This is a genomic window from Janthinobacterium sp. CG3 (assembly GCF_000344615.1).
Lineage (GTDB): Bacteria > Pseudomonadota > Gammaproteobacteria > Burkholderiales > Burkholderiaceae_D > Janthinobacterium.
In genome coordinates this window covers 1,013,798-1,068,521 of record NZ_KB467824.1, presented here as the reverse complement: position 1 = coordinate 1,068,521, position 54,724 = coordinate 1,013,798, and the positions used below count along the sequence as shown (strand labels likewise).

The 54,724-nt window shown below is 64.8% G+C and carries 44 protein-coding genes and 2 pseudogenes; 20 read left to right on the top strand and 26 right to left on the bottom strand.

Annotation, left to right across the window (positions count from 1 at the left end):
- The 5 genes and pseudogenes from JANGC3_RS33515 to JANGC3_RS32335 form a co-directional block, all read left to right on the top strand.
- Window positions 1-390, top strand: a 390-nt coding sequence (locus tag JANGC3_RS33515; RefSeq protein WP_026132555.1) for a DUF2345 domain-containing protein, incomplete at its 5' end; no start/stop codon positions are given.
- Window positions 377-1,639, top strand: a complete 1,263-nt coding sequence (locus JANGC3_RS32345) for a hypothetical protein (RefSeq protein WP_157406453.1) — start codon at window positions 377-379, stop codon at window positions 1,637-1,639. The genes JANGC3_RS33515 and JANGC3_RS32345, both read left to right, overlap by 14 nt.
- 62 nt (window positions 1,640-1,701) lie before the next feature.
- Entirely contained in the window at window positions 1,702-2,316 is a 615-nt protein-coding gene (locus tag JANGC3_RS32340; protein WP_198291986.1) for a hypothetical protein, read from the top strand.
- A gap of 550 nt (window positions 2,317-2,866) precedes the next feature.
- Window positions 2,867-3,547 (top strand): annotated as a pseudogene (locus JANGC3_RS28390) (IS4 family transposase); the annotation flags it as partial.
- A 139-nt stretch (window positions 3,548-3,686) separates the two neighbouring features.
- On the top strand, window positions 3,687-4,190 hold the full coding sequence (locus JANGC3_RS32335; protein WP_157406451.1) for a hypothetical protein: 504 nt from the start codon (window positions 3,687-3,689) through the stop codon (window positions 4,188-4,190).
- Window positions 4,191-4,514: 324 nt separating this feature from the next.
- Here the strand turns inward: JANGC3_RS32335 and JANGC3_RS0104700 are convergent, their stop codons facing one another.
- Window positions 4,515-5,873 (bottom strand): IS4 family transposase, encoded by a 1,359-nt coding sequence (locus JANGC3_RS0104700; RefSeq protein ID WP_442905262.1) that lies wholly within the window; start codon window positions 5,871-5,873, stop codon window positions 4,515-4,517.
- Window positions 5,874-6,598: 725 nt separating this feature from the next.
- On the opposite strand from JANGC3_RS0104700, the pseudogene JANGC3_RS33510 reads away from it, so the two are divergent.
- A pseudogene (locus JANGC3_RS33510) lies at window positions 6,599-6,733 on the top strand (IS481 family transposase); the annotation flags it as partial.
- A gap of 188 nt (window positions 6,734-6,921) precedes the next feature.
- Complete coding sequence (locus tag JANGC3_RS32330) at window positions 6,922-7,407, top strand: hypothetical protein (RefSeq protein WP_157406450.1); 486 nt, start codon at window positions 6,922-6,924, stop codon at window positions 7,405-7,407.
- A gap of 100 nt (window positions 7,408-7,507) precedes the next feature.
- On the opposite strand, the gene JANGC3_RS30600 is transcribed toward JANGC3_RS32330, so the two are convergent.
- Complete coding sequence (locus JANGC3_RS30600; RefSeq protein WP_198291985.1) at window positions 7,508-10,873, bottom strand: EAL domain-containing protein; 3,366 nt, start codon at window positions 10,871-10,873, stop codon at window positions 7,508-7,510.
- Window positions 10,874-11,226: 353 nt separating this feature from the next.
- Here JANGC3_RS30600 and JANGC3_RS0104690 point away from each other — a divergent pair, with 353 nt between their 5' ends.
- The gene (locus JANGC3_RS0104690; RefSeq protein WP_017875326.1) at window positions 11,227-11,790 is read left to right on the top strand and encodes a hemerythrin domain-containing protein; all 564 of its coding nucleotides are present in this window, start codon (window positions 11,227-11,229) and stop codon (window positions 11,788-11,790) included.
- 19 nt (window positions 11,791-11,809) lie between these two features.
- On the opposite strand, the gene JANGC3_RS0104685 is transcribed toward JANGC3_RS0104690, so the two are convergent.
- Window positions 11,810-12,580 carry a ParA family protein gene (locus tag JANGC3_RS0104685; RefSeq protein ID WP_017875325.1) on the bottom strand — a complete coding sequence of 257 codons (771 nt, stop codon included), beginning with the start codon at window positions 12,578-12,580 and terminating at the stop codon, window positions 11,810-11,812.
- A 163-nt stretch (window positions 12,581-12,743) separates the two neighbouring features.
- On the bottom strand, window positions 12,744-13,205 hold the full coding sequence (locus JANGC3_RS28380) for a bacteriohemerythrin (RefSeq protein WP_081611756.1): 462 nt from the start codon (window positions 13,203-13,205) through the stop codon (window positions 12,744-12,746).
- 334 nt (window positions 13,206-13,539) lie between these two features.
- Between JANGC3_RS28380 and JANGC3_RS0104675 the strand changes: the two genes are divergently transcribed.
- Window positions 13,540-15,054, top strand: a complete 1,515-nt coding sequence (locus JANGC3_RS0104675) for an AMP nucleosidase (protein WP_017875323.1) — start codon at window positions 13,540-13,542, stop codon at window positions 15,052-15,054.
- Between the two features lie 113 nt (window positions 15,055-15,167).
- Here JANGC3_RS0104675 and eno read toward each other — a convergent pair whose 3' ends face one another.
- The 4 genes from eno to ppc form a co-directional block, all read right to left on the bottom strand.
- Window positions 15,168-16,451: a phosphopyruvate hydratase gene (eno, locus tag JANGC3_RS0104670; RefSeq protein WP_017875322.1), complete on the bottom strand. Its 1,284-nt coding sequence runs from the start codon at window positions 16,449-16,451 to the stop codon at window positions 15,168-15,170.
- Between the two features lie 108 nt (window positions 16,452-16,559).
- A complete protein-coding gene (gene pyk, locus JANGC3_RS0104665) occupies window positions 16,560-18,005 on the bottom strand; it encodes a pyruvate kinase (protein WP_017875321.1) in 1,446 nt (481 codons plus the stop codon).
- 75 nt (window positions 18,006-18,080) lie between these two features.
- Entirely contained in the window at window positions 18,081-19,091 is a 1,011-nt protein-coding gene (gap, locus tag JANGC3_RS0104660; RefSeq protein ID WP_017875320.1) for a type I glyceraldehyde-3-phosphate dehydrogenase, read from the bottom strand.
- Window positions 19,092-19,157: 66 nt separating this feature from the next.
- Window positions 19,158-21,920 (bottom strand): phosphoenolpyruvate carboxylase, encoded by a 2,763-nt coding sequence (ppc, locus tag JANGC3_RS0104655; protein WP_085945288.1) that lies wholly within the window; start codon window positions 21,918-21,920, stop codon window positions 19,158-19,160.
- Between the two features lie 497 nt (window positions 21,921-22,417).
- Between ppc and JANGC3_RS0104650 the strand changes: the two genes are divergently transcribed.
- The 4 genes from JANGC3_RS0104650 to JANGC3_RS0104635 all read left to right on the top strand — a co-directional run bounded on the left by JANGC3_RS0104650 (window position 22,418) and on the right by JANGC3_RS0104635 (window position 25,633).
- Entirely contained in the window at window positions 22,418-22,609 is a 192-nt protein-coding gene (locus JANGC3_RS0104650; protein WP_017875318.1) for a Thivi_2564 family membrane protein, read from the top strand.
- Window positions 22,610-22,761: 152 nt separating this feature from the next.
- Window positions 22,762-23,709 (top strand): hypothetical protein, encoded by a 948-nt coding sequence (locus JANGC3_RS0104645; RefSeq protein ID WP_157406449.1) that lies wholly within the window; start codon window positions 22,762-22,764, stop codon window positions 23,707-23,709.
- Between the two features lie 116 nt (window positions 23,710-23,825).
- Window positions 23,826-24,782, top strand: a complete 957-nt coding sequence (locus JANGC3_RS0104640) for an NAD(P)/FAD-dependent oxidoreductase (RefSeq protein WP_017875317.1) — start codon at window positions 23,826-23,828, stop codon at window positions 24,780-24,782.
- 107 nt (window positions 24,783-24,889) lie between these two features.
- On the top strand, window positions 24,890-25,633 hold the full coding sequence (locus JANGC3_RS0104635) for a DUF481 domain-containing protein (protein ID WP_017875316.1): 744 nt from the start codon (window positions 24,890-24,892) through the stop codon (window positions 25,631-25,633).
- Between the two features lie 19 nt (window positions 25,634-25,652).
- Here JANGC3_RS0104635 and JANGC3_RS0104630 read toward each other — a convergent pair whose 3' ends face one another.
- On the bottom strand, window positions 25,653-26,855 hold the full coding sequence (locus tag JANGC3_RS0104630; RefSeq protein ID WP_017875315.1) for an NnrS family protein: 1,203 nt from the start codon (window positions 26,853-26,855) through the stop codon (window positions 25,653-25,655).
- Window positions 26,856-27,192: 337 nt separating this feature from the next.
- On the opposite strand from JANGC3_RS0104630, the gene JANGC3_RS28375 reads away from it, so the two are divergent.
- On the top strand, window positions 27,193-27,441 hold the full coding sequence (locus JANGC3_RS28375) for a heavy-metal-associated domain-containing protein (protein ID WP_017875314.1): 249 nt from the start codon (window positions 27,193-27,195) through the stop codon (window positions 27,439-27,441).
- 73 nt (window positions 27,442-27,514) lie between these two features.
- Here the strand turns inward: JANGC3_RS28375 and JANGC3_RS0104620 are convergent, their stop codons facing one another.
- From JANGC3_RS0104620 to JANGC3_RS0104585, 8 genes are all read right to left on the bottom strand, one after another.
- Window positions 27,515-28,177 carry a response regulator gene (locus JANGC3_RS0104620; protein ID WP_017875313.1) on the bottom strand — a complete coding sequence of 221 codons (663 nt, stop codon included), beginning with the start codon at window positions 28,175-28,177 and terminating at the stop codon, window positions 27,515-27,517.
- A 34-nt stretch (window positions 28,178-28,211) separates the two neighbouring features.
- Window positions 28,212-30,152, bottom strand: a complete 1,941-nt coding sequence (locus JANGC3_RS0104615; protein WP_017875312.1) for a type IV pili methyl-accepting chemotaxis transducer N-terminal domain-containing protein — start codon at window positions 30,150-30,152, stop codon at window positions 28,212-28,214.
- A gap of 136 nt (window positions 30,153-30,288) precedes the next feature.
- A complete protein-coding gene (gene moaA, locus JANGC3_RS0104610; protein ID WP_017875311.1) occupies window positions 30,289-31,263 on the bottom strand; it encodes a GTP 3',8-cyclase MoaA in 975 nt (324 codons plus the stop codon).
- Between the two features lie 168 nt (window positions 31,264-31,431).
- On the bottom strand, window positions 31,432-32,178 hold the full coding sequence (locus JANGC3_RS0104605) for a peptidylprolyl isomerase (protein WP_017875310.1): 747 nt from the start codon (window positions 32,176-32,178) through the stop codon (window positions 31,432-31,434).
- 13 nt (window positions 32,179-32,191) lie between these two features.
- Window positions 32,192-32,875 carry a respiratory nitrate reductase subunit gamma gene (gene narI, locus JANGC3_RS0104600; RefSeq protein ID WP_017875309.1) on the bottom strand — a complete coding sequence of 228 codons (684 nt, stop codon included), beginning with the start codon at window positions 32,873-32,875 and terminating at the stop codon, window positions 32,192-32,194.
- A 21-nt stretch (window positions 32,876-32,896) separates the two neighbouring features.
- On the bottom strand, window positions 32,897-33,553 hold the full coding sequence (gene narJ / locus JANGC3_RS0104595; RefSeq protein WP_026132550.1) for a nitrate reductase molybdenum cofactor assembly chaperone: 657 nt from the start codon (window positions 33,551-33,553) through the stop codon (window positions 32,897-32,899).
- A gap of 17 nt (window positions 33,554-33,570) precedes the next feature.
- Window positions 33,571-35,112, bottom strand: coding sequence for a nitrate reductase subunit beta (gene narH / locus JANGC3_RS0104590; RefSeq protein WP_026132549.1), 1,542 nt, complete (start codon window positions 35,110-35,112; stop codon window positions 33,571-33,573).
- Window positions 35,109-38,819 carry a nitrate reductase subunit alpha gene (locus tag JANGC3_RS0104585; RefSeq protein WP_017875306.1) on the bottom strand — a complete coding sequence of 1,237 codons (3,711 nt, stop codon included), beginning with the start codon at window positions 38,817-38,819 and terminating at the stop codon, window positions 35,109-35,111. The genes narH and JANGC3_RS0104585 overlap by 4 nt, the downstream gene beginning before the upstream one ends.
- 262 nt (window positions 38,820-39,081) lie before the next feature.
- Between JANGC3_RS0104585 and JANGC3_RS0104580 the strand changes: the two genes are divergently transcribed.
- Window positions 39,082-39,450, top strand: a complete 369-nt coding sequence (locus JANGC3_RS0104580; protein ID WP_017875305.1) for a hypothetical protein — start codon at window positions 39,082-39,084, stop codon at window positions 39,448-39,450.
- 200 nt (window positions 39,451-39,650) lie between these two features.
- On the top strand, window positions 39,651-40,262 hold the full coding sequence (locus JANGC3_RS0104575) for a hypothetical protein (RefSeq protein ID WP_026132548.1): 612 nt from the start codon (window positions 39,651-39,653) through the stop codon (window positions 40,260-40,262).
- Window positions 40,263-40,279: 17 nt separating this feature from the next.
- Here the strand turns inward: JANGC3_RS0104575 and JANGC3_RS0104570 are convergent, their stop codons facing one another.
- Window positions 40,280-40,687, bottom strand: a complete 408-nt coding sequence (locus tag JANGC3_RS0104570; RefSeq protein WP_026132547.1) for a VOC family protein — start codon at window positions 40,685-40,687, stop codon at window positions 40,280-40,282.
- Between the two features lie 45 nt (window positions 40,688-40,732).
- Window positions 40,733-40,903: a hypothetical protein gene (locus tag JANGC3_RS32325; protein WP_017875302.1), complete on the bottom strand. Its 171-nt coding sequence runs from the start codon at window positions 40,901-40,903 to the stop codon at window positions 40,733-40,735.
- A gap of 285 nt (window positions 40,904-41,188) precedes the next feature.
- On the opposite strand from JANGC3_RS32325, the gene JANGC3_RS0104560 reads away from it, so the two are divergent.
- Window positions 41,189-41,977 (top strand): substrate-binding periplasmic protein, encoded by a 789-nt coding sequence (locus JANGC3_RS0104560; RefSeq protein WP_035788194.1) that lies wholly within the window; start codon window positions 41,189-41,191, stop codon window positions 41,975-41,977.
- Complete coding sequence (locus tag JANGC3_RS0104555; protein WP_017875300.1) at window positions 41,974-45,144, top strand: EAL domain-containing protein; 3,171 nt, start codon at window positions 41,974-41,976, stop codon at window positions 45,142-45,144. Before JANGC3_RS0104560 ends, JANGC3_RS0104555 begins: the two co-directional genes overlap by 4 nt.
- Window positions 45,145-45,182: 38 nt before the next feature.
- Here the strand turns inward: JANGC3_RS0104555 and ubiT are convergent, their stop codons facing one another.
- From ubiT to ubiU, 3 genes are read right to left on the bottom strand one after another with little or no spacing between them, the layout of a single operon-like run.
- A complete protein-coding gene (ubiT, locus tag JANGC3_RS0104550; protein ID WP_017875299.1) occupies window positions 45,183-45,659 on the bottom strand; it encodes a ubiquinone anaerobic biosynthesis accessory factor UbiT in 477 nt (158 codons plus the stop codon).
- A 28-nt stretch (window positions 45,660-45,687) separates the two neighbouring features.
- On the bottom strand, window positions 45,688-46,587 hold the full coding sequence (locus JANGC3_RS0104545) for a U32 family peptidase (RefSeq protein WP_026132545.1): 900 nt from the start codon (window positions 46,585-46,587) through the stop codon (window positions 45,688-45,690).
- Between the two features lie 22 nt (window positions 46,588-46,609).
- Window positions 46,610-47,644: a ubiquinone anaerobic biosynthesis protein UbiU gene (gene ubiU, locus JANGC3_RS0104540; protein WP_017875297.1), complete on the bottom strand. Its 1,035-nt coding sequence runs from the start codon at window positions 47,642-47,644 to the stop codon at window positions 46,610-46,612.
- A 187-nt stretch (window positions 47,645-47,831) separates the two neighbouring features.
- Here ubiU and JANGC3_RS0104535 point away from each other — a divergent pair, with 187 nt between their 5' ends.
- Window positions 47,832-48,053: a DUF2249 domain-containing protein gene (locus JANGC3_RS0104535; protein ID WP_017875296.1), complete on the top strand. Its 222-nt coding sequence runs from the start codon at window positions 47,832-47,834 to the stop codon at window positions 48,051-48,053.
- Window positions 48,053-49,321 (top strand): hypothetical protein, encoded by a 1,269-nt coding sequence (locus tag JANGC3_RS28370; RefSeq protein ID WP_017875295.1) that lies wholly within the window; start codon window positions 48,053-48,055, stop codon window positions 49,319-49,321. Before JANGC3_RS0104535 ends, JANGC3_RS28370 begins: the two co-directional genes overlap by 1 nt.
- Window positions 49,322-49,463: 142 nt before the next feature.
- On the opposite strand, the gene JANGC3_RS0104525 is transcribed toward JANGC3_RS28370, so the two are convergent.
- The 4 genes from JANGC3_RS0104525 to JANGC3_RS0104505 form a co-directional block, all read right to left on the bottom strand.
- On the bottom strand, window positions 49,464-50,276 hold the full coding sequence (locus tag JANGC3_RS0104525; RefSeq protein ID WP_017875294.1) for a substrate-binding periplasmic protein: 813 nt from the start codon (window positions 50,274-50,276) through the stop codon (window positions 49,464-49,466).
- Between the two features lie 336 nt (window positions 50,277-50,612).
- The gene (hemN, locus tag JANGC3_RS0104515) at window positions 50,613-52,043 is read right to left on the bottom strand and encodes an oxygen-independent coproporphyrinogen III oxidase (protein ID WP_017875293.1); all 1,431 of its coding nucleotides are present in this window, start codon (window positions 52,041-52,043) and stop codon (window positions 50,613-50,615) included.
- A 22-nt stretch (window positions 52,044-52,065) separates the two neighbouring features.
- A complete protein-coding gene (locus JANGC3_RS0104510) occupies window positions 52,066-53,451 on the bottom strand; it encodes a NarK family nitrate/nitrite MFS transporter (protein ID WP_026132544.1) in 1,386 nt (461 codons plus the stop codon).
- Window positions 53,452-53,476: 25 nt separating this feature from the next.
- Window positions 53,477-54,724: an MFS transporter gene (locus tag JANGC3_RS0104505; protein ID WP_017875291.1), complete on the bottom strand. Its 1,248-nt coding sequence runs from the start codon at window positions 54,722-54,724 to the stop codon at window positions 53,477-53,479.

Sequence of the window (54,724 nt, the reverse complement as noted above, 5' to 3'; positions counted from 1 at the left end):
ATCAAGGCCAAGGAAAAGATCGTCTTGCAGGCCGGCCAATCGTCCGTCACCCTGGAGGGCGGCGACATCACCTTCGCCTGCCCGGGCAGCTTCACCGTCAAGGGCGGCCAGCATGTGTTCGCGGGTGGAGCCAGCAAGGCGGCCCCTGCCGGGAAACTTCCGGACACGAGATTTCACCCGTTTGATGAGTATTTTCATATTGAAGACGAAGCGACCGGCGAAAAGCTTGCCGATATCCCCTACCGCATGCAGCGCTCATCGACCGGCGAGGAAATCATGGCAACAACAAACGGCGTCGGGAAAACGGAACTGGCCGGCACGGAACAAGCCAGCGACGTGCTAAAACTGTTTTACGCTGGCGACGACGAGGTACATCATGGCTGGAAATAACCCAAAAAAGACAGGTAAAGCGCCGCTCAAGGCTGCGCCGTCCACACCATCGGATCTGAAGAATGGCGTTGCCGTAAAAGCGTCGTTTGCAGTGTTGGCGAAATACGAAGTCAATGTGCGAGTGTTTCATCCAAACAAAAACTTCGAAAAACTCGGATTTCGTTTCCATGGTGATAACCGAGGATTTTCCCTCGGAGAAAGCTGGTTTTCAAAAAAAACCCCGAACGGACCGACGTCGCGCATTTGGCAACGCTACATTTTAGACATGAACTTACAGAATACCGGGGTTAAAACGAACGATCGAAATATAGGACTCGAGACCGAATCCAATTTCTCGGATTCTGGCCCCAGCGGGTGGAAAATTTTGAGCTACGACGGCGAAAAATACGAAAATAAGGCCTATAAACCACGAGGAACATTAAACGCAGCCCAGGTCGAAACGCCACACGGCGGGCAAAAAATTGTGCGACTTGTATCTCATATGGCGGGGGAAAATCATGCGTTCCTTACCTCAACGGTACAGCAGCGTGTTTTTAACACAACCGCAGTACCGACCTTGGACGCATTTAGTGAGGTTTTCATAAGGTTAGAACGAGTTGAACTTTATATGGATATCGTTTCGTTCACCTATGGTGATGGCTTCCCAAATTGTGAAAGTTTCATTAAAGATTCGTCAGGAAATAAACTATTCTTGGGATCTCATGTGCGGATAGGCTATCCTGCCACACACTTATGGAGAGAACAAAAACGTTTAATATGGGGCAATGCGATCCGTATTGAAATAGATAAGGACGGAAATTTTGGGGATAAATTATGGATATTTTCCCAGATATTAGGCGGCCCGCCGGACCTGCGAGATGAATATCCTATGATTGGTGACGATGAGGTATGCTCGGCTTCGACAAAAAAACCCATTACCATCAGCAGTCTTAATTTAATCAACGAAAACCGTGGTCGTTTTTTGTGGAATTGTGGGGACCCGGGAAAGATACTCGATGAGAAAGACGCGAGCAAACTACCTCTATATCTTTCCGCGTTTAACACCCCCCTTGAATTACTCCGAGGACTAATAGATGCATCTTGGAAAATGGGTCCGAAGAAGAAAACAACGCGTTCCGAATGGAATGACTATCACCTCCACCGGGACCCCAATGCTGGACGAGCTGAAGATGATCCAGAATACCAGATAAATGAAGAGAAATGGATAAAAATAGAAAACATCCGCAGTCAAAAAAAATCCACTACTTAACCTGGATTTTTCTAGCTGTTATATTCTTATTTGGATTAAACAAGCTATATAAGGAGATAACCATGCCACCGCCAATTGTTTATATCGTGCCGAATGATTTCATAGGCCCCGTCTTTGTTTTTTTTGGGCAAAAGGATGGCATCACTCCATCAGCGGATATTTTAGGTCGCTCAGTTTTGATTCCAAAAAATGGCGTAATAAAAATTAAGCAAGATGTTGGAGATGTTATCGCAAAACAGGAAGATGGAAAACAAAATATGTACTGGGTTGAAATTTCAAAATCCGGGATCCGAAAAAAGTTGATTTTAAATGACAACACACAGCAAGAAAAAAACGGGGATTTTTATGAAAATTATTATGACGAAAATGGATTACCTCACAAATATCCAGTTATAGAAAAAAATCATCCATTTTACTACTTCTCCGAATCACAGCGAAAAGAAAAAATGATTTTTGGACACGAAGGTTGTCAACACCAATTTCTTGAAAAGAATACCGAATCGACAGAAAAACCTCCCGCGTGCGCAAAATTCCTAGTCATATCGCCCAACCAATTTTTAACTATGCCTAGATGGATGTGGAATGGAATCAACCACCCCTACTCTTCAATTAGCGAATTTGAAGAGACGGCGAACGAACGCGTACTAATGAAAGAAAATTTTTACCAGAGCGAGTAACATAATTGAAAGCGACGCGGGGAATACAAGGTTTACAATCGGAATGGTCAGTGACGGTACCGTTTTCATGGACAACTATTCTCTTGCGCATGCTGCAGGCACAGTCGATTTTGATCTACGTGCCGTCCGGCATGCGCGACCTGAAACTTGAACTTGTCGCCGTCACCTCCTGAGAACCGCCATGACCACTACCCCCCTCCCTGATCGCCGGCCCGTACACCCAGAGCGCCTATAGCGCCGCGCTGGCCGCCGGCCCCGGCACCGCAGAGATGGCCAAACTGCCCGACACCAGGGTGAAGCTGTTTGACGTAGCCTTTGTGCTGCGCGACCCGAATGGCTACATGATGTCTGCCATACCGTATAGCGCACCTCGTTATACACAAGTCCGGACCAACGCCCAACCGGTTTGAAAACGCGTTTACATTCAATAACTTAACGCGCCCCTTGTAAACTTGCCATTATTCAGGTTTACTCTCGTCTTTTGCGTGGACGAATTGGCGACAGCATCAGCACCTTGGACCGAGACGGAATTTGAACAACTCGACTTGGGAACACGGGAGCAGGCGCGCCGATCGGCGAGCTGACATTCGCGATGGCGGCGCGGCACGGGGTGAAGGCGCGCACGGTGCGCCAGCACCTGCGGGCACGCTCGGTGACGCTGCCTGCGGGCAAAGGNAAGAGCGTCCTCGCCACGTGCGTGATCGCGCGCGAGATCGATGCGCCGGACGGCGTCAAGCCGATCGAATGGCGCTTGCTGACCAACCGCGCGGCCGCCACGCCCGCAGCGCTCGTCGAGCTGATCGACTGGTACCGCGCGCGCTGGGAAATCGAGATGCTGTTCGACGTGCTCAAGAACGCCTGCCGGGTCGAGGCGCTGCAAATGGGTTCGATCACGCAGCTTGAACGGGCCCTGGCGCTGTTCATGGTGGTGGCTTGGCGCATTGCGCGTTTGATGCGCTTGGGCCGGACCTGTCCGGACCTGGACGCGGAACTGTTCTTCGATCCGGATGAGATTCAAGCGGCCTATTTGCTGCGCAAAAAGACGCCACCGAACAAGCCACGCCTGAACGACGTTCTGCGCCAAGTCGCCTGCGTCGGCGGCTTCCTCGCTCGCAAGAGCGATGGCGAGCCCGGCGTCAAGACGATCTGGCTTGGATTGAAGGATGTTCACGTGGCGGCGGAAACGATACGCACCCTACGCGAAATGGGGGCGCTCAAGAGTTGTGTATAACGAGGTGCCTTGGAATACAGTACATGAATTACTCCACAGTAAAACGACACTTTAAGTGTGAGGATAAAATGCCAACCACATTGGAAATAACAGGAAAGCCCGAATTTACCTCGCCTGGCTACTGGCCTTGGAGCAAACGTTGAATCAAAACAAAAAAATTATGTCCTTTATAAAAATTATCGGGCTGTGCACACCACTGTTACTAAGTGGATGCGGAGAAAATAGTAAACCAAAAATTTCGACCGAAATTTCCGCTTTACAAAAACTGGTTCATATCTCAACACCTATAAAAAGCGTGCAGTGGGAGGAATTCTGCTGGCCTTGCGATGACAGTCTCCTTCCCAGCAACCCGGAATTTATAGCCTTAGTCGCAGAGTTTGAGCCTTCCGACCCGAAGTGGTTTCCAGCAACCAAGGAACCTATCAAGGAAACCTATATTGTTCGCGGGTCTGGAAAAACATGGATGTCTGATCCAGTCAAAAAAATTCTGGCGGCGGATTCTGTCGATTCCAGCAAATCCAACTGTACGCGCTACCAATCAAAATTAATAGCAACTGGCAAACCCGTTGAAGGTTTCATTTGCGAGTCAGGTGGTCGTGGGCTCCTTTATCTAATTCTCGCCGATTACTCCGAGAAAACTTGACATGAACGACAGTCCGCCGGCAGTAAAGCCTGCAACAGAACAATAAGAATGGATTCCTTTCCTCCTTTATTCATCACGCGGGAGCACGCGCCAAGCCACCCAACTTAAGAGCTGCTCTAACCGGATGTTGAAAAAGGCTCGAATACCTTCGGGCTTTATCGATGATCACATCAGCTTGTAAGCGGGAAAAGTGAAGACCGTCTGCGCCCGTACCCTGGCCAAACCGACGAAGCGACCCTTGCGCAGCTACCGACAGTCTTGCTCCGGGCGAAGATCTGCTCGACCAGTTTGCGCTTCTTCAGGCCGGCGGCATAGCCCACCTCGTTATACACAACTCTTGAGCGCCCCCATTTCGCGTAGGGTGCGTATCGTTTCCGCCGCCACGTGAACATCCTTCAATCCAAGCCAGATCGTCTTGACGCCGGGCTCGCCATCGCTCTTGCGAGCGAGGAAGCCGCCGACGCAGGCGACTTGGCGCAGAACGTCGTTCAGGCGTGGCTTGTTCGGTGGCGTCTTTTTGCGCAGCAAATAGGCCGCTTGAATCTCATCCGGATCGAAGAACAGTTCCGCGTCCAGGTCCGGACAGGTCCGGCCCAAGCGCATCAAACGCGCAATGCGCCAAGCCACCACCATGAACAGCGCCAGGGCCCGTTCAAGCTGCGTGATCGAACCCANTTGCAGCGCCTCGACCCGGCAGGCGTTCTTGAGCACGTCGAACAGCATCTCGATTTCCCAGCGCGCGCGGTACCAGTCGATCAGCTCGACGAGCGCTGCGGGCGTGGCGGCCGCGCGGTTNGTCAGCAAGCGCCATTCGATCGGCTTGACGCCGTCCGGCGCATCGATCTCGCGCGCGATCACGCACGTGGCGAGGACGCTCTTNCCTTTGCCCGCAGGCAGCGTCACCGAGCGTGCCCACAGGTGCTGGCGCACCGTGCGCGCCTTCACCCCGTGCCGCGCCGCCATCGCGAATGTCAGCTCGCCGATCGGCGCGCCTGCTCCCGTGTGCCNCCACAGCCTGTCGCCGTCGGGAAGGCAGCGGTTGTGCTTAGCGCGCACCAGCCAGTCGGCCGGCGCGCCCAGTTCTTGCGCGCGCAGCATCAGCGGCACCAGATCGGCCTCGCGGTCGGCGACATAGACCAAGCGTGTGGCTGGCAACTGCGCGGCCATCTCGGCGATCCGTTCGTAGCCTTCGATCCAGCGCAGGCTTTCCTTCGGCCCGCCGCGCGCACCGGTCTTGTCCTTCTTTTCACGCGCCCACATCCACGCGTCGACGATGCCCAGCGGCTCGCGCGAGGGCGTGACCGCATACGTCGGGTGCAGGTACATGCCGCGCTGGGCTTCATAGCTCAAGGGACCGAGGCCGAACGCGCCTTGGCCATTGAAATCGAGTTCGGTCGTGTCCTGCAAGCACAGCACCACCGGCAGCGCGGCCATGCGTTGCTGTGTCTGCTGCCAATGCGGCGCCATAATCGCCTGCCAGTCCACGCTGTCGTTGTCGAAGAAGCGGTAGGCCGCTATCGTCTCGCCCCAGCCTTGGCAGGCCTTCGGCACGCTCGCCGTCGGGTCAGCCGCAAATCGTTCCATCAAGATCCTCGCTCGTTTGTTCAGGCGCGCATCGCCCAAGTCGAGTTGTTCAAATTCCGTCTCGGTCCAAGGTGCTGATGCTGTCGCCAATTCGTCCACGCAAAAGACGAGAGTAAACCTGAATAATGGCAAGTTTACAAGGGGCGCGTTAGTTTATTGAATGTAAACGTGTTTTCAAACCGGCTGGGCGTTGGTCCGGACTTGTGTATAACGAGGTGGGCATAGCCCGCGTGGCGCGTCGTACGCCCGTCGATGGCGCTGTTCTTTTTTTTGTACCGTCGAGCGTGAAATGCTTGTCCGAAACGAGACACCCGGTGGCGCCGAGCCGCGCTTCCACGGCGGGCACGCCCGTGACGCGACGACGCCACCGGCGCCACCGACGACGTCACGGCGCAGCACCGGGGGCAGCCGAACGCGGTCGGCATCAACTCCTGGGCCCCGGCGCAACTGCTCGCGCCGGCGGCGCCACCTGGCCGCCGCCAGCGACGTCTTCCGCCTGACCCAGCACGCCGGCTACGCCGACGGCGCCTCCTCAGGTTCGAGGAAAATAAGGAATACTGACTTTCTCCATCAGTGGCTAGGGCGACGCAACTGGACACGTTACATTGCGAATGATTAGTGTTTATAGCGACCAATTTGGCAGCATGATTTTTAAGGCATGCTAAACGGCTGCGCCGTTCATTGGAAACGCAAACCGTACGAGACTCATCCAAACCGTGGCGGCGCCGTTCGGCACTAACCCTGGCGAGCACACAGACGTAGTACTTATCCTGATATCTCCCGGAAGTCAATGAACGTTCCGCATCAAGCTTGACGCCCTGAGGACACTACGCGGCTATTTGAAGATTTACAACAACAGCATTCCGCAGCGCGCATTAAACCATATAATACCGATTCAGGCACTCAAAGTCTGGCAGGCAAAAAATCCTGAATCGTTCGTTAATCATGTGTATAACTAAGCGGGTCTTGACATGTAGATCGCTCGTTTTTCATTAGAAATTGTACAAACAGATAGAAGAACACATGAGAATTTTTTTATTAATCACACTGCCATCTATTGTTAATCCGAAAATAAATGATGAATAAAAAGAAATTTAAGAAATATTTTATATGCCTATGTGTATCATTATTGCTAAATGGATGCGGAATGAAAGAACCAAAAGCTTCGACCGAAATTTTCGAACTGAATAAACTGGTTCAGGTTTCAATACCGATGAAATCTGTACAATGGGAAATATTGATGTGGCCTTACGACGACGGCTTTCTTCCCAGTAGCACCGAATTAATAACCTTAGTTGCCGAGTTTGAGCCGTCCGATCCGAAATGGTTCGGCACGGCAAAAGAGCCCATCAAACCACACCGTCTTGCGCCGGAAGCTGGACGGGCTTGGATGTCTCCCCAGTTTAAGACATTGCTAGCGGCGGAATACCTTGATACTACCAAATATAACTGCACGGGCTACAATTCAAAACTTATAAAGAGTGGCGATCCGATTGATGGCTTCGTCTGTGAATCCGGTGGCCGCGGGTTTCTTTACCTGCGGCTTGCCGATTACTCACCGCAAGTTGAACCTGCCTCCAACGTTACCCCGGCGCCGCCTGAAACCAAGCAAATAAAAATCACCGAGAAATGAGTTCGGAATGATGAATTCTGTAACAACCCATACAATGAAGATGATGAGGTTTTCCAACAACCACGCGTTGGCGGACCTGGCGCGCGTGGGACGGCCCGGCCTACGCGGCTCCCGCCGTGGCAATGAAGGCGTGGAACTGCTCGGCCGATAACGGCCGGCTCAGCAGGTAGCCCTGGTAGGCGCCGCAACCGTGGCTGAGCAGGAAGTCGCGCTGGGCCTCGGTTTCGACGCCCTCGGCCATGACCGACAACCCCAGGCTCTGCCCCAGCGCGACGATGGTGCGCACAATGGCGGCGTCGTTCGGGTCGGTCAGAACGTCGGCGACAAACGACTGGTCGATTTTGAGCTGCTCCAACGGCAGTCGCTTCAGGTAGCTCAGCGAAGAGTAGCCGGTGCCGAAGTCGTCCAGCGAGAAACCGACGCCCCTGCCCTTTAGCGCCACCATTTTGGCGATCGTGACCTCGACGTCGTCGACCAGCAGGCTTTCGGTCAGCTCGAGTTTGAGCAGCGCCGGGTCGGCGCCGCTGCTCGCCAGCACCGCCAGCACGTCCGCGACGAAATCCGGATGGCGCAGCTGGCGCGCGCTGACGTTGACGGCCACGCTGAGCCGCGCCGTCGCCGGCCACTCCGACCACGCCACCAGTTGCGCGCACGCCGTCTCCAGCACCCACTGGCCAAGCGCCAGGATCAAGCCGGTTTCCTCGGCCAGCGGAATGAACGCGGCCGGCGAAACCACGCCGCGCTGCGGATGGCGCCAGCGCACCAGCGCCTCGGCGCCGGTGATGCGGCCGCCCTCGCCCAGCTGCGGCTGGTAGTGCAGGTAGAACTCGTCCCGCTGCAGCCCCTGGCGCAGGTCGGCCTCCAGCGCCACGCGGGCGTGCACCGCCACCTGCATCTGCGGGTCGAAGAAGCGCAGCGTGTTGCGCCCGGCCGCCTTGGCCTGGTACATCGCCAGGTCCGCGCGCTTGAGCAACTCGCCAACGTCGCCGTCGTGCTCGAACAGTGTGGCGCCAATGCTGCAACTGCTATGGTGCGCGCCACCCTTGAGCAGGTACGGCTGGTTTAACGCCAGCAGCAGGCGCTCGCCGATGGTGGTGGTCTGGGCCGCCGCCACCACCCGGTCCCGGCTCAGCTCTTCCACCATGACGACGAATTCGTCGCCGCCAAAGCGCGCCACGGTATCGCTGTCGTAGACCGCCGCCTGCAGCCGCGACGCCACTTGCTGCAGCAGCAGGTCGCCCTGGTCGTGGCCGAGGGTGTCGTTGAGCGTTTTGAAGTTGTCCAGGTCGATAAACAGCAGCGCGCCGGTGCGGCGGGCGCGGCCGCTGACCGCCATCGCGTGTAGCAGCCGGTCCAGCATCAGGCGCCGGTTCGGCAGCCCGGTCAACGCGTCGTAGAACGCCAGGTACTGGATTTCCCGTTCGGCCGCCTTACGCTCGGTGATGTCGGTGTCGATCGACATGATGGCCTTGGGCCGGCCGTCGTCCTCGCTGACCAGGGTCCAGCGCACCTCCACCGTCAGCGCGCTGCCGTCCTTGCCGCGGCGGGTCACTTCGCCGCTCCATTCGCCGCTGCGCAGCACGATGGCGGTGGCGGCCTCGAGGGCGTCCTCGTCGTCGTCGAGCAAGGCGTCGACCGAGCGGCCCAGCACCTCGTCCTGCGACCACCCATACAGGCGCTGCGCGCTCTTGTTCCAATACAGCACGCGCTGGTCGACGCTGCGCACGATGATGGCGTCGCGCGCCTGGTCCAGCAGCGAGGCCTGGTCGCGCATGTGCGCCTGGATGCGGCGTTGCGCGTCGCGCACGCGGATGTTGCCGACGCCGAAGGCGAGGTTGTCGGCCAGCTCGCCGAGCAGCCCGATTTCGCGCGCCGGGTCGCCGAACGGTTCGCCGGAATACAGCGCCAGCAGGCCGAAGCAGCGCTGCCCGTCGCGCAGCGGCAAGTACGCCGCGGCCCGGTAGCCCGCCGCCAGCGCGACCTTGACCCATGGCTGGCAGGCGTCCAATTGTTCCAGATGCTCCAGCAGCAGCGGCGCGGCGGCGCGCACCACCCGCCCGGCCGGGCATTCACCCGGCCCGGCGGCGGCGTCGGACCAGCTCAGCGTTATGCTGCGCAGATAATCCAGGTCGTCCTCGCCGGCGTGCGCTTCCACGCTGATGCTGCGCGCGGCGTCGTCGTTGGCGTAGCCGACCCAGGCCATGCGGTAGCCGCCGACGTCGACGGCGATGCGGCAGATGCGCTCGACCAGCGCCGCTTCGTTGCCCTCGCGGATCAAGGCCTCGTTGCAGCGGCTGAGCAGTTGTAACGCGCGGTTCGAGCGCACCAGCGCCAGCTCGGCGTGCTTGCGCGCCGAGATGTCGCGAAAATGCACCGCCAGCCCCTCGTCGGACGGATAGGCGTGGCCCTCCAGCCAGCGCGCCAGCGGCGCGTAGTATTCGACGAACTCGACCGCGCAATTGTCGCGCAGCGCCCGGTGGTATGCGCCATACGAAACGCCGCCGACGGCCTCCCGGAACTCTTCCCACGCCACCTTGCCAAGCAGTTCACCGCGACTGCGCTGCAGCAGCAGCTCGGCCTGCCGGTTCAGATAGGTGAAGCGCCACGCGTGGTCGAACGTGAAAAAGGCGTCGGTGATGCTTTCGAGCGTGGTGGTCAGGCGCGCGGCGAGGCGGTTGGCGCGCTCCTCGGCGCGCTTCTGGCCGCTGATGTCCTGCATCGCGCCGCGCACCCGCGTGATGACGCCGCCGTCGCCGCGCACGGCCTGGCCGAGCGCGCGCACCCACAGCCGGCGGCCGCCGGCGCTGACCACCTCTAGCTCCTCGTCGTAGGGCAGCCCCACTTGCGCGCAGCCCTCGAAGGCGGCGCGCAGCCGGGCGCGCGACTCCGGTACGCACAGGCCCATCGCCTGCTCGAAGCTGGGCGGTGGCCCCGGCGCCATATCAAACAGCGCGTAGATTTCCTCGGACCAGACCACCTGCCGCGAGGGCAGCTCCACTTCCCAGCCGCCCAGGTGGGCGATGCGCCCGGCGATGTGCACCAGCGCCTCGTTCTGGCGCAGCGTGCGCTCGCCGAGCTTGGATTCGGTGACGTCGTGCAGCGAGCCGGCGAGCAGGCGCTGGCCGCGCGCGTCCGTCTCCAAGCGGCCGCGCGCGTACAGGTGGCGCTGCTCGCCGTCCGGGCGCACGATGCGGTGCTCGTGGTTCAGCGCGGCGCCGCCGCGCAGTACGTCGGCGAACGCCTGGGCCAGGTCCGCGCGGTCGTCGGCGTGGACAAAGGCCAGGAAATCGTCGAGCGTGCGCGGAAAGCGCGACGGCGCGAGCGCCAGGATGCGACCGGCCTCGTCGGACCAGTGCTGGAAGGCGCCGGACGCCCGCATCTGCCAGTGGCCAAGGTAAAAGACCGGCTCGCCCTGCGGCAGTGAGGCCGCCGGCGGGCCTTGGGTGGAAAGATCCGACGATGCCATGGCGGGATTCGACCTCAGATGTTGAACAAGTTGGTTGAACGCTGAAATTGATTCCTTCCCAGTGTAGCAACTTCCCGTTTGCCGCACACGACATTCTCGCGGCATTGGCCGTTTACCAACGTCAACAACGGGACGCCGCCAGGCCGTCAAAACATTACCGGGAAATAATTTGTATTGCAAACATTTGTAAGCAATTGTAACTGCGCCGGATGCGCCGGGATCGCAGGCGTAAGGTAATACGCGTTTGCATTAATTACCACAATGCTTTTTTGCGCACGTCGGACGCCTCGCCGCGGCGCGCAAATCCACGCCGAAGCGCAGGTCCCGGGGCACGTTGCAATGAAGGAAAAATCATGCTGACTGCCACCTATGCCCTGATGACCCTGTCGATCGAACAAAAAAGGGAGCGCAATTTCATCTCGCGCTTTCGCCACTACCTGCAGGTGAACGCCGGCGCGCCCCAGAAGATGGACCCGGTGCGGCTGGCCAACCAGCTCGACGAACTGACCCGTTTCGCCGAAATGCGCCACCAGCGCAAAGTCGAAGGCTGCCTGATGCCGGCCTTGCGCCAGGCGACCCACGACGCCGACACGCTGCTGGCGGACTTGGAGACGCTCAACCGGATCGGCCGCCACACGCTGGGCTCGGCGCGGCGGCGCCTGCGCTTGGCCTTTGCCGAGAGCGCGACGCATGTCAAGATGCTGTGTTTTACCCTGGAGCGCTACTGCGAGAACTTGCTGGAGCGCCTGGCGAAGGAAGAGCAGGAATTGCTGCCGCTGGCGCAGCGCGTCATCTCCAGCGAGCAATGGTTCGCCATCGGCACCACGTTCCTGTCGTACGACGCGGCGCAAAACGAGCGCCGGCGCAAATCCACGCTGCCGCGGCTGCGCTGGCACTCGCGCCCGCCGGCGTCGTAAGCGGCCGCGTAGCGCTTATTCAAGCCGCCTGCAACTCCGCATACAGCGCCAGAAATTCCTGGCTCATCTTATGGCGCGCGTCCAGATGCACCATGGGCAGGTTGCGGTCGTGCGACTCGCGTATCCTCACCGAGCTGGACAGCTTGTTCTCGAACACCGGCAAGCCCTCCGCCTTGAGTTCGTCGACCAGGCGCTGCGGCAGGCGCGCGCGCGGCTGGAACTGGTTCACCACGATGCCTTCGATTTCCAGCCGCGGATTATGGTCGGCCTTGATCTCGGCGACATTGGCGACCAGGGTGTAGAGCGCCTGGCGCGAAAAATCGTCGCAGTCGAACGGAATCAGGCAACGGTCGGCCGCGATCAGCGCCGACTGGGTGAAGAAATTGTAGGCCGGCGGTGTATCGACGAAAATTTCGTCATAATCATTGGCCAGTTCGTTGAGGGTGTCGCGCAGCTTGTAGATCTTGTGGCGCGACTCGAGTTTCGATTGCAACTCGCCAATTTCCGGGTGCGCCACCATGATCGACAGGTTCTCGAACGGCGTCGCGTGGACGAAGCTGGCCGCCGCCTTCGGGAACATCGTAAACGCCAGCATCTGCTCGAAATACGCCGCCATGGTCGGCGCCGTCTCGCGCGCCGCGTCGCCCAGCAGGTAGCGGCTCGAATTGCACTGCGGATCAATATCGATCAAAAGCGTCCTTTTCCCCTGGTGCGCCGCGATGGCGGCGAGGTTCACGGCGATGGTCGATTTGCCGACCCCGCCCTTTTGATTGAAGATCACACGTTTCATGGCATTCCAAGAAGATGATTGATTGCACGATTCTAGCAGAGTGCTGCGGTGCAGCAACGCGCTGCACCGTTCGCCAGATGTAAAAAGTGCAATATCACAACAGCAATGCGCCGGCCGAGCCGTGTTTCCAACGCTCCGGCGCGCCGGAACGGGCGCCGGCGCCCTATTCGAGCATGTTCAGCTTGAGCTGGCGCGACAACTCGGTGCGCAACAGCACGTCCGGCGGCGGCGCATGGTGGGTGCCGCTCATTTCCAGTCCCACCGCCAGGGCCAGGTCCATGCTCGACAGGTGCCCCAGGAACCAGCGCGGCAGGAAGCGCACGACGTCGCGCCCGGCCGCCGTCTCCCCTTGCAGCACGTCCGACTCGGCGTAACGCAAGCCGGCCATGACCCGCGCGTGCTGTTCGGCATGCTGGCGCCGGCCCGGAAAGCGGATTTTCTCCATCAGTCCCTCTTCCTCCCGGAAGTCTTGCTCGAGCGTGTCGATCAGGTCCAGGTAGGCCGCCGCGAATTGCTCGTCCGGCGCCGCGTCCAGGCGTTCGATCTGCCCAAGCAGGGCGCGGTGCGCCCGGTCCATCGCCGGCACCCCCAAGGCCATGTCTTCCGACCATCTGACTGTCTGCATTGCATCCCCCTTTTTTGCTTCCGTCTGGTTGCCGGCGCCGCTGCGCCGGCGCCAACATCCCCCAGTGTGGGCGTTGGCGCGTCCGAAATCCTTGATTGAAGTCAAAAATGGGGAAGCGAACTGAGGAACTTCAAAAGCGGCATCGCGATCCACCGCGTTTTTCTCCTCCTTGAGCGAGATCAAAGAATATCGGGCGCGGGCGACCACACTGGACTGGCACTGGCTACGGGACTGGCACGCGCCGTTTACTTCATTAGCAAACGTTGCCGTACGCAATCTTCGGCGCTGCCTTACAATAAAGGTGAACCGAGCCTTAACCTACAGGAGCCACCCATTGCATACGCCAGCCTTCATTGCATCGACCCGCTTCAACGATCCGCGCCTGGCGCTGGAACAGGTTCAAGCCATTTACCGCAGCAGCATCGAGCACCTGCGCGACGCGCTGCAGCGTTTCGTCGGCGGCGAGGACCTGAACGGGCGCACGCGCGCCTGCTATCCCTTCGTGCGCATCCAAACCGACACCGTGGCGCGCGCCGACTCGCGCCTGGCGTACGGCTTCGTGGCCGGCCCGGGCGTCTTTGAAACCACCGTCACGCGCCCCGACCTGTTCGCCGACTACTACTTGCAGCAGTTCACGCTGCTGCTGAAGAACCACAGCCGCGACCAGAACGTGCAACTGGAAGTGGGGGTGAGCGCGCAACCGATCCCGGTGCACTTCTCGTTCGCCGAGCACGACCACATCGAGGGCAATATGTCTCCCGAGCGGCGGCTGGCGATGCGCGACATGTTCGACCTGCCGGACCTGGCGGCGATGGACGACGGCATCGCCAACGGCACCATGGAAATCGCACCGGGCGCGGCCCAGCCGCTGGCGCTGTTCACGGCGCCGCGGGTCGACTACTCGCTGCAACGCCTGCGCCACTACAGCGGCACCGCGCCGCAGCACTTCCAGAACTACATCCTGTTTACCAACTACCAGTTTTACATCGACGAATTCGTGCGCCTGGGGCACGAGATGATGGGCCGGCCGCTCGATCCGCTGGCCGAAAGCGAGGACGACGGCTACATCGCCTTCGTCGAGCCGGGCAACGTCACCACGCGGCGCGCCGGTTGCGCCGCCGACCCCGAGGACGCCTTCGGCGCGGCGCCGCCGCGGCTGCCGCAGATGCCGGCCTACCACCTGGTGCGCGCCGACGGCAGCGGCATCACGATGGTCAACATCGGCGTCGGCCCGGCCAACGCCAAAACCATCACCGACCACATCGCCGTGCTGCGCCCGCACGCCTGGCTCATGTTGGGCCACTGCGCCGGCCTGCGCAACACCCAGAACCTGGGCGACTACGTGCTGGCCCACGCCTACGTGCGCGAAGACCACGTGCTCGACGAGGATTTGCCGCTGTGGGTGCCGATCCCGCCGCTGGCCGAGGTGCAGCAGGCGCTGGAGGCGGCCGTGGCCGAGGTGACGCAGCTGACCGGTTACGATTTGAAGCGCATCATGCGCACCGGCACCGTGGCCAGCACCGACAACCGCAACTGGGAATTGCTGCCGCATCGCACGCCGGAGCGGCGCTTCAGCCAGAGCCGGGCGATTGCGCTGGATATGGAAAGCGCGACCATCGCCGCCAACGGTTTCCGCTTCAGGGTGCCGTACGGCACGCTGCTGTGCGTCAGCGACAAGCCGCTGCACGGCGAGATCAAGCTGCCGGGCATGGCCAACCACTTCTACCGCGAGCGCGTCGACCAGCATTTGCGCATTGGGATCCGGGCGCTGGCGCTGCTGCGCCAGCAAGGCATCGACCAGCTGCACAGCCGTAAGCTGCGCAGCTTCGCCGAGGTGGCGTTTCAGTAGCAGTTCGGTGGCGGAATAAAAAACCAAGGGCGTCAAACCGGGGTCGGACCTGAAGCTCCGACCCCGGTTTGACGCCCTTGGTGTCATTTGGCGCCGTCGGCGCCTTGATGCCGTTACGACTTGATGTTGAAGGCGTCGCGGCCGGCGTACGAGGTGGCGATGCCCAGTTCTTCTTCGATGCGCAGCAACTGGTTGTACTTGGCCATGCGGTCCGAACGCGACATCGAGCCGGTTTTGATTTGCAGCGCGTTGGTGCCGACGGCGATATCGGCGATGGTCGAGTCTTCCGTCTCGCCGGAGCGGTGCGAAATGACGGCGGTGTAACCGGCGCGCTTGGCCATTTCAATCGCGGCGAAGGTTTCGGTCAAGGTGCCGATCTGGTTGATCTTGATCAGGATCGAGTTGGCGATGCCCTTCTGGATGCCCTCTTTCAGGATCGTCGTGTTGGTCACGAACAGGTCGTCGCCGACCAGTTGCACCTTCTTGCCCAGCGCTTCGGTCAGAATCGCCCAGCCTTCCCAGTCGCCTTCGGCCATCGCGTCTTCGATCGAGATGATCGGGTACTTGTCGCACCAGCTCGCCAACAACTCGGTGAAGCCGGTTGCCGTCAGGCTCAGGCCCTCGCCTTCCAGTTCATACTTGCCGTTCTTGTAGAACTCGCTGGCGGCGCAGTCCAGGCCCAGCGCGATTTGCGTGCCCGGCTGGTAGCCGGCTTCCTCGATCGCCTGGATGATCAGCTTGATGGCTTCCTCGTGGCTGGCCACCGACGGCGCGAAACCGCCCTCGTCGCCGACCGCCGTGGTCAAACCCTTTTTCTGCAAGATCTTCTTGAGCGTGTGGAACACCTCGGCGCCGTAGCGAATCGCCTCCTTGAAGGTGGGCGCGCCGACCGGGATAATCATGAACTCTTGAATATCGAGGTTGTTGTCGGCGTGCGCGCCACCGTTGATGACGTTCATCATCGGCACAGGCATGCGCATCTCGGCGGAGCCGCCGAAATAGCGGTACAAGGGCAGGCCGGCTTCCTGCGCGGCCGCCTTGGCGACGGCCATCGACACGGCCAGCATGGCGTTGGCGCCCAGGTTGCTCTTGTTGTCGGTGTTGTCCAGGTCGATCAGCATGCGGTCCAGGAAAGCTTGTTCGTGCGCTTCCAGGCCGGTGACGACGTCGGCGATGACGGTGTTAATGTTTTCAACGGCCTTCAGCACGCCCTTGCCGAAATAGCGCTTCGGGTCGCCGTCGCGCAGCTCGATCGCTTCGCGCGAACCGGTCGACGCGCCCGAGGGCACGGCCGCCCGGCCGGTGGCGCCGGATTCGAGCAACACGTCGCATTCCACGGTCGGATTGCCGCGCGAATCGATGATTTCACGGCCGGTCACTTCTACGATAACGCTCATTGTTCTGTACTCCAGTGTAATTCGTTGATTATATGGTTGCTTCTTTTTTAGGCCGGATCACGCCTTGCCAATCCGGCCCACGGTACTCATATGCGGCGGCACTTTAACTCAGTGCTGGCCGATCTTCGTAATTTTAAGCGAATTGGTGCCGCCCACCTGGCCCATCGGCTCGCCCCAGGTCATGACGACGGTGTCGCCGCGCTCGACCAGGCGGTGTTCCAGCAGCAGGTCTTCGGCCGCTTTCAGCACCGCGTCGCGGTCGTTCGATTGGATCAGGTTCAGCGTGCTGACGTTGCGATACAGCGCCAGCTTGCGCTGGGTCGACACGCTTTGGGTCAGCGCGACGATCGGCACGTCGATATGGTGGCGGCTCATCCACAGCGCCGTGGAACCGGACTCGGTCAGCGTGGCGATCGCTTTCACGCGCAAATGGTGCGCCGTGAACAGCGCGCCGTAGGCGATCGACTGGTCGATGCGGGTAAACGTCATGTTCAGGAAGTCGGCGTCGAGCTTGCAGCTGTCCCATTTTTCCGCGTCCAGGCAGATCGCGGCCATCGCCTCCACCGTTTCAACCGGATACCGGCCGGACGCCGTTTCGGCCGAGGTCATGACGGCGTCGGTGCCGTCCAGCACGGCGTTGGCGACGTCGGACACTTCGGCGCGGGTCGGCACGGCGTTGACGATCATCGACTCCATCATTTGCGTGGCGGTGATGGCCAGCTTGTTGGACGCGCGCGCCATCTTGATCATGCGCTTTTGCAGCGCCGGCACGGCCGCGTTGCCCACTTCCACCGCCAAATCGCCGCGCGCGACCATGATGCCGTCGGACGCGTCGAGGATTTCCTGCAGCGCGGGAATCGCCTCGGCGCGCTCGATCTTGGCGATCATCAAAGGCTTGTGGTCGTACTGTTCGCCGGCGATGTTGGCCAGCTGGCGCGCCATCACCATGTCGGTGGCGTTTTTCGGGAAGGAAATGGCCAGGTAGTCGGCCTGGAAGCTCATCGCCGTCTTGATGTCTTCCATGTCTTTCGCCGTCAGCGCCGGCGCGGTCAGGCCGCCGCCCTGGCGGTTGATGCCCTTGTTGTTCGACAGCTCGCCGCCGATGCGCACGGTGCAGTGGATGGCGCTGCCGATGATCTTGTCGACGACCATCACGATCAAGCCGTCGTTGAGCAAGAGCACGTCGGCGTTCTTCAGGTCGCGCGGCAGTTCCTTGTAGTCGAGGCCGACGCGTTCCTGGTTGCCCAGTTCGCCGTTTTCGCCCCACTTGGCGTCGAGGATGAACTTGTCGCCGTTTTCCAGCTGGATCTTATTGTTTTCGAACTTGCCGACGCGGATCTTCGGACCCTGCATGTCGGCCATGATGGCCACTTCGCGGCCGCAATAGGCCGCCGCCTCGCGCACCATGGCGGCGCGGTCGATGTGGTCCTGCGCCTTGCCGTGCGAAAAGTTCAAGCGCACGACGTTGACGCCGGCCTTGAACATCTTGATGAGGGTTTGCAGGTCGTTGGACGCCGGTCCGACGGTGGCTACAATTTTTGTCGCGCGTTGCATAGGGCTTTGCATGGCTTTAGCGGCACGGGCCAGGGCTGGCGTGCCGTCCTTTCTGTAGGTGGTGGAGTGGCGGGTTTATTGCGCTGCCATCAAGGCAACGGTGGTGTCGAGCATGCGGTTCGAGAAACCCCATTCGTTGTCGTACCACGACGATACTTTCACCAGGCGGCCCGATACCTTGGTCAGCGTCGAATCGACGTTCGACGACGCCGGGTTGTGGTTGAAGTCGATCGACACCAGCGGCTCGGTCTGGTAGGTCAGAATGCCCTTCAGTTCGCCTTCCGAGGCGGCCTTCAGCAGCGCGTTGACTTCGTCGACGGTGGTGTCGCGCTTGGCGATGAACGACAGGTCGACCAGCGACACGTTGATGGTCGGCACGCGGATGGCGAAACCGTCCAGCTTGCCGTTCAATTCGGGCAGCACCAGGCCGACCGCGGCGGCGGCGCCGGTCTTGGTCGGGATCATGCTCATCGTCGCCGAACGGGCGCGGCGCAGGTCTTCGTGCATCACGTCGGACAGCACCTGGTCGTTGGTGTAGGCGTGGATGGTGGTCATCAGGCCGGTTTCGATGCCGATGGCGTCGTTGAGCGGCTTGACCAGCGGCGCCAGGCAGTTGGTGGTGCAGGAGGCGTTCGAGATGACGGTGTCGGACGCTTTCAACACGGCGTGGTTGACGCCGTAGACGATGGTGGCGTCGACGTCCTTGCCGCCCGGCGCTGAAATGATGACTTTCTTGGCGCCGCCGACCAGATGGGCCGAGGCCTTTTCCTTGGTGGTGAAAAAACCGGTGCACTCGAGCACGACGTCCACGCCCAGCTCGCCCCACGGGATTTCCGCCGGGTTGCGCTGCGCGAACACGCGGATGCGGTCGCCGTTGACGATCATGTTGTCGCCTTCGACCGCGACGGTGCCGGGGAACTTGCCGTGCGCCGTGTCGTAGCGCGTCAGGTGGGCGTTCGACTTGGCGTCGCCCAGGTCGTTGATGGCGACGATCTGGATGTCCTGCCGCTTGCCGCCTTCGTAGAATGCGCGCAAGACATTGCGGCCGATGCGGCCATAACCGTTGATTGCAACTTTGATCGTCATGCTGTCTCCTAGATATTTATTGTTAAGGCGCTGATACGCCGCTGGCTTTCATTGCATTGCTAACTACTAGCCGCTGTTGCGCAGGCCGGCGGCGATGCCGTTGATCGACAAATGGATGCCGGTGCGGGCCTTGTCGTCCTGGCGCCCGTCGCGGAAGCGCTGCAGCAACTCGACCTGCAAGTGGTTCAGCGGGTCGATGTAGGGGAAGCGGTGGCGGATCGAGCGCTGCATCAGCGGATTGGCCTGCTGCAGTTCCTCTTGCCCGGTGATGAGCTTGAGCGCGTCCAGCGTGCGCGTGTGCTCGGCGCGGATGCGCTCGAAAATCGCTACGCGCAGCGCCGCGTCCTTGACCAGCGCCGCGTACTTGCCGGCGATGGCAATGTCGCTCTTGGCCAACACCATGTCCATGTTCGACAGCAGCGAGGTGAAGAACGGCCAGTCGCGGTACATTTCGCGCAGCAGCGCCGGGCCGTCGGCCGGATGCGCCGCCAGGTAATGCCGCACCGCCGAACCGAAGCCGTACCAGCCCGGCAGCATCAGCCGGCACTGGGCCCAACTGAGCACCCAGGGAATGGCCCGCAGGTCCTCGATCGACGTCGATTTCTTGCGCGAGGCCGGGCGGCTGCCGATGTTCAGCGCGGCGATCTCGGCGATGACGGTCGACTCCCAGAAATATTTCTCGAAGCCGTCGGTCTCGTACACCAGCGAACGGTAGGCGCGCAGCGCTTCGCCCGACAATTCCTCCATCGCGCCCAGGTAGGCGCCGCTCGGCTCGGGCCGCTGCGGATGCAGCAGGCTCGCTTCGATCGTCGCGGCGGCCAGCACCTCCAGGTTGCGCCGGCCCACTTCCGGGTTGGCGTACTTGGCGGTGATGACTTCGCCCTGCTCGGTCAGGCGGATCTGGCCCTGCACGGCGCCGGCCGGCTGCGCCAGGATCGCCTCGTAGCTCGGCCCGCCGCCGCGGCCGACGGAGCCGCCGCGGCCGTGGAACAGGCGCAATTGAATGCGGTGTTGCTTGAACACCGACACCAGGTCGATTTCGGCCTTGTAAAGTTCCCAGCCGGAGGTCAGGAAGCCGCCGTCCTTGTTGCTGTCCGAATAGCCCAGCATGACTTCCTGCTGGTTGCCGCGCGACTCCAGCAGGCGCCGGTACAAGGGCAAGCCGAAGGCGCGCGCCATGATGTCCGGACCGGCGCGCAAGTCGTCGATGGTTTCAAACAGGGGAATGATGTTGACGTCGAGGGTGCCGTCCTGCTGGCTCAGCAAGCCCACTTCCTTCAGCAGCAAGGCCACCTCAAGCAAGTCGGAGACGCTGGCGGCCTTCGAAATGATGCAGTTCGGCACCGATTCGGGGCCGTATGTGCGGTGCGCTTCCTTGATCGCGCGGAAGATGTCCAGCTCGGACAGCGTTTCCTCGGAATACGTCTGGTATGGGGACACCAGCAGGCGCGGCGAACCCAGCTCGGACAGCAGCAGCTCGACGCGCTGGTCTTCCGACAAGCCCTGGTAGGCCAGGCCCGGGCGCACGCTGGCGAACAGCTCGCCGATGACGCGCTCGTGCACGTCGGAGTTCTGGCGCAGGTCGAGCGGCGCCAGGCTGAAGCCGAACACCTTGACGGCGCGGCGGATCTGCCGCAGGCGGCCGCGGGCCAGCGTGCGCAGGCCGTTGTGGACCAGCGACTGGTGGACGACGTCTAGTTCGGCCAGCAACTCGGCGGCCGACGCGTACGGCGCCTCGGCGGCGTTGGCGCCGGCTGCGCGCGGCGCATCGGCGCCGGCCGCCATGCCGGCGCGGGTCGCCTCGACGCGGGCGTGGATGCCGTAGATGGCGCGACGGTACGGCTCGTCGAGGCGGTGCGGCGACTGGTCGGCCGAGCGCTCGGCCAGTTGGCGCAGCGCGCCGGTGCAGGCGTTGAGCTTTTCGGCCAGCGACAGTTGCGAGGCCAGCTTGTGCAGTTCGCCCAGGTAGAAGTCGAGCGCCTTGTCGGATTGGCGTTGCAGCGTGCTGCGCAGCACCGCGGCGGTGACGAAGGGATTGCCGTCGCGGTCGCCGCCGATCCAGCTGCCGACCTTCATAAAGGTCGGCAATTCGGTGTCGACCCAGCGCTCGTCCCGCTGCGCCAACATGGTCTCCAGCGACGAGTACATCTGCGGCAATTCGGTCAAAATCGTGTGGTCGAAGAAGGACAGGCCGTTTTCCACCTCGTCCATCACCGACAGCTTGGTGTTGCGCAACAGGCGGGTTTGCCACAGCGTCATAATGCCGCGGCTGAGCGCCTCCTCGTTGTGGGCGGCCTCCTCCGGCGTCATCTGGTAGCGGTCGCGCTCGTTCAACAGGCGCGCGATCGACATTTGGCAATTCAGAATGCTCTTGCGCTGCACTTCGGTCGGATGGGCGGTAAACACCGGGCCGACGTAGGCGTCGTCGAAAAAGCCGAGCAGGGCGTCGCCCTGGTCGGCGGCGTACACCTTGCCGACCGCGTTCGCCAGGCTGCCCTGGCGCGGCTTGGAGCCGGCGATCAAATGGGCGCGGGTGCGGCGGATGTGGTGTTGGTCTTCGGCAATATTGGCCAGCAGCGAGAAGTAGCTGAAGGCGCGGATCAGTTGCGTGCTTTCCTCTTGCGACAGCGCCTGTAACGAATCGGCCAGTTGGCCGCGGGCCTGCTCGTCGTTGTCGCGCCGGAAACGAATCGCCAGTTGGCGCACGTTTTCAATGCGCTCGTAAGCCACCTCGCCCAGATGGCTGCGGATCGCATCGCCAAGCAGGCGACCCAGTTGCCGGATATCGCCGCTCAGCAGCTCGTCTTTCACTTCGTCTATAGATTGCATATCTACCACTTTGAAGGGCCCGGTCCGAAGCCGCGCGCCGCCAGTCTGACGGCGCGTCGTGCCCCCGGCGCCGACGCCCGGTTTAAAAGCTCACACGGCCGCAAGGCGCAAAAATCGGAGACACCGGACAGAATGATTTTTACAGCCACGCGACACACTATGATTCATATTTGTAGGATATTTACATCGAAAAGCCGCAAGCTCCGTGGCCGCCGTACCCGCTTTACCCGGTTTGAGCGGCCATATGGCGCTCAAAGCAGGCTGGTCAGCTACGTTAATGTAAATTTACTACGTATTTTAGGTAAAAGCAACCAGCTTCCGTAATGATTCCGACAAAAACCATACGCGCGGCGTGATGCTGCCTGCCCGGCGGTGGTGAATGCCGCGGCGTTGGCCCGGCCGGCGCCGCTATGTGCCCTAGCGAACGGTGAAGTGATTCCTTTAGCGCTATCGTGGCTTTGTTCTCTCCACAATATCGCATCCCTAGAGGAAAAAAAATGAACGTCATCATCACCCTCATCGTCTACCTCGTGGTATTCGGGCTCATCTGGTGGCTCATCAGCATGCTGCCCCTGCCCGCGCCGGTAGGCCAAATCGTCCGCGTGCTCTTCATTATCTTGTTGATCTTGATCGTCTTGTCGGTGTTCGGCATTATTCCAGGCGGCTATCTGCCGCGTCTGAACCTGTAGCGTACGCCCGGCGCGTAGCAACAAGCCCGGCCTTCGCGCCGGGTTTTTTTCGTCGGCGACCCGGCAAGCAAGCCCCTGTGTGGGCCGGCGAACGGAACATGGACGTGGAACGGCTAGCATGAAGCCATACAACCAACCGCGCGAGGCGCTCCATGATGCCCTTTCCCTCCCCCGTGACGCCGTCCGGCGTTGCCGCGGCGGCTCCCTTGCCGCCGACTGCGCCGCTCGGTCCGAACGCCGCCGCCGCGTCCGTGGCGCCGGCCGTGGTGGAATCGAGCACCGTCGAATTGTCCCGGCTCGGCCTGTTCATGTCGTCGCTGGCGCTGGCGCGCAAACGTTTGGCCGACCAGCGCGTGGCCACCGCCGCCGATGCCGAAGCGGCGGGCCAGGAACTGGCGCAGGCGTTCAACGTGTTGCGCGCCGGCGGCGTCGAGGCCAGCCGTACGCCGGCCGACGTTTTGCTGGAGGAACGGTTGCTGCACACCTTCACCCAGCCCGACAACGACTCGGCGGCCGCCTTCTTTACCTTGCCGCAGCCTATACCGAGCGTTGCGCCCACGCCCGCCGGCGTCGACGCGGCGCGCCTGCGCGTGGACGTGCAGGCGCTGCGCGCCGCCGCCGAGGCCGACCCGCGGCAAACGCTAGCGCGGCTAGAGCGCACCGCCGCGCAGTTTGCCGAGCTGGGCGCCGCACTCGCGCGGCCCGCCAGCGACATCGCCGCCGTTGTTAGCGCGTCCGTTGCCGCCGGCGGCGTCGTCAATATCCCCGACGACAGCGCGGCGGACGCCGTCCAGCTCCCGTCCGTCGAAGTGGCAGCGCCGCCGCGAACCGATATTGCCCAACGCGAGCGGGCCGCGGCGGCCGCGCCGGTCCCGGCGCCACCACCGGACATCGACCATGCCAAGCTGCTGGCGCGCGACCCCGCCGTCGCGGCCGCCCTCGCCGCCTACCACCTCAACCAAGGCCCGTTCAGAACCGCCACCAACATCGAGCCGGCGGCGCCAAGCCGCGCCAGGGTGCCAGCCGTCGCGCCGGTGCAGGCCGTTACCCCGGTTGCGGCAATCGGCGACGCCCGCAGCGACACGGGGCCGCGCACCTGACGCGGCGCCGCGTTGTAATCGCACTCCGACACCAACTTAGGCGGGTGCCGATTGCGGCGCCGGCGCACGCCGCCGATAATGGCTCCTCCCCTTGCCGACAGCCCACCCGGTGCCCCATGCCCATTGCGCCCTTCCCCCATTCCGAGCAGATCGTTGACACGCTGGTCATTGGCGCCGGCCCCGGCGGCCTGACGGCCGCCATCTACCTGCGCCGCTTCTGCCGCAGCGTCGCCATCGTCGACAAGGGCAACAGCCGCCTCGGGCTGATCCCGGTCAGCCACAATTTCCCCGGCTTCCCGGACGGCGTTCCCGGCGCGCTGCTGCTGGAGCGGCTGCGCCGGCAACTGCTACGCTACGACACCGGCGTCACGCGGGGCGAGGTGACGCGGCTGGAGCGGCGCGGCGAGCTGTTCGTGGCAAGCCACGACGGCGCCGGCGGCGGCGGCGACATCCAGGCGCGCACGGTGGTGCTGGCCAGCGGCACCGCCGACGGCGGCTTGCCGGTCGAGGGTTGGCGCGAGGCCGTCGCCAGCGGCGCGGTGCGGCTGTGCCCGGTGTGCGACGGCTTCGACGTCATCGACAAACGCATCGCCGTGGTGTCGTCGGAGCACAACCGCACCGCCCACGCGCTGTTCATGCGCACCTATTCGAGCGACGTCGCGCTGTTCGAACGCGCCGAGGGCGCGCCGCCGCTGGACCAGGCCGAGCGCCAGCAAATGCGCGACGCCGGCATCCGCTACATCGCCTCGCCGTTGCTGGGCGTAACCCTGAGCGCCGCCAAGGCGCCGCTGCTGCACACCAAGGACGGCGAAAGCTACCGCGTCGACGTGCTCTACCCGATGCTGGGGGAAACCGCGCGCTCCGACCTGGCCACCGGGCTGGGCGCGGGCAGCGCCGATTGCGCCAAATTGCTCACCGACGCGCACCAGCGCACCGCGGTGCCGGGGCTGTACGCGGTCGGCGACGTGTGCCAGGGATTGAACCAGATCAGCGTGGCGGCGGGACAAGCGGCGGTGGCCGCCACCGCTATCCACAACAGCCTGCCGTTGCCCTGGCGCGCCAAGCGGACGTAGGCCCGCGCCGCGCTCAGTTACAATGCGGATTCCTTTTTCACCACCAAGGTGGCCGGCCGATAGCCTGGGCGGGTCTGCGCCAAGCGCCGGCGGCCACCCTATTGCACATGACATTATTCTCGATTCTCGCGCTGGCGTTGGCCGGCGTACACGCCGGCGCCGCCGCCACGGAAAGCATTGAAACAGGCTGGAGCACGTCGGCCGAGCTAGGCGCCATCAGCACCTCCGGTAACACGGTCGGCGCCTCGGTCACCGGCAAAATCGACGCCAAGCAGGAATTGGATAGCTGGAGCAACGACTACATCGTCAGCGGCTACTTCAAGGAGGACGAAACCACCCTCGACGACGGCGAAAGAGTCCGCGAACGTTCGGGCGAGCGCTTCTCGCTGTCGGCCAAGTCGGCCTACAAGCTGATGCAGGAAGGCGAAAAGCTGTTCGTACTGGCCTCGCACGTGGACGACAAGTTCGGCGCCTATAGCCGGTATACGACGGTGGGCGTCGGCCACGGCTCGCGCTGGTACGGTTCCAGCGGCAAAAGTATCGATGTCGAAGTCGGCCCGGGCTACTTCACCGGCGTGCGCACGGACGGCGAAACCGAACGCGGCTTCACGGTGCGCGGCGCCGCCGCGCTGAAATGGAAGATCAGCCCGTCGGCGGTGTTTTCGCAGACGCTCAGCGTCGAACGCGGCACCTCGAACGTCCATTCCAGCGCGGAGGCGGCGCTCAGCACCAAGATCAACGGCACCATGCAGATGAAGGCCGCCTTTATCGCGCGCAACGACACCGTTGTGCCCGACGACAAGAAAAACACCGACACCCAGACCTCGGTGACGCTGGTGTATTCGTTCTGAGGCTGGCAATGCCCGCGGCTTAGCCTTCCTTGCCGTCGATGCGCGGGCGCAGTAAATACGGACCGTAGGTCAGCGCGTACAAGCCAAACGCCAGCGTCCAGCACAGCGCCGCGGCGACCAGGGCCGTGTCGTACCACGCCGCCGGGCCGACGCCGGCGAGCAAGCGCGCCACCGCGCCAAGCTGGATCAGCCAGAACATCGCCGTCTCGGCCCGCCCCGCCTTGAGCGCCCGGCCGGTGTGGCCCAGCGTGGTGCGCGTCATCATGCCGATGATCAGGCCGGCCATCGAGCCGACCGTCAGCGCGTGGAAGGCGGCGCTGGCCGACACCAGGTTCAAGGCGGCGCCGCCGAGCAGCGCGAAGCCGATCGGAATCCAACCGTACGACAGGTGCATTATCCACAGCAGCGGTACGCCCAGCGTGCGCTGCGGTTGCCAGCCGGCCAGGCGCACCAGCGAGGCCGACGCCGCCGCCAGCGCCAGCGTGGCGCTCAGCGGCGCCGGGGCGCCGGCGACCCAGGCCAGCGAGGCGGCCACCAGCAGCACCATGGCGGCGACGTCGCGGCGCGGATTGGCGACGGCGTTGGTGCCGGGCGCGCCGTTGCGGGTAAACATGGGGATCACGCGCCCGCCGATGACCGCTTCGATGACAACGATCAGCAGGATCGCCGCCTGCACCGGCACCGTCGGCGCCAGTGCCAGCAGGCCAAGCGCGGCGGCGTGGTACAGGCAGTTGGCGATCGCCAGCAAGCCGAGCAAGACGGCGAGGAAGACGTTGCGCTTGTTGCCGGACTGCGCCAGCACGCGGTACAAGGGCCAGGCGCACAGCGGCAGGAAGGCGATGTCGACGACCGCAGCCGGCGCGCCGGGCGCGACCAGCAGCGCGACGCGCGCGGCTAGCCAGAGCGCCGCCAGCGCCGCCAAGTGGCCGCCGCGCGGCGTCCACACGCCGGTCCAGGCGCGCGCGGCCGTGAAAAGGAAACCGACGACCACGGCGACGGCCATGCCGAACACCATTTCGTGCATGTGCCACCCCAGGCCGACTCGCGGCCAGCCGCGCAGCCAGCCCAGGTATTGGGCGATCCAAAGCGGCACGGCCAGCGCCGCGAACAGCGCCGCCATCAGGTAGAACGGACGGAAACCCAGGCGCCAGACGGCGTGGCCGCCCTGCCACAGCGCGGCGCGCTTGCCGCCGCCGGGTTCGTCGATCGATAACAGGCTCATCACTCTCTCGCTTATATTCAAAGACATGGTGCTGATGCTACTTTTATTGGCGCGCCGGCACAACGGCATATGGAACTAGGTCGCGGGCGGCAGATGGTTGTCGGGTTACGCACTTTGGGCTAAGCCGACCTACGAATAACCCGCGCCGGCGCGGTCGCACGCCGGGGGGCGCAGCGCGGAATTCACCTGGATCAAGGATTTCGCAGATGCCGGCGCGCCGCGCTGGACTGGCGTTGCCGGCTCGCCTAAGCTGCTTGGGTTCGCCGCCGCGGCGCTCTTCGATATCGCCGCGGCGCGCCGAATGTCCACTTTTAACCGATTTCGCCACGAGGCTGTTATGCAAACGAAGATTTTGAAGATCCAGGGTATGAACAACCAAGGCTGCGCCGATATGGTCACGCGCACGCTGCGGGCATTGGCCGGCATCGGCTCGGTCAGCGTGTCGCTGGCCGGCCAGCGCGCCACCGTGCAAATCGATGAGACGCTGGCCACGCCGGCGCGCTTGGAGTCGGCGCTGAACGGGGCCGGGTATCGCCTGGAGACGGCCGAGGCAGGCGGTTGCTGTGGCGGGTGCTGCGGTTCTTGACTGTTCAAGCGGCGCTCGGGCTAGGCGCGGCGGCGGGCGCCCTGGGCTGCTCAAGCAAGGGCGCCGCGTCGCCCTATTTCGCTTGGCGGTGTTCGACCGCGTACACCGCCGCTTGCACGCGGCTGGTCAGTTTGAGTTTTTTCAGGACGTTTTGGACGTGGATTTTGACGGTGCTTTCGGCCAGGTCGAGCGTGCGGGCGATGCCCTTGTTGCTCTCGCCGCGCGCTAGGCAGCCGATGATGTCCTTTTCCCGCGGCGTCAGTTTGTCGAGTTCCGAGGCCGGCTCGCCGCGCTGGCTGCCGGCCTGCAGTTGCGCCACCAGTTTGCCCGTCATCGCCTCGGCCACCACGGTTTCGCCGGCGGCGGCGCGGCGGATCGCCCGCACCAGGTAGTCGGCGTCGATGTTTTTGATCAGGTAGCCGCTGGCGCCGGCGCGCAGCGCCGCCGCCAGGTCTTCGGCGTCCTCGGAGACGGTGAGGATCAGGATGGCCGCGTCGGGGCAGTCTTGCTGCATCAGTTGCAGCGTCTCGACGCCCGACATGCCGGGCATGTTCAAGTCCAGCAGCACGACGTCGGGTTGCAGTTGCTTGGCGCGCTTGATGCCGTCGACGCCGTCCGCCGCCTCGCCGACGACGGCGAACTCGGTGTGGCGCTGCAGCAGCGAGCGTATGCCGCTGCGAAACAGGGTATGGTCGTCCACCAGCAGCACGCTGATTGGTTTTTCGGGTGTATCCATGGTGGTTGCGTTTTCTCGTTTTCTATAAAGTGGTTCAGGCGGCGCGCCGCTGTTCGTGGCGCAACCGCAGTGCGACGGTGGTGCCGCGCCCCGGCGCCGAGTCAACCGCGAAACTGGCGTCGATGCGCTGGGCGCGCTCGCGCATGATGTTCAGGCCGACGTGGCTGTCGCCCTTTTGCAGCAGGGTGGCGGCGTCGAAGCCGATGCCGTTGTCGTGGATCGTCAGGGTGAAGTCCTGGCTGTCCTGCAGCCGCACTTCGACCCGGCTGGCCAACGCGTGCTTGCGGATGTTCGACAGCGCCTCCTGCACGATGAACAGCAGTTGCAGCTGCTGCTCGCGGGGAAACGGCGCGCCGTCGACGTCGGCCACCAGCTCGGCGGCGATGCCGGTCTGGCGGCTGAACTTGTCGATGGTGGTTCGCAGCGAGCCGATCAGGTCGTCTTCCATCAGCCGGGTGCGGAAGTTCAGCAGCAGTTCGCGCACGTCCTCGTAACTCTCCTGGACGCCGATGCGCAGCGCCGGCACGATGCCGGCGATCTCGTCGAGGCGCCGCTGTTTGACCGAGTCGTCCAGCATCTGCACTTGGAGGTTCAGGTAGTTCAGGCTCTGGGCGATGCTGTCGTGCAAGCCCTGGGCCACCAGGTTGCGCTCCTCCGAAATCGCCATTTCGCGCTCGCGCGCGGCCAGGCGCAGGTTTTCCAGCGCGATGCCGAGCACCCGGCCCAACGTCTCCAGCAGCGCCTGCTCGGCCTTGTCGAATTCCTTCGGCTCGCGAAAATGCAGGTTGAAAAAGCCCATGTGCTGTCCGTGCGCGTGGATGTGGAACACCGAGACGGTGGCGAAACCCTCGCGGTGGCACTGCAGCTTGTAGCCGCGGTCGATGCTGCGCATGTCGTGCACCATCGTGATTTTTTTCGTCACGGCCTCGCCGCACAGGCAGTCGCCGACCTTCAGGCAGTGCTCGGCCTCGACCAGTTCGGCCGACAGGCCGTGGTGCACCACCATGTGCAGGTTGCCGCGCGCGGCGTCGAGCACGCGCACGGAGCCGCCGTCGGCGCCGAAATACAGGCGGATGCGTTGCAGGAAGCCCTCGCCGAGCGCTTCCACCGGCAGCGGCAGTTGCAGGAAGGCGGCGATGTCGTACAGCAGCGCCAGTTCGCGGTTCTGCTCCTCCAGTTCGGCCGTCTTGGCGCGCACGCGCTCCTCCAGCTTGCCGTACACCGCCTGGACCCGGTCGGCCATCCGGTTGAAGCCGTCGGCCAGTTGGCCGAACTCGTCGTCGCTCTCGACCGCCAGGCGGACCCCGAAGTCCTTGTCCTTCATGCGCTGCATGCCTTCGCGCAGGCGCGTCACCGGTTCGATGATCAGCATGAACATCAGGTAGATCATGCTGACGGTGCCGCACAGCGCCATGCCCAGCAAGCCCAGTTGCGAGCCGCGCAGCCAGAAGGCGCGTTGCTCGCTGTCGCGTTCGATCAGGCGCACCAGGCCATCGACCTGGGCGACGAAGTCCTCGGCCTTGCGCTGCAAGGCCAGCAGGCGCGCCGGCTGGCGCGCGCCCGGCGCCAGCAGGCTGGCCGCGTCCGGGCGCAGGCTGCGCCACCAGGCCTGGTCGATGCGCTCGAATTCGTCGTGGATGTCCCTGCCGGGCGGCAGGAACAAGGGGCGCTGCGGGTCGCCCCGCTGCAGCCGGCGCAGTGTGTAGTCGATCAGTTGCACCTGGCGCGCGGCGGCCGGGCGCAGGCCGGCGTCGAGCGCTTCGGCGTCGAGCCGGGTCAGCAGCATGGACAGGCGGTAGCTTTGCATGCGCAGGCTGCCGGTTTCGTTGATGGCCGCCGAGCTGCCCTCCAGTTGCCACGACAGGAACAGCGTCGCGCCGATCGCCAGCAGCGCCAGGGTCAGGAAAAACAGCAGCGCGCCGACGATTTTGGTCGACAGTTTTTCCCACGACGAGCGGATGGCTTCACGCACCATATGCCCTGCGCTTGCCGTCCATTGCCTTGCCTTGCATCGTAGCCTCCGGTTTGACGTCAGTATAGGCGGGAATCGCCGTTGATGGGTTTGAAACCAGGGGCAAGGGCGGGCTTCGCGTTGCCGGCGTCTTTTTCCTTTATCCTCCGGTTTGCGCCATGAAGCGGAGGATTTTGTCGGGCTGCGCGCTGAAGTCGTGCCGCCGCGGTTTCAGTTCAATGGCGGCGCGGATCGCCGCCTCCAGTTCGGCGTCGCTGGCGCCGCCGCGCAGCAGCGGACGGAATTCGAATTTCTCCTCCTGGCCCAGGCACAGGTACAGCGTGCCGTCGACCGCCAGCCGGACCCGGTTGCAGCTGGCGCAGAAGTGCTGCGACATCGGTGTGATGAAGCCGATGCTGCCGCGCCCGTCCGGCGTGGCCAGGTAGCGCGCCGGTCCGCCGCCCAGTTCGGCCGCTTGCGCCACCAGGCCGAACTTGCGCTGCAGCCGCGCCTGGATCGGCCCGAGGTCGAGGTAGGCGGTGTCGCGCCCGGTCGCGCCCATCGGCATCGCTTCGATCAGGCGCAGGATGAACTGTTGTTCGATGCAAAATTCAACCATGTCGTCGATCTGCTCTTCGTTGACGCCGCGCATGGCCACCATGTTGATCTTGATCGGCGCGAAGCCGGCCGCCTTGCCGGCGCGCAGGCCGGCTAGGATGGGCGCCAGGCTGTCGCGCCCGGTGATGCTTTCCATGCAGCCGCGCTCGAGCGAGTCGAGGCTGACGTTGATGCGCCCGACGCCGGCGCGTTTCAGCGCCTCGGCGTGGCGCGCCAGTTGGGTGGCGTTGGTCGACAGCGACAGGTCGCGCAGGCCCGGCAGCGCCGACAGGCGCCCGGCCAGCAAGGGCAGGTCGCGCCGCAGCAGCGGCTCGCCGCCAGTCAGGCGCACCCGCGTCGTGCCCAGCCGCACGAAGGCGGCCAGCAGGCGTTCGATTTCGTCGAAGGTCAGCCAGTGTCGCGGTTCTTCGAAGCCGCGGAATCCTTTCGGGATGCAGTAGCTGCAACGCAGATCGCAGCGGTCGGTGACCGACAGCCGCAGGTAGTCGATGGTTCGACCAAATCGGTCGCGTAGCATCGCAGACTCCTTCTCTTTAGGTGGACGATTGTAGCGGCTGGGGCCGCGCTTGGCTGTGGGTATTTGGGGCTAGGCGGTGTAGTTATTTCGAACTAGGCCGTCGGCGGCGCTACGGGTGTTGATTCGACGGCTTTGTTTTCGACGGCTTTGTTTTTTCGACGGCTCTTTTTATTGCACTAGCGGGGTGTCGGCGCCTTCCAGTGCGACGCCTTCGACGTCGGCCCGGCCCACCAGTATCCGCAGGTATTGGTGCAGGCCGCGTTGCCACGCCGCGCGCTTGAGGCGGTCGGCGATTTGCGCGTGCACGGCGTCGAACGGCAGCGCCGCGCCGTCGACACGCCGCAGTACCTGGACGATGTGCAGGCCGAAGCGGCTTTCCAGCAGATGGTCGGCGAGCGCGCCCGGCGCCAGCCGGAACAGCAACTTGTCGAATTCCGGCACGGTTTGTCCCTGCGGCAGCTGGCCCAGGCTGCCGCCGACCGCGCCCGACGGGCAGTTCGAGTATTCGCGCGCCAGGTCGGCGAAGCGCTCGGGGTGGATCCGCAGTTCGGCCAGCACCGCCTGGCCGGTCGCCCGCAGCAGTTCCAGCGGCACCTCGGGCGTGACCTGGAACAGGATGTGGCGCGCCTCGACCATGGCGCCGCTGCTGAAGCGCCGCGGCTGGTTGCGGTAGAAGGTGGCGCAGGCGGCGGCGTCGGCCTCCGGCACCTTCACCTCTTGGGCGAACAGCGCTTCGATGCGGGCGTCGTCGTCGGCGCCGCCGATGGCCAGGCGGTCGGCCTCGTGCAGCAGCACGCTGCGCAGCACCAGTTCGTGCACGCTTTGCTTGAGCGGGTTGCCGGCGTCCTGGTGGTGCGGCAGTTCTTGTTCGATGGCGTGGTCGGTGATGTCGACGCCGTTGACGGATATGCCCATGGTCCCTCTCCTTTTAGCGCGGACGCACCAGTTGGTAGGCGCGGCCCAGGTAGGCCAGCGCGCCGAAGCCGCTCCACACGTGCACCAGGCGGGTGAACGGGAAGATGACGAACAGCGACATGCCCATGAACAGGTGCAGTTTGAAGATCAGCGGCGCCTCGCTGATGAAGGCGGCGGCGTCGCCGCGGAAGGTGGCGACGTGCTGCGCCCAGTTCATCAGTTGCAGCATCGTGTGGCCGTCCATGTGGCCGGCCGAGACGGCGATCGAGCTCAGGCCCAGCAGCAGCGTCAGCAAAATCCACAGCAGCACCACCTTGTCCTTGAAGGTGGTGACGGCGCGCAGGCGGTCGTTGCCGAAGCGGCGCACCAGCAGGATCAGCACGCCGGCCAGGCACAGCCCGCCCATGACGCCGCCGGCGGCCATCGCCACGCCCTGCTTGAAGCTGTGCGAGACGCCCAGCGCGTGCCACACCCAGACCGGCGTGAGCAGGCCGGCGGCGTGGCCGAACAGCAGGCCGATGATGCCGACGTGGAACAGGATGCTGCCGGCGCGCAGGCCGCCGCGGTGCAGCACCTGGCTCGATTCCGACTTCCACGAATACTGCTCGCGGTCGTAGCGGATCAGGCTGCCGAGCAGGAAGATCGCCAGCGCGATGTAGGGATAGATCCCGAATACGAATTGATGCAGATAGTCCATGATGCGCTCCTTGTGCTCTTGTTAAGCCGCCTTCTGGGCGGCGCGCCTTGCCGTCGGGTGGAAATTGATCGGCTGCACGCCGGCGCCGAGCTTCTTCAGCAGCGGTTCGACGCCGTCGGCGCTGGGGCCGAAGGTTTCCAGCGCCTCGTCCATGTCGCGCACCGGCGGCTCCGACAGCGCCTCGGCGGCGACCGGGCTAAGACGTTCGAGCACCTCGAACACCACCGCGTACGGGCTGCCGTTGGCGGCCAGCTTGCGCCCGATGTGGGCCAGCACGTGGATCGCGTCCGACAGCAGGCGGGTGGCCTCGGCCTGGTCCTGCTGCGACAGGAATTCGAGGAACAGCGGCACGAAGTCGGGCAAGTCGTCGCCGGTCATTTCCAGGCCGTGCTTCTGGTACTCCTCCATCAGGTCGACCATGGCCTGGCCGCGGTCGCGCGACTCGCCGTGGATGTGTTCGAACAGGTGCAGCGAGTGCGACGGCGTGCGGTCGAACGTCATCACGTATTCCTGCTGCAGGTCGATCAGGCCGGTGCCGGCCAGGTGCGCCAGCAGCGGGCGCAGCATGGCGTGCCATGGCGGCGTGTCGGCCAGCGCCAGCGCCAGTTCGGGCAGATTGGCGATCAGTTCGGCTTCCGGGTACAGCAGCAAGGCGGATAGAACCTGGTAGTGTTGCATGTCGGTCTCCTCGTCGATCAAGCGCTTTTGCGCGATTTCGGCATCGACATGAAGATCGCCGAACCGGATTTTTTCTTGCCGAACAGCGTAGGCTCGCTACTGCCGTCGGAGCAGCCGTTGCCGAAGGTGAAACCGCACGATCCCTTGTCGTTGAAGCTGTCCTCGGCCATTTCCTTGTGGCTGCTCGGGATGACGAAGCGGTCCTCGTAGTTGGCGATGGCCATGATGTGGTACATGTCCTCGACCTCGGCCTGGCTCAAGCCGACCTGCTTGAGCACCGTCAGGTTTTCGACCTTGTCGACGCTCTTGCCGCGCATGTAGGCGCGCATCGCCAGCATGCGGTCGAGCGCGGTGACGACCGGCGCCTCGTAGCCGGCCGTCAACAGGTTGGCCAGGTACTTGACCGGGATGCGCAGGCTGCGGGTGTCCGGCAGGATGCCGTTCAAGCCCATCTTGCCGGACTCGGCGGCGGCCTGGATCGGCGACAGCGGCGGCACGTACCAGACCATCGGCAAGGTGCGGTATTCCGGATGCAGCGGGAACGCCACCTTCCATTCGACCGCCATCTTGTACACCGGCGACTTGGCCGCGGCCGCCAGCCACAGGTCGGGAATGCCCTGGCGGCGGGCTTCCTCGATAATGGCCGGGTCGTGCGGGTTGAGGAACAGGCCCAGTTGCGCCTCGTACAGGTCGTGCTCGTGCGGCACCGACGCCGCCGCCTCGATCATGTCGGCGTCGTACAGCAGCACGCCCAGGTAGCGGATGCGCCCGACGCAGGTTTCCGAGCACACCGTCGGCTGGCCGGCCTCGATGCGCGGGTAGCAGAAGGTGCATTTTTCGGCCTTGCCGGACGACCAGTTATAGTAAATCTTCTTGTACGGGCAGCCGGAGATGCACATGCGCCAGCCGCGGCACTTGTCCTGGTCGATCAGCACGATGCCGTCGTCCTCGCGCTTGTACACCGAGCCGGACGGGCAGGACGCCACGCAGGTCGGGTTCAGGCAGTGTTCGCACAGGCGCGGCAGGTACATCATGAAGGTGTTTTCAAAGGTGCCGTACATCTCCTTTTGCATGTTGTCGAACAGCTTGTCCTTGCTGCGCGCGGCGAACTCGCCACCCAGGTCGTCCTCCCAGTTCGGCCCCCATTCGATCTTGTCCATCTTCTTGCCGGTCAACACCGAGATCGGCCGCGCCGTCGGCGGTGTTTCCGACAGCGGCGCGTTTTGCAGGCGCTCGTAGTCGAAGGTGAACGGCTCGTAGTACTCGTCGATGGCCGGCAGGTTCGGGTTCGAGAAGATGTTCGCCAGGATCTTCAGGCGGCTGCCCTGGCGCGGTTCGATCTTGCCGGAGGCGCCGCGCTTCCAGCCGCCGTTCCACTTGTCCTGGTTTTCCCATTCCTTCGGATAGCCGATGCCGGGCTTGGTCTCGACGTTGTTGAACCACGCGTACTCGACGCCGTCGCGGCTGGTCCAAACGTTTTTGCAGGTGACCGAACAAGTGTGGCAGCCAATGCACTTGTCCAGGTTCAGCACCATGCCGATTTGCGCTCTGATTTTCATACTGCCACTCCTTGCTCTTTCTCTTGCAGCGGGCCTTCCAGCCACTCGACGTTTTTCATCTTGCGCACCAATACGAACTCGTCGCGGTTGGAACCGACGGTGCCGTAATAGTTGAAACCGTACGACAGCTGGGCGTAGCCGCCGATCATGTGGGTCGGCTTGGTCACGGCCCGGGTGACCGAGTTGTGGATGCCGCCGCGCTTGCCCGACAGCTCCGCGCCGGGCACGTTGATAATCTTCTCCTGGGCGTGGTACATCATCGTCATGCCCTCGGGGACGCGCTGGCTGACCACCGCCCGCGCCGTCAGCGTGCCGTTGACGTTGAAGACCTCGATCCAGTCGTTGTCGACGATGCCGGCGGCCTTGGCGTCGACCTCCGACAGCCACACGTGCGGGCCGCCGCGCGACAGCGTCAGCATGCGCAGGTTGTCCGAGTAGGTCGAGTGGATACCCCACTTCTGGTGCGGCGTGATGAAGTTCAGCGCCAGCTCCTTGTTGCCGTTCGGTTTGGCGCCCAGCATCGCCGCCGTGGTCTTGGTGTTGATGGCCGGCTTGTAGACGCACAGGCCCTCGCCGAAATCGCGCATCCACAGGTGGTCCTGGTAAAACTGCTGGCGCCCGGTCAGCGTGCGCCACGGGATCATTTCATGCACGTTGGTGTAGCCGGCGCTGTAGCTGACCTCCTCGCTCTCCAGGCCCGACCAGGTCGGCGACGAGATGATCTTGCGCGGCTGCGCCTGGACGTCGCGGAAGCGGATGGTGTCGTGCTCGCGCGGCAGCGCCAGGTGGGTGTGGTCGCGCCCGGTCATCTTCGACAGCGCGGCCCAGGCCTTGACCGCCACGTGGCCGTTGGTTTCCGGCGCCAGCGACAGGATCATCTCGGCCGCGTCGATGGCCGTGTCCAGCCGCGGCTGGCCCTGCGAGACGCCCTCCTCCAGCACCGTGCGGTTGACGCCGCGCAGCACCTCGACCTCGTGTCCGGTCTTCCAGCCGATGCCCTTGCCGCCGTTGCCGATGTTTTCCAGCAGCGGCCCGATCGAGGTGAACTTCTTGTAGACGTCGCGGTAGTCGCGCTCGACCACGGTCATGCTCGGCATGGTCTTGCCGGGGATCGGTTCGCACTCGCCGGCGCGCCAGTCCTTCGGATCGAAGGGCTGGCCCAGTTCGCCCGGGGTGTCGTGCAGCAGCGGCGTCAGGACCAGATCCCGCTGCGTGCCGAGCAGCTCGCCGCCGATTTCGGCGAACTTCTCGGCGATGCCCTTGTAGATTTCCCAGTCCGACTTCGACTGCCACAGCGGTTGCACCGCCTCCGACAACGGATGGATGAAGGGGTGCATGTCGGAGGTGTTCAGGTCGTCCTTCTCGTACCAGGTCGCCGTCGGCAGCACCACGTCGCCGTACAGGCAGGTGGTCGACATGCGGAAGTCCAGCACCACCAGCAGGTCCAGCTTGCCTTCGACGGCCGGGCGCACTTTGACGTGGCTAGGTTTGATGCAATCGTTCTCGTCGCTCATCAGGGCGTTCTGCGTGCCCAGCAGGTACTTCAGGAAATACTCGTGGCCCTTGCCGGAGCTGCCCAGGATGTTCGAGCGCCAGACAAACATATTGCGCGGGAAATTGGCCGGGTTGTCCGGGTCGTCGCAGGAAAAATTCAGCTTGCCGGCCTTGATCTGCTCGACCGCGTAGGTTCGCGCGTCCTGGCCGGCGGCGGCGGCGGCGCGCGTCACCTCCAGCGGATTGGTTTCCAGCTGCGGCGCCGACGGCAACCAGCCCATGCGCTCGGACTTGGCGTTGTAGTCCAGCAGCGACATCTGCGCCACCGCGCCGTTGGCCGACGGCGAGGAAATCTCCGACGTGTGCAGCTTCTCGTGGCGCCACTGGCTGGTGTGGGCGTAGAAGAAGGAGGTGCCGTTCATCTGGCGCATCGGCCGGTTCCAGTCCTGCGCGAAGGCCAGCGGGGTCCAGCCGGTTTGCGGACGCAGCTTCTCCTGGCCGACGTAATGGGCCCAGCCGCCGCCGGACTGGCCGACGCAACCGCACATCATCAGCATGTTGATGATGCCGCGGTAGGTCATGTCCATGTGGTACCAGTGGTTCAGCGCCGCGCCGACGATGACCATGCTCTTGCCGTGGGTCTGGTCGGCGTTTTGGGCGAACTCGCGCGCCACGGTGACGACGTCGGCGGCCTTGACGCCGGTGTGCTTCTCCTGCCACGTTGGCGTGTAGGGCACGTCGTCGGCGTAGCTGGTGGCAACGTTGCCGCCGCCCAGGCCGCGGTCGATGCCGTAGTTGGCCAGCGTCAGGTCGAACACGGTGGTGACCAGCACGCTGCTGCCGTCGGCCAGCACGACCTTCTTGACCGGCACGTTACGCATCAACATGTCGGAGGCGTCCTTGCCGCCGAAATAGGCGAAGCCGACCGGCACTACCGCGTCGCTGCAAGCGATCAGCGACAGGCGCGGGTCGACTTCCTTGCGGCTGCTGCCGGCTTTTTGCTCCAGGTTCCATTTGCCGGACTCGCCCCAGCGGAAGCCGATCGAGCCGGACGGCGCGATGACGTCGCCGCTGGCGTCGTCGATCAGCAGCGTCTTCCATTCCGGGTTGTTGCTCTCGTCGAGGTTGTTGGCCAGGTGCGAGGCGCGCAGGAAGTATTCCGGCACCAGCGTGCCGTTGGCCTCCTTGAGCATCACCAGCATCGGGAAGTCGGTGTATTGCTTGGCGTAGCCGCGGAAATACGCGGACTGGCCCTCGGCGTGGAACTCCTTGAGGATCACGTGGCCCATCGCCATCGCCAGCGCGGCGTCGGTGCCCTGCTTCGGCGCCAGCCAAATGTCGCCGAATTTCACCATCTCGCCGTAGTCGGACGACACGGCGACGGTCTTGGTGCCCTTGTAGCGCACCTCGGTGTAGAAGTGGGCGTCGGGCGTGCGCGTCATCGGCACGTTCGACCCCCACACCATCAGATAGGTGGAGTTGTACCAGTCGGCCGATTCCGGCACGTCGGTCTGCTCGCCCCACACCTGCGGGCTGGCCGGCGGCAAATCGCAGTACCAGTCGTAAAAGCTCAGGGCGACGCCGCCGATCAGGCTCAGGTAGCGGGTGCCGGCGGCGTAACTGACCATCGACATGGCCGGAATCGGCGAGAAGCCGACCACGCGGTCGGGACCGTATTTCTTGATCGTCAGCGCGTTGGCGGCGGCGATGATCTCGTTGGCCTCGTCCCATTTGGCGCGCACGAAACCGCCCAGGCCGCGCACTTCCTTGTAGCGCTTGGCCCGTTCCGGGTTCTGGCTGATGTAGTCCCAGGCCGTCACCGGGTCCATGGTGCGGCGCGCTTCGCGCCACATTTCCATTAGGCGGCCGCGCACCATCGGGTACTTGACGCGCTGCGCCGAATACACGTACCAGGAATAGCTGGCGCCGCGCGGGCAGCCGCGCGGTTCGTGGTTGGGCAGGTCGGGACGGGTGCGCGGATAGTCGGTCTGCTGGGTTTCCCAGGTGATCAGGCCGTTCTTGACATACACCTTCCAGCTGCACGAACCGGTGCAGTTGACGCCATGCGTCGAGCGCACGATTTTGTCGTGCTGCCAGCGCTGGCGATAGGCGTTTTCCCAGGTGCGGTCCTCGTCGACGACGGCGCCGTGACCGTTGGAAAAGGTTTCCTTGGGCTTGTTGAAGAATTTCAGACGATCCAGAAAGTGACTCATGCTGCCTCCACACACGCACCGCAAACGATGCTGGGTAATTAAAACGTTGCAAGACGGACGCATTGCAACGTCGATGGGGCCAGTCTACGCAGCGGGGTCGGCAATGGGTATTGGCAAGAAGTCGGTTCCGCGGGCCGAGAATGACTAGGCGCCCTAGTCCCTTCTAGCTATGGGCCGGCGCGCCGCTTTGCGGTATACCTAGGGGGAGAGGCGCGGCGCGGCGTGCCACGCACCAATTCACGCAACTTTCGAAAGCTTTGATATGGAAATTAACAGTTACGACAGCCTGCTGGGCGCGGCCCGCGCGCAGGCGCAACCGCAGCGGCTGCTGTTCGCCTTCGCCCAGGCCGAGGCGGCTAGCGCCCAGGGGCGCAGCCTGACGCCGGTGATGTGCGTCGACAAATTACCGGACGAGGCTGGCAGCTTCGCCGCGCTGGTCGAGGAATCGCGCCATATGCAGGCGCACTGGGACGTGGTCTTCGTGGCCAGCCTGGGTGGCAAGGACGGCCAGCCGCCGGCTGCCAGCGAAGCCGAGGCGCCGCTGCGCAAAATGATCACGGCGATCCAGGAAGGGCAAATCAAGGGGTATCTGGCGTTCGACCGCGACGGCGAACTGCTGAATTTTTTCTAGTCGGGGAAAGCCGGCGGCCGCAAGGCGCCGTCCCCGCAAAAAGGACCGGTGTCGGTTCCAATTTTTAAACCTCTAGGGCATTCCTGCTCGTTCGAGGTGCGCATTCGTACTCGTTTTGTCTAATTTGAACTCATCATTAAAGCGCTTGTCCAACAAGAGAAACCAGACAAAACCAGACAAAACGCACAGGAGAAACGAGTATGCTTGCCCTACAGAGTCCCATTTTGACACCCTCTACTCTCCTCGAACTCGATGCCTATATGCACGATGAGCGCGGCCGCCTGTCGCCGTCCGAGATTGCCAACCTAGCCATCCGGGAATGGCTGGCCAGGCCGGAGAATACGCCGGCCGCCGCGCTTGGGCAGGGTAGCCGTGGTTATCAATGGAAAGAGATGTTTTTGCCGGAATCGACGGATGTGCGCATGCAGTATTTGGGCGAGTGTTTTCATGCGAAGGTGGTCGGCGACGCCCTCATCTTCAGCGGCAGCAGGGTCTCGCCGCGGCAGATGACGCTGGCGGTGGCGGGCGACGGCCGCAACGCGTGGCGCGACCTGTCGCTGCGCTTTCCCGGCAATCCGCGTTGGAAAACGGCGTGCGTGTGGCGCCGCGCGCTGCGGGCCAACGCGCACAGCGCGCCGACGTCGCCAATCGACGCGATGGCGGGCGCCGCGGCCAGCATGTCGGCCGCGCTGAAGGCGGCCTTGCTTCTGGTCGAGCACGCCAACGCCCGCAGCGTCGTGCAAGCGGAGCGGCGCCTGGACCGGCACCGGCGCAAGGAAGGTCTGATGATCGACGATTGCCGGCGCGACTAAGGACCGCAGGCGCTACCTTAGTCTTGCTTGTTGCAGCAACTGGCGTCCGGCGCGTTGATCACCGCTTCAAGCCGATGTCCGTCGGGGTCGAAGACAAAGGCCGCGTAATAGTCGTCACCGTAGTCGGGCCGCAATCCGGGCGCGCCGTTGCAGCGACCGCCATGGAGTAAGGCGGCCTGGTGGAATTGCCCGACCTGTTCGCGCGAGCCGGCCGTCAACGCCAGGTGGAAACCCTCGCCGGGGATCACCAGCGCCGCCGCCGGCGTCAGTTTCAGCGCGAGTTTGTCGCCGCCGCCCTCGTAGCCGTAACCGAGTGCCTCGTCGTCGCCCCATACCCGGACATAACCCAACGGCGCCAGCGCGGCGTCATAGAACGCCGCCGCCCGGTCGAGATCCAAAACGCCTAATGAAAGGTGGTGAAGCATATGAATAATCCTTGTGAACGCGTTAAAAGTGATGTGCTGCTATTTTTACGCCGCACCGTGCCGCCGGCCGGGCATGCCGTAGCTCAAGCCGTAGACGATGACGTCGTGCATCAGCGACAAGCTGGCGCTGCCGTCCACCACCACCTGGGACGGCGCCACGCCGAGCAGTTCGCCGCACGGCGCGCGCGACTCCGACTGGATGGGCGCCAAATGCATGGCGGCTTGGCTCCGGGAATAGATATTACCTAATACTAAACTGTTTCGCGGAAGCCGGCTGGCGTGGCGTGGCGCATGGCCGTGGCGGCGAAGCGGCGGCCCCAGGCGGCCACGACAGGAGTCCAGGGCAATATTCATTGCGCCGATGCTATAATTATTCAGGGATGCAGCAAACACCGATCTTGTCAACCCGCCAACGCAGACCAATCACCAACGGGACCCATATTGTTGCCGTCAACTATAGCCCTGCGCGCCAGCCGCCTTTGCCGCCGCGGCGCGGCGCCGCTGGTCCGCGGCCTGCTCGCGCTGGCGCTGGCCTTTGGCGCGGCGGGCGCGGCCACGGCCGGCCCGGACTGCCCGCGCCCGTTCACCTTGGCGCTGCACGAGCACGGCCTGCTGTATTCGGCCGCCACCGACAGCGGCATCGACAAGGATTTCGCCGACGAGCTGATCCGCCGCAGCGGTTGCAAGGTCGTCGTCAGCCTGATGTCGCGCGCGCGCATTTGGCAGTTGATCGAGACCGGCGCGCTGGACTTCAGCCTGTCCGGCATCGCCAACGAGGAACGGCGCCGTTACGCCGGCTTCGCCTGGTACTTCAGCAATAAATACTATCTGCTGGCGCGCAGGGACGCCAATGTCCAGCGGTTCGCCGACGTCGAGGACAACCCGCGCTTCCAGCTCGGCGTGATCCGCAGCTTCCGCTACAGCGACTCGGCCAACGGCCTGGTCGACCGCCTGCAGGCCGCCAGCCGCGTCAGCCAGGCCGGCGGCCTCGACCCGCTGTACCAGGCGCTGCGCGCCAACCGCATCCAGGGCATGATCATGAAGCCGTTCGACTACCCGGCGGTCGGCGAGAAGGCCATCCGCGACATCAGCGCCGTGATCGAGTTCAACGACCCGGCCGTGCAGCACGGCCTGATCATGTCGCGCAAGGCGCTGCCGGCCGCCGAGCAGGACAAGTGGCGCGCGTTGGTCAACCAGATGCGCGCGGACGGCACCGTGCGGCGCATCTTTGAAAAGTACTTCGACGCCAGGCTGGCCGCTTCGATGGTCGAGTTCCAGGCGCGCCCGTGACGCCGTCCGGCCCGTCCGCCTTGCCCGGGCCGGCGCGCCCGCGGCGCTTGCCGCGCCTGCCGCTGGCGCCGCTGTTGCTGCCGGCGCTGGTGCTGGCGGCCGGCCTGGGCCTGACCTGGACGCTGTGGAAGCACGAACGCCAGACCGCGCGCAACGAGTTGCGCGCCCAGTTCGACTTCGCCCTGCGCGAATCGGTCAGCAGAGTCGAGCAGCGCATGGCCGGCTATGAAAAAATGCTGCTGGGCGTGCGCGGCTTGTTCGGCGCCAGCGGCGCGCTCGATCGCGACAATTTCCACCAGTACGTCGGCGCGCTCGGGCTCGACGCCAACTTCGCCGGCGTGATGTCGATCGGCGCGCACGCCTGGCTGACGGACGGGCGCGCCGCCGCCGCCGCCGCGCTGCCGGCGACGCCGCGCTTCGGCCCGGCCGGCGGCGCCGCCACGCCCCCGGGCGGCGCCGCGCAGTCGGCGCCGATCGTGCTGCGCGAACCCGGCGCCGACGCCGGCGTCGAGCGCGTCCTGCTCGACTTCGACGCCTGGGCCGAGCCGGTGCGGCGCGAGGCGATGGCGCGCGCGCGCGATTCCGGCAAGGCGGCCCTGTCGGGCAAGCTGCGCCTGGCGGTCGACGCCGCCGGCGTCGCCCCGGCCGGCTTCGCCATGTACCTGCCGATCTACGCGCCCGGCCAGCCGGTGGCCAACGTCGCCGAGCGCCGCGCCAGCCTGGTCGGCTGGGTCTACGCCGCCTTCCGCATGCGCGACATGATGGCCACGCTGTACGGCGAGCAGCCGCCCGGCCTGGCGCTGGCGGTCTACGACGGCATCGGCCAGGCCGACGGTTCGCGCATGTATCCGCCCGGCGAGCTGGCGGTGGCGCCGCCGTCGGCGACGCTGGCGGCCAACGAATACCTGGTCGTCGGCGGCCACACCTGGATGCTGTCGCTGAGCGCGCTCGACGACTTCCACGCCCGTTTCGACCGCAGCGCCGCGGCCCTGATCGCCGGCGCCGGCGCCGGCCTGAGCCTGTTGCTGGCGCTGCTGGCGTGGCTGGTGGCGACCGGGCGCAGCCGCGCGCTGCGGTTGGCCGCGGCGATGACGGTCGAGCTGCGCGCCAGCGAGGAGAAATTCCGCGCCATCGCCGACTGCACCGTCAACTGGGAGGTCTGGTGGGGGCTGGACGGCCGCCCGCGCTGGATCAACCCCTCGGTGCGCGACTACACCGGTTACACCGTCGACGAATGCATGGCCATGGACGACTTCGTCGGCACGCTGGTCTACCCCGACGACGCCGAGCGCGTCGCGCCGGAATTCCTCAAGGGCCGCCGCGGCGAGCGCGGCCACGACCTCGAGTTCCGCTGCGTGCGCAAGGACGGCTCGCTGTTCTGGCTGTCGGTGTCGTGGGTGCCGATCAGCGACGCTAAAGGCGCGCTGACGGGCTTTCGCACCAGCGGGCGCGACATCACCGAGCGCAAGCTGGCCGAGTCCGAGCTGCGCATCGCCGCCGCCGCCTTCGACTCGCGCGAGGGCATGATGATCACCGACGCCAACAGCGTGATCCTGCGCGTCAACTGGGCCTTCACCGAGACCACCGGCTACAGCGACGCCGAGGTCGTCGGGCGCACCCCGCGCCTGCTGCAGTCGGACCGCCACGACGCCGCCTTTTACCGCGACATGTGGGCGGCGATCGGGCGCAACGGCGGCTGGCAGGGCGAGATCTGGGGCCGCCGCAAGAACGGCGAGACCTACCCGAAATGGCTAACCATCTCGGCCGTGCGCGGCGCCGACGGCGCCGTCACCAACTATATCAGCACGCACCACGACATCACCGAGCGCAAGAAGGCCGAAAAGAAGATCGAGGAACTGGCCTTTTTCGACGCCCTGACGCAACTGCCCAACCGCACCCTGCTGCTCGACCGCTTGAAGCAGTCGATGACCGCGGGCAGCCGCAACGCGCACCACGGCGCGGTGCTGTTCATCGACCTGGACCACTTCAAGACGCTCAACGACACGCTCGGCCACGACCAGGGCGACTTGCTGCTGCAACAGGTGGCGCGCCGGCTCGAAGGCTGCCTGCGCGGCGGCGACACGGTGGCGCGCCTGGGCGGCGACGAATTCGTCGTGGTGCTGGAAAGCCTGGGCCCCAACGCCGCCGAGGCCGCCGGCCAGACCGAGGCGCTGGGCGAGAAGATCCTGGCCGCCCTGAACAAGCCCTACCAGCTCGGCGCGGTCGAGCACCGCAGCACCGCCAGCGTCGGCGCCACGCTGTTCCACGGCCACGACACCAGCATCGACGAGCTGCTGAAACAGGCCGACCTGGCGATGTACCAATCCAAGGAAACCGGGCGCAACGCGCTGCGCTTCTTCGACCCGGGCATGCAAACGGTGGTGATGGAGCGCGCCGCGCTCGAGGCCGGCCTGCGCGAGGCGATCCGCGCCAACCAGTTCGTGCTGCACTACCAGGCCCAGGTGGTCGGCGACGGCCGCGTCACCGGCGCCGAGGCGCTGGTGCGCTGGCAGCACCCGCAGCGCGGCATGGTGGCGCCGGCCGCCTTCATCGGGCTGGCCGAGGACACCGGCCTGATCCTGCCGCTCGGGCTGTGGGTGCTGCGCAGCGCCTGCGCCCAGCTGGCGGCGTGGGCGGCGCAGCCGTTGATGGCGCACCTGACGCTGGCCGTCAACGTCAGCGCCAGGCAATTTCGCGAACCAGACTTCGTCGCCACGGTGCTGGCGGCGCTGGCCGAAAGCGGCGCCAACCCGATCCGCCTGAAGCTCGAACTGACCGAGTCGCTGCTGGTCGACAACGTCCAGGACGTCATCGAGAAGATGCACGCGCTCAAGGCCAAGGGCGTCGGCTTCGCGCTCGACGACTTCGGCACCGGCTACTCCTCGTTCTCCTACCTGCGCCGGCTACCGCTGGACCAGTTGAAGATCGACCAATCCTTCGTGCGCGACGTGCTGGTCGACCCGAACGACGCGGCCATCGCCCGCACCATCGTCGCGCTGGCGCAAAGCCTGGGGCTGGGGGTCATCGCCGAGGGCGTCGAAACGCAGACCCAGCGCGACTTCCTGGCCGGCTCCGGCTGCCACGCCTACCAGGGTTACTACTTCAGCCGGCCGCTGCCGCTGGCGGCCTTCGAACACTACGCGACGACGGCGAAAGCGGCGGCCTAGGCATACTGCCGCACAGTGAAGCTTCCGGAGGTCGCGGATTAGCGGCGCGGTCGCGCGTCGCGGCGCAGGCGCGCCAGCACGCGCCCCGGCGCCAGCGCGGCCAACTCGAAGGCCGGCGCCTCCAGCGCGTCGAGCGTGTTCTTGAACAGCAACCCCAGTTCGGTGTCGCCCTCCAGCGCCAGGCGGCGGCTGAAGAACAGCGTGTCCGGGTCTTCCTGGCGCCGCGCCAGCAACAGCAGGTCGTGCACCGCCGCGCCGATGGTCAAGTCGGTCTCGGCCCGCGGCCGGCAGGCGCGAAAGGCGCCGCCGCGCCAGACGAAGTCGAAGGCCAGGCCGGCGTCGTCCAGGCGCAGGCGCAGCCGCTTGCCTTCCAGGCGCTGGCGCACGTCGGCCGGCAGTTGCCGCGCCAGCGCCAGGTTGAGCGCCTGGACGAACAGCCAGGAGCCGGGATAGGCCGGCAGCAGCGCCAGCAGCTTGGCCGCCGGCTCGGGTAGGGTGTAGGGTTTTTCTTGCATTGGTTGCTCCTTGGCGGGTGCCGCGGTGTTAGTGCTGGTCGTGGCGGCGCAGCTCCAGGCCGGGCTTGCCGTACCAGTAGCCGTCGCAGGCGGCCGACGGCTGCCACGCGGCGATCTGCGCGCCGGCCGCGGCGCCCGCGGTCGCGCCGCGGCGGACCCGGTCGAAGGCGTCGATGACGCGCCCGGTGTCGCTGGCCTGCGGGCTGATGCGGGCGACGTCGACGCCCATGCGGCCCATCGCGTCCAGTTCCGCCACCAGGTTATACACCAGCGCCGACTGCGTTTGGGTGCCGTTCAAGACCAGGAACGGCGCGTGTTCGCGCGTCTGCAGCAGCAAGCCGTCCGGGTGCTCCAGGCAGCTGAAGCGGCAATCGTCCTTCGCCAGGTTGCGGTTGCGCGCGGTGAAGCAGCGCGCCGAAAACGCCAGCGGCATGCGCCCGTAGGCGAACACCTCGGTCTGCATGCCGGCCGGGCGCGCGGCCAGCATCTGCGCCAGGCCCTCGCGGCCCATTTCCAGCGGCATCACCCAGCGCTTCGCGCCCAACCCGGCCAGCAGCGCCAGCGTCGGGTCGTTGTACAGGTTCAGGTGCGGCCCGGCGACGAAGGGCGCGCCGCCCTTCAGGCGCTGCACCGCGCCCATGTCGTTCGCCTCGACGGCGAAGCGGCCGTTCTCGGCGATCTTGCGCATCGCCGTCAGTTCGCTGCCGGACTCGATCAGCGCCTGCGTCGACAGCACCACCTCCTTGCCGGCGCCGGCCAGCAACTCGGCCACGTCGAGCCAGTCGGCCTGGCGCAGCTCGCGCCGGCGCGAACACACCGTCTCGCCGAGGTAGACGATATCGACCGCGCTGTCGGCGACCATGTGGTAAAACTCGAACACGGCGGCGCGTGGCCAGTAGTACAGGATCGGTCCCAATGCCAGTTTCAACATGCTTTTTCCATTGTCCAGATTATTTCCACGAGCGGTGGTAGGCGCCCAGCGTGTGCTGCTGCCCCTCCGCCACCTTGTCGAGCGCAGCCATCCAGGCCGGCTTGACCGAATAGCGCTGGGCGTTGCCGGCGTAGCAGTCGAGCGCCTCGCGCCACACCCGCGTCACCTGCGCCACATAGGCCGGGCTGCGCTGGCGCCCCTCGATCTTGACCGCGCGCACGCCCATGCCGACCAGCGCGGGAAGCAGCTCCAGCGTGTTCAGGCTGGTGGGCTCTTCCAGGGCGTAATAATTTTCGCCGGCGACGTCGAAACGCCCCTTGCACAGCGTCGGATAACTGGCGTTCTCGGCGTCGGCGTAGCGGTCGATCAGCACGCCGTTCAGGCGCGACTCCAGGCCCTTCGGCGTCTGCACCCAGCGCACCGACCTGGCCGGCGAGCAGACCCCGTGCGTGTTGGGCGCCTCGCCGGTGGCGTACGAGGACAGCGCGCAGCGGCCCTCGACCATCACGCACAGGCTGCCGAAGCCGAACACCTCGATGTCCACCGGGGTGTTCTTGGCGACCTGCTCGACCTGGGTCAGCGACAGCACCCGCGGCAGCACCGCGCGGGCGATGCCGAAATGCTCGTGGTAGAAATTGATGGCCTCGTAATTGGTGGCCGAACCCTGCACCGACAGGTGCAGCCGCAATTGCGGGTGGTGGCGCAGCGCGTAGGCCATCAAGCCCGGGTCGGCCAGGATCACCGCGTCGATGCCGGCGTCGGCGGCGCGGTCGATGGCGCCGCGCCACAGCGTCCAGTTGGACGGCTGCGGATAGGTGTTCAGCGCCAGCAGCACCTTGCATCCGCGCTGGTGGGCGTAGCCGACGCCCTCGTCGATGGCCTTGTCGTCGAAATTGAGGCCGGCGAAGTTGCGCGCGTTGGTGGCGTCGCGGAAGCCGAGGTAGACGCAGTCGGCGCCGTTGTCGACGGCCGCCTTCAGGGCCGGCAGGCTGCCGGCCGGGCAAACCAGTTCCAGCGGCGCGCGCGCCGCTGCGGGGGTGGGATCGTCAATCATAAGCCTTTTCCTGTTCGTGAACGCCGCGCGCCGCCGCCGTCCATCAAACCGGCGACGTGAAGCGCGCGCTGCGGTATTGCGCTGCGGCGAACTATAGGCCCGGCAAATATAAAAGTCCTTAACCTGGGTCAAGGATTAAAACCATGCCCGGGATGCACAATGGCGCTTTGCACAGAACGGGACCGCCATGCAGGAAATTTCCCTCGACGTCTGCGCGCTGGCGCCGCCCGAACCGATGCAGCGCGTGCTCGAGGCGCTGGGCGCGATGGCGCCGCGGCGGCGCCTGGCCGTGCTGATCGAACGCGAGCCGCTGCCGCTGTACCGCATCCTGGACCGGCGCGGCTACCGCCACTGCATCACGCGCCGACCCGACCTGCGCTACGACCTGCTGATCTGGCGCGCCGCCTGATGCAACGCCGCCTCGCGCTCGAACGCAGCGCGCCGCTGTGGCTGTCGATGCGCTTTTTCGCCAGCGCGCCGCTGTTCGCGCTGCTGGCCGGCGCCCTGCTGCTGTGGCAGGGGCCGCCGCTGCTGGCCTCGCGCTGGTCGCCGGCGGCGCTGGCGGCGACCCACCTGTTCACGCTGGGCGTGCTGACCATGGTCATGAGCGGCGCGCTGCTGCAACTGCTGCCGGTGGTGGCCGGCGTCGACATTCCGCGCGCCGGCCTGGCCGCGCCCGCCATCCACGCCCTGTTAAGTGCCGGCACGCTGCTGCTGGCGGCCGGCTTTTGCTGGTCGCGTCCGCCGCTGCTGCAACTCGCGCTGGCGCCGCTGGCGCTGGCGCTGGCCTGGCTGCTGGGCGCCTGCGCCCTTGGCCTGTGGCGGGCGCGCGCGGCCCCCGCCGCCGCCGCCCGCGCCGGCGCGGCGCAGCCCATGCTGGACGGCGTGCGCATCGCCCTCGGCGCCCTCGGCGTTACCGCGGCGCTGGGCGCCGGCATGGCCGCCGCCCTGGCCTGGGCGCTGCCGCTGCCGCTGGCGCGCCTGGCCGACCTGCACGCCCTGTGGGGCCTGGCGGGCTGGATCGGCGTGCTGGTGATCGCCATCGCCCACCAAGTAATTCCGATGTTCCAGGTCACGCCGCTGTACCCGGCCGGCCTGACGCGCGCCTTGAACCGCGCGGTGCTGGGGCTGACGCTGGCCGCCAGCGCCGCGCAACTGGCCGGGCACTGGAGCGCGGCGCCGCTGCACGCGCTGCTGCTGGGCGCCTTCGGCGTCTTCGCCGTGGCCACGCTCGACCTGCTCAGACGGCGCAAGCGCCCGGCCGACGCCACCACCCTGTTCTGGCGCCTGGCCATGGCCAGCCTGCTGGCCTGCGCGGCGCTGTGCTTGGCGCCGCCGCCGGCCGGCGCCGGCGCACTGTTGCCCGGCCTGCTGTTCCTGCTCGGCTTCGCCTACTCGGCGGTGCTCGGCATGCTCTACAAAATCGTCCCCTTCCTGCTGTGGCAGCACTGGCAGGAAAACGCGGACGACAAACCAGTGCCGGGCATCCGCCACATCATCACGGAAGAAGCGGCGCGCGGCCAATTCCGCGGCCACCTGGCGGCGCTGGCGCTGCTGGCGGGCGCCGCGCTGTGGCCGACACCGCTGGCGCGCGCGGCCGCCGTGGCGATGCTCGCCTCGACGCTGCACCTCGCCTGGATACTCTGGCGCGCGCTGCGCCTGCGAGCGACGCACTAATCCTACAAAATAGGGTTAGGTCTCGATCTGGAGGTTTTGTTGCAGATTCGGCGCCGATCTAAGGCTTGTTGGCCGGCGCCGGCCTGGCCACGCTGATCAAGCGCCAGGCGCCGGGTTACGCGCATATCCGTTCCTGGCGGCGCTACGGCTTGTCGGACGGATCGTCGGCGCTCCAGCCCGACAGGACTTTAACGTCCAGGTGGAAGTACGCCATCGCCGCCAGCCAACCCTTGTCGGTGGCGAGCGTGTCGATGGCCTCGTTGAGCGCCTTCAGCATGGCCGGATTGCCCTTGCCCACCAGAATGTGCCGGGCGAAGCACTGCAGCGGCTTGGCGGCGACGTACAGTTGCTTGGCCAGGGTTTTGTCGGCGCCGAACTGGCTGAAGATGGAATAGGGCACGACGGTGAGGTCGACCCGGCCCAGCGCCACCTTGCGCAGGCCGCTCAACTCGTCCTGGCTGTCCTCGCGCGCCAGCTTGCCCAGACGTACCATGTCGTCGATGTGGACGTAGCGATAACCGCGCACGCCGCCAAAACGCAGCCCCCATAAGGTCGACAGGCCGACGTATTCGACGGGTTCGTCGACCCTTGAAATGACCAGGTTGCAATCGACGAACAGCGGTTTCGACCACAGGAAACGGGTTTTCGCGGCGTCGCCGACGAAGCGCGGGTTGACGAACAACACCACGCCGCCGAACTGGTCGCCTTTGTTGAGTTCGATCGCGTCGAGCCGGATGCGCGGAATGTGGCTCAGGCTAAGCTGCTGGCCCGGTCCGATTTTGTCGTTCAGCCGGTCGACTAGCGACTGCGCCAAGCCCTGCTGCGCATCGACCAGGTAGGGGCCGACCATGTAAGTGTTGTACGCCGTGGTGGCGGACGCGCGGGCGTGGGCGGCGGCGCAGCAGCAGGCGGCCAGCAGGGCGAGCGTCAGCAGCGAAAAGCGGTTCGGCGCCATATGCGATCCGTCAATCGGGGTGAGCTAAAGTGCGGATCATGGGTAGGCGCCTTCCGTCGTTGAGTGTCCTGCAATCAGTATATCAGGGTGTCCGGCCGGCCGGCGTCGCTTTGGCCGCAAGCGTCGCGCCCCTACCCGTACCGGCGCAGCCGCTCGATGTCGAGGATGGTGACGTTGCGCCCGCTGACGGCAATCATGGCGTGCCCGCTCAAGTCGGACAAGATGCGCGAATGAACAGCCGCCGGCTTGCGGCGGCGTGTCGGGTTGCGCGCCCGCGCGACGAGGACCGTAGGTCGGCTTAGCGCGCAGCGCGTAAGCCGACGGCGTCGCCGCGGCCTAGATGGTTTTCGAGTAGCGCTGCGGCGCCGGGCCGGCGCCGCCGGCGCGGCCCAGGTAGTTGTCGAACACCATGCAGATGTTACGGATCAACAGGCGCCCTTTCAAGCTCACGCGCAGCCCGTCCGCGTCCATGTCCAGCAGGCCGTCGGCCGCCAGCGGCGCCAGCGCCCGCAGTTCGGCGGCGAAGTAGTCGGCGAAACCGGCCGCGTCGGGCAGGCCGGCCTCGGCGTAAGACAGCGCGAAGTCGCACATCAGGCGGCCGATGATGTCGCGCCGCAGCAGGTCGTCCGGGTCCAGGGTGATGCCGCGGGCGATCGGCAGGCGCTTCTGGTCGAGCGCCGCGTAGTAGCCGCCGAGGGTCTTGTCGTTCTGGCTGTAGCAGCCGCCCAGCGCGCTGATGCCGGACACGCCCAGCGCCACCATGCCGGCCTCGGCGTGGGTCGAATAGCCCTGGAAGTTGCGGTGCAACCTGCCCTCGCGCTGGGACACGGCCAGGTCGTCGTCGGGCTTGGCGAAATGGTCCATGCCGATGTAGACGTAGCCGGCGGCGCCGAGCATTTCGATGCACAGGCGCAGCATGTCGAGCTTGGCGTCGGGCGTGGGCAAGTCGGCCGCCACGATCAGGCGTTGCGACTTGAACAGGTGCGGCATGTGGGCGTAGTTGTAGACCGCGATGCGGTCGGGATTGGCGGCGATCACCTTGTGCAGCGTCGGCACCATCGTCGCCGGGCTTTGTTTCGGCAAGCCGTAAATCAGGTCGACGCTGATCGAGCGGAAGCCGGCCTGGCGCGCGGCGTCGATGATGCCCACCGTCTCGGCCTCCGGCTGGATGCGGTTGACCGCCCGCTGGACGTCGGCGTCGAAGTCCTGCACGCCCAGGCTGATGCGGTTGAAGCCCTGCGCGCGCAAGGTGCGGATGCGCGCCGGCGTGACCGTGCGCGGGTCGACCTCGACCGAATATTCGCCCTGCGCGTCGGGCGCGAAGTCGAACCAGCGGCGCAGGCAGGCCATCAGGTCGTCCATCTGCCCGTCGCTCAGATAGGTCGGCGTGCCGCCGCCGAAATGCAGTTGCTCGACGCGGTTCATGCCGGCCAGCAGCCCGCCCTGCATGGCGATTTCGCGCTTCAGGTAGTCGAGGTAGAGCACCGCCTTGTCGCGCTCCCGCGTGACGATCTTGTTGCAGGCGCAGTAATAGCACAGCGACTCGCAAAACGGGATGTGCACGTACAGCGACAACGGCGCTGCGCGGGCGCCGGCGCGCACCCGCGCCACCGCATCGACGTAGTCGGCCTGCGCGAAATCGCCGCTGAAGCGGTCGGCGGTCGGGTACGAGGTGTAGCGCGGCCCCATCTGGTTGAGCTTGCGGATCAACGCCGCGTCGAATTCGACCGACGGGACCAGCGCGACGACGGTGCGGGGAGGGTTCATGATAGGACTCCGGTTGCAAGAGTTAGCAAGGCATGGCGGCGTTTTTGCGCGCGTAGCACCACCAGGTGATGGCGATGCAACTGACGTAGAAGCCGACGAAGCACCACAGCGCGGCGTCCGGGCTGCCGGTCAGGGCGATCGAGGTGCCGTAGCTTTTCGGGATGAAGAAGGCGCCGTAGGCCGCCACCGCCGAGGTAAAACCGAGCACGGCCGCCCCTTCGCGGTTGGCGTCGACGATGGCCCGCTCCTCGGCCGGGCGGCCCTTGCCGGCGGCGGCGCGCTGGCGCTCGGTCAGGAAGATCACCGGTATCATGCGGAAGGTCGAGGCGTTGCCGATGCCGGTGCCGGCGAACAGCAGCATGAACATGCAGAAGAAGCCGGTGAAGTTGCCGGCCACGTCGCCGTGCGGCGCGAACCGCAGCACGCCGACGACCGCGGCGATCATCAGGAAGAACGACCACAGCGTGACGCGGGCGCCGCCCAGTTTGTCGGCGATGACGCCGCCGGCGACGCGCGAGAGGGCGCCGACCAGCGGGCCGAGGAAGGCGTACTCCAGCGGATTGACGTCGGGGAACTGGATCTTGATCAGCAGCGGGAAGCCGGCCGAATAGCCGATGAAGGAACCGAAGGTGCCGGTGTAGAGCCAGCACATCAGCCAGTTGTGCCTGCGCTTGAAGATCACGGCCTGGTCGGCGAAGGAGGCCTTGGCCGAGGCGATGTCGTTCATGCCGAACCACGCCGTGACGGTGCTCAGGACGATGAACGGGACCCAGACGAAGCCGGCGTTTTGCAACCAGAACGCCTTGCTGGCGCCGGCCTTGGCCCAGGTCTGCGATTCGCCGCCGAGGCCGCCGAAGACGCCGACGGTGATCACCAGCGGCACCACGAACTGCACCACCGACACGCCGAGGTTGCCCAGGCCGGCGTTCATGCCCAGCGCGAAACCCTTGCGCGCCTTCGGATAGAAGAAGCTGATGTTGGCCATCGACGAGGCGAAGTTGCCGCCGCCGAAGCCGCACAGCAGCGCCAGCACCAGCATCGTCGGGTAGCCGGTGTTGATGTCCTGCACCGCGAAGCCGATGCCGATGGCCGGGATCAACAGCGATCCGGTGGACAGCGCCGTCCACTTGCGCCCGCCGAAAATGGGCACCATGAAGGAATAGAAAATGCGCAGCGTCGCGCCGGACAGGCCGGGCAAGGCGGTCAGCCAGAACAGCTGGTTGGTGCTGTACTTGAAGCCGACGTTGGGCAGGTTGACCACCACCACGCTCCACACCATCCACACCGCGAAGGCCAGCAGCAGCGCCGGGATCGAAATCCACAGGTTGCGGTCGGCGGTCGACTTGCCGCTCCGCTTCCAGAAACTCGGGGTTTCCGGCTCCCAGGTATTGATCATATATCTACTCATCACACTCTCCTCGATTTCTACACAATTAGATAGCCGGGGCCATGGCGGGGACCGCCACCGGGACCCGTTTGAACGAAAAATACATCCACACCAGCGAGACGCAGACGCTGCCGTACAGCAGCATGAAGGCGCTGGAGCGCACCCCCGTCAGGTCGACCAGCGCGCCGAACAGGATCGGCAGCACGAAGCCGCCCAGGCCGCCGGCTAGGCCGACCACGCCGCTGACGGCGCCGATGTTGTCGGAAAAGTCGTCGCCGATGAATTTGAAGACCGAGGCCTTGCCGATCGCCATGGCGATGCCGACGACGAACAGCAGCGCGGTAAACATCCACGGCGACAACGCCAGGTCCAGCGCCATCTGGCCCGTCACCGTCTTGACGACCATGCTGGTCTGCGGGTACGACAGCAGGAAAAAGCAGACCCAGCAGACCCACATCACGGCCCAGGTAACCTTGATGGCGCCGTATTTGTCGGCGATCCAGCCGCCCAGCGCGCGCAGCACGCCGCCGGGCAGCGAAAAGCAGGCCGCCAGCAGGGCCGCGTGGCGGATGTCGAAGCCGTATTCGGCGACGTAGTATTTGGTCATCCACAACGCCAGGCCGACGTAACCGCCGAATACCACCGAGTAGTACTGGCAGTAGCGCCACACGCGCGGATCCTTGAGCACCTTCATCTGCTCGGCGAAAGAAACGCCGGCCGGCGCCTGGTGCGCCTTGTCGGTGAAGGAAAACAGCCAGAACAGCACGGCCGTGGCCAGCATGGCGACCGCGTAGACCTTCGGCAGCATTTGCCAGCCGAAGGCGGCGATGATGCCGGGCGCGACGAACTTGGTCAGCGCCGAGCCGGAGTTGCCGGCGCCGAAGATACCCATCGCCAAGCCGCGGCGCTCCTTGCCGAACCAGCGCGCGACGTACGGCGTGCCGACCGAGAACGAGCCGCCGGCCAGGCCGACGAACATGCCCAGCACCAGGAAGTGCCAGTAGGCGCTGGCGTAAGAGATCAGGTAGATCGGCACAACGCTAGCGAGCATCAGCGCAAAGAAAACGACGCGCCCGCCGAACTTGTCGGTCCAGATGCCCAGCGGCACCCGCACCAGCGAGCCGGTCAGCACCGGCATCGCCGCCAGCAGGCCGAACTGGGTCTCGTTCAGGCCGAGATTGTTCTTGATTGGAATGCCCAGCACCGCGAACATCATCCAGACCGCGAAACAGATCGTGAACGCGAACGTGCTGCTGACCAACACCGAGACCTGCTTTTTATTCCGTACCACCAT

Bases quoted from the DNA above. Each gene is read 5' to 3' on its own strand.
- JANGC3_RS32345 (WP_157406453.1), top strand. From the start codon at position 377: ATGGCTGGAAATAACCCAAAAAAGACAGGTAAAGCGCCGCTCAAGGCT.
- JANGC3_RS32340 (WP_198291986.1), top strand. From the start codon at position 1,702: ATGCCACCGCCAATTGTTTATATCGTGCCGAATGATTTCATAGGCCCC.
- JANGC3_RS32330 (WP_157406450.1), top strand. From the start codon at position 6,922: ATGAAAGAACCAAAAGCTTCGACCGAAATTTTCGAACTGAATAAACTG.
- JANGC3_RS30600 (WP_198291985.1), bottom strand. From the start codon at position 10,873: ATGGCATCGTCGGATCTTTCCACCCAAGGCCCGCCGGCGGCCTCACTG.
- JANGC3_RS0104690 (WP_017875326.1), top strand. From the start codon at position 11,227: ATGCTGACTGCCACCTATGCCCTGATGACCCTGTCGATCGAACAAAAA.
- JANGC3_RS0104685 (WP_017875325.1), bottom strand. From the start codon at position 12,580: ATGAAACGTGTGATCTTCAATCAAAAGGGCGGGGTCGGCAAATCGACC.
- JANGC3_RS28380 (WP_081611756.1), bottom strand. From the start codon at position 13,205: ATGCAGACAGTCAGATGGTCGGAAGACATGGCCTTGGGGGTGCCGGCG.
- eno (WP_017875322.1), bottom strand. From the start codon at position 16,451: ATGAGCGTTATCGTAGAAGTGACCGGCCGTGAAATCATCGATTCGCGC.
- pyk (WP_017875321.1), bottom strand. From the start codon at position 18,005: ATGCAACGCGCGACAAAAATTGTAGCCACCGTCGGACCGGCGTCCAAC.
- gap (WP_017875320.1), bottom strand. From the start codon at position 19,091: ATGACGATCAAAGTTGCAATCAACGGTTATGGCCGCATCGGCCGCAAT.
- ppc (WP_085945288.1), bottom strand. From the start codon at position 21,920: ATGCAATCTATAGACGAAGTGAAAGACGAGCTGCTGAGCGGCGATATC.
- JANGC3_RS0104650 (WP_017875318.1), top strand. From the start codon at position 22,418: ATGAACGTCATCATCACCCTCATCGTCTACCTCGTGGTATTCGGGCTC.
- JANGC3_RS0104645 (WP_157406449.1), top strand. From the start codon at position 22,762: ATGATGCCCTTTCCCTCCCCCGTGACGCCGTCCGGCGTTGCCGCGGCG.
- JANGC3_RS0104640 (WP_017875317.1), top strand. From the start codon at position 23,826: ATGCCCATTGCGCCCTTCCCCCATTCCGAGCAGATCGTTGACACGCTG.
- JANGC3_RS0104635 (WP_017875316.1), top strand. From the start codon at position 24,890: ATGACATTATTCTCGATTCTCGCGCTGGCGTTGGCCGGCGTACACGCC.
- JANGC3_RS0104630 (WP_017875315.1), bottom strand. From the start codon at position 26,855: ATGAGCCTGTTATCGATCGACGAACCCGGCGGCGGCAAGCGCGCCGCG.
- JANGC3_RS28375 (WP_017875314.1), top strand. From the start codon at position 27,193: ATGCAAACGAAGATTTTGAAGATCCAGGGTATGAACAACCAAGGCTGC.
- JANGC3_RS0104620 (WP_017875313.1), bottom strand. From the start codon at position 28,177: ATGGATACACCCGAAAAACCAATCAGCGTGCTGCTGGTGGACGACCAT.
- JANGC3_RS0104615 (WP_017875312.1), bottom strand. From the start codon at position 30,152: ATGGTGCGTGAAGCCATCCGCTCGTCGTGGGAAAAACTGTCGACCAAA.
- moaA (WP_017875311.1), bottom strand. From the start codon at position 31,263: ATGCTACGCGACCGATTTGGTCGAACCATCGACTACCTGCGGCTGTCG.
- JANGC3_RS0104605 (WP_017875310.1), bottom strand. From the start codon at position 32,178: ATGGGCATATCCGTCAACGGCGTCGACATCACCGACCACGCCATCGAA.
- narI (WP_017875309.1), bottom strand. From the start codon at position 32,875: ATGGACTATCTGCATCAATTCGTATTCGGGATCTATCCCTACATCGCG.
- narJ (WP_026132550.1), bottom strand. From the start codon at position 33,553: ATGCAACACTACCAGGTTCTATCCGCCTTGCTGCTGTACCCGGAAGCC.
- narH (WP_026132549.1), bottom strand. From the start codon at position 35,112: ATGAAAATCAGAGCGCAAATCGGCATGGTGCTGAACCTGGACAAGTGC.
- JANGC3_RS0104585 (WP_017875306.1), bottom strand. From the start codon at position 38,819: ATGAGTCACTTTCTGGATCGTCTGAAATTCTTCAACAAGCCCAAGGAA.
- JANGC3_RS0104580 (WP_017875305.1), top strand. From the start codon at position 39,082: ATGGAAATTAACAGTTACGACAGCCTGCTGGGCGCGGCCCGCGCGCAG.
- JANGC3_RS0104575 (WP_026132548.1), top strand. From the start codon at position 39,651: ATGCTTGCCCTACAGAGTCCCATTTTGACACCCTCTACTCTCCTCGAA.
- JANGC3_RS0104570 (WP_026132547.1), bottom strand. From the start codon at position 40,687: ATGCTTCACCACCTTTCATTAGGCGTTTTGGATCTCGACCGGGCGGCG.
- JANGC3_RS32325 (WP_017875302.1), bottom strand. From the start codon at position 40,903: ATGCATTTGGCGCCCATCCAGTCGGAGTCGCGCGCGCCGTGCGGCGAA.
- ubiT (WP_017875299.1), bottom strand. From the start codon at position 45,659: ATGCAAGAAAAACCCTACACCCTACCCGAGCCGGCGGCCAAGCTGCTG.
- ubiU (WP_017875297.1), bottom strand. From the start codon at position 47,644: ATGATTGACGATCCCACCCCCGCAGCGGCGCGCGCGCCGCTGGAACTG.
- JANGC3_RS0104535 (WP_017875296.1), top strand. From the start codon at position 47,832: ATGCAGGAAATTTCCCTCGACGTCTGCGCGCTGGCGCCGCCCGAACCG.
- JANGC3_RS28370 (WP_017875295.1), top strand. From the start codon at position 48,053: ATGCAACGCCGCCTCGCGCTCGAACGCAGCGCGCCGCTGTGGCTGTCG.
- JANGC3_RS0104525 (WP_017875294.1), bottom strand. From the start codon at position 50,276: ATGGCGCCGAACCGCTTTTCGCTGCTGACGCTCGCCCTGCTGGCCGCC.
- hemN (WP_017875293.1), bottom strand. From the start codon at position 52,043: ATGAACCCTCCCCGCACCGTCGTCGCGCTGGTCCCGTCGGTCGAATTC.
- JANGC3_RS0104510 (WP_026132544.1), bottom strand. From the start codon at position 53,451: ATGAGTAGATATATGATCAATACCTGGGAGCCGGAAACCCCGAGTTTC.
- JANGC3_RS0104505 (WP_017875291.1), bottom strand. From the start codon at position 54,724: ATGGTGGTACGGAATAAAAAGCAGGTCTCGGTGTTGGTCAGCAGCACG.